This is a genomic window from Kocuria dechangensis (genome assembly GCF_014636775.1).
Taxonomy (GTDB): Bacteria; Actinomycetota; Actinomycetes; order Actinomycetales; family Micrococcaceae; genus Kocuria; species Kocuria dechangensis.
In genome coordinates this window covers 1-44,604 of sequence record NZ_BMEQ01000027.1, presented here as the reverse complement: position 1 = coordinate 44,604, position 44,604 = coordinate 1, and the positions used below count along the sequence as shown (strand labels likewise).

Sequence of the window (44,604 nt, the reverse complement as noted above, 5' to 3'; positions counted from 1 at the left end):
CCTCCCTGTCCATCCGGGGCGAGGCGGCGGAGCAGGCCTGGCGCATCATCGACCAGATCCGCGCCGCCTGGCAGACAGGAAAGGTGCCCCTGGAGGAATACCCGGCAGGGTCCACCGGCCCCGAGCACTGGGCCTCCACCGACTGAGCTCCCGACCGACCACCGCTTCGTGCAGAAGACAGCGGGTTCCGGACAGAAGCATCCGAGCAGGCCCGTCCCGGATGGGCCAGCATCACGGTCGGCTAACAGAACCGCCTTCGGGCACCTGATAAGGATCTGGGGGGTGCGGCGGCGCCTAGCATGACGGCAACGAATCCCTGAGCCGCTCCAGCGCCGGTGCAGCCGGCGGGAACGACACGATCGCTTGAGGAGGTCGCCGTGGCGATCTACGAGTACACCGCCGAGGAACGCCGGCCTGCGGCTGCGCCCCGGGTGGTGCCCCGGTCCAAGGGGCGGATCGTCGTCGACTGGCTGACCACCACGGACCACAAGACGATCGGGTACATGTACCTGATCTCCTCCTTCGTCTTCTTCCTGATGGCGGGGGTGATGGCGCTGCTGATCCGTGCGGAGCTCTTCGCCCCGGGGATGCAGATCCTGGAGACCAAGGAGCAGTACAACCAGCTGTTCACAATGCACGGGACGATGATGCTGCTGATGTTCGGCACCCCGCTGTTCGTCGGCTTCGCCAACGTGATTGTGCCGCTGCAGATCGGCGCCCCGGACGTGGCGTTCCCGCGGCTGAACGCCCTGGCGTTCTGGTTCTTCCTCTTCGGGTCGCTGGTGGCGATAGCCGGGTTCATCACCCCGCAGGGCGCGGCGTCCTTCGGCTGGTTCGCCTACACCCCGCTGTCCAACGCTTCGTTCTCACCCGGTGTGGGCGGTGACCTGTGGGTGTTCGGGCTGGCCCTGCAGGGCTTCGGCACGATCATGGGCGGGGTCAACTTCATCACCACGATCATCTGCATGCGCGCCCCGGGCATGACGGTGTGGCGGATGGGCCTGTTCACCTGGACCACGCTGATCACCTCGCTGCTGATCGTGATGGTCTTCCCGCCGCTGGCGGCCGCGCTCTTCGCCCTGGGCATGGACCGGACCCTGGGCGGGCACATCTTCGACCCCGCCAACGGCGGGGCGATCCTGTGGCAGCACCTGTTCTGGTTCTTCGGCCACCCCGAGGTGTACGTGCTCGCGCTGCCGTTCTTCGGCATCGTCTCGGAGATCATCCCGGTCTTCTCGCGGAAACCGATCTTCGGCTACAAGGGTCTCGTGTTCGCGACCATCGCCATCGCGGCGCTGTCGGTGACCGTGTGGGCCCACCACATGTACGTCACCGGGGCGGTGATGCTGAGCTTCTTCGCGTTCATGACGATGATGATCGCGGTGCCCACCGGTGTGAAGTTCTTCAACTGGATCGGCACCATGTGGCAGGGCTCGATCACCTTCGAGACGCCGATGCTGTGGGTGCTGGGCTTCATGTTCACGTTCCTGTTCGGCGGTCTGACCGGGGTGATCCTGGCGACCCCGCCGCTGGACTTCCACGTCTCGGACACCTACTTCGTGGTCGCCCACTTCCACTACGTGGTGTTCGGCACCGTGGTGTTCTCCATGTTCGCCGGGTTCTACTTCTGGTGGCCGAAGTTCACCGGCAAGATGCTCAACGAGCGGATCGGCAAGATCCACTTCTGGTTGCTGTTCCTGGGCTTCCACATGACCTTCCTCATCCAGCACTGGCTGGGCGTGGACGGCATGCCGCGCCGCTACGCGGACTACATGCCCGAGGACGGGTTCACCTGGATGAACCAGGTCTCCACCGTCGGCTCCATGCTGCTGGGGGTGTCCATGATCCCGTGGTTCTGGAACGTCTACACCACGCACAAGAACGCCAAGAAGGTGGAGGTCGACGACCCCTGGGGCTTCGGCGGTTCCCTGGAGTGGGCCACGTCCTGCCCGCCCCCGCGGCACAACTTCACCTCCCTGCCGCGGATCCGGTCCGAGCGCCCGGCGCTGGACCTCCACCACCCGGAGCTGGCCGCGGAGTCCCCGCAGCAGTCCCCGGTCGACGACGCCGCCATCGCCACCCGGGGCAGGTAACCCCCAGTTCCTGCGCCCGCGCCGGCCCGCGGGGCGGTGGTCCTACTGCTCTGCCGGGTGGGCCGGTTCCTCCCCGGGGCCGGCCTCGACGTGCTCGGGTCCGGCAGCCACGTCCTTGACCGCGTGTCCGCCGAACTGGTTGCGCATCGCGGCGATCATCTTCATCGCCGGGGCCTCGTCCTGGCGGGAGGCGAAACGGGCGAAGAGGGCGCTGGCGATGGCCGGCACCGGGACCGCCAGGTCGAGGGCGGACTCGACGGTCCACCGGCCCTCCCCGGAGTCCTCGGCGTAGCCGGCGAGGCGGTCGAGGTGCTCGTCCTCGTTCAGCGCGTTCACCGCCAGGTCCAGCAGCCAGGACTTGATCACCGAGCCCTCGCGCCAGGAGTTGAAGGTCTCGCGCACCGAGGTGACGTGGCCGGCGGCCTCCGGCACCACCGGCACCGCAGCGGCGAGAATCACGGTGGGGTTGCGGTCGCGTTGCTGGCCGATCACGATCGGCGTTTGCGCTGCGCAACGCGTTGCCACCCGGGGCGGGAGGCGATCACTGTGGTGAAGCAGAGGCCGTCCGGTGAGGAGTTCTCCGGGTCGGCCCCGGGGGGAAAGCACCACCGCGGCTGCGGGCGGCCACTTCTTCGGTGTCCGGTCGTTCTGGGAGCCCCGTCGAAGGAGGAGCGATGTCCGGCATCACCTGGCGTCTGCGGGTCGCGGCGATCGCCATCGGGGCCATGGCGGTGACCGGCGCGGTACCACCGGTTGCTGCAGCCGTGCAGGCCGTGCAGCCGGTGGCCCCGGCTCCCACCGACCGCCTGCCGGATCTGGGCATGGCCCCGCTGACCCACTTCTCCCTGGACACCACCTCGGTCCCGGGCAGGCGGCTGCTGCGCTTCGAGACGGTCATCGTCAATGTCGGGGCCGGGCCCTTCCAGCTGCAAGGCCGGCGTCCCAATCCCGGCACCGCGACGATGACCGTCGCCCAGCGCATCTACAACTCCGCCGGCGGGCACCGTGATGTGCCCACCCGGGCGTCGATGTACTTCGCCGGGGACGGCCACGCCCACTGGCACGTACGCGACCTGGAGTCCTACACCATCACGGGTGCCCGGGGCGGGAAGGTCCTCCAGACCGGGGCGAAGCACGGCTTCTGCTTCTACGACTTCCGCGGCCACCAGCTGTCCCTGAAAGGCGCTCCAGCCACAGCCCGGTACACCCACTGCGGGAAATCCACGGACCTGACGGTCACGATGGGCCTGTCCGTGGGCTGGGCGGACGTCTACCACGCCACGCTCCCGGACCAGTACCTCGACGTGACCGGGCTGAAACCGGGGAAGTACCGGCTGAACGCCACCGCCGACGCCGAGAACTGGTTCGCCGAGACCAACGAGAAGAACAACTCCACCTGGACGGAGCTGCGCCTCACCGGCACCTCGGTGAAGGTCCTGTCCCAAGGACCGGCTCTCTAGGTGAGCCGGCCGCCGCTGAACTGGGCAGCTCCGTGAGCTTCAACCAGGTCCTGCGCACCGTCGGCAGCTTCTTCGGCACCGCGGTCTGGGGGGGGCGGTACTCGCAGCGCACACCACACCGTCCCTCCACCCCAGCGGGGCCGGGATCAGCACCACCTTCGCCATCGGGGCCCTGGTGTGCGCGGCGGTGTCCGCAGCCCTGCTGATCCACACCCTGCTCACCCGCACCCGCCGGGTCATCGACGAACGGTCTGAGGCTCTGGTCGGCTGAGCGCCGCTGGTGACCCGCATCGTGATGAGCGCTCAGACCGCCCGTCCCCACCGAGCAGGACGTTGCCACGGGCACGGAAAAGGGGGACAGGCCTCACCACCAGGCACATCGCGGCGAGCCCTCATGCCCTGGGCCTGGAACGAGCATCGCGTCGACCGGAAGACGGTGCCGGGGGTTTTACCGGTTTTTCGGCCTCGTCAGCGGTTCTGCGGTTATGCGAGCCGACGGGACGGAATTCCTTCCCGGCACGGGCATGGCCTGAGGGTGTTCGGGCAGTGCGGCGGGCCGGATGATCTCTACTGGGCCGGTGCGGCCTGAGGCGGTGTCGTGGTCCAGGGCCCAGCGCAACAGATCGATCCCCGAGGCTTCCAGGTGGTCCGCGCAGGTGAGGTCCACGGTGAGGGTCGCCTGCGGGATCAGCGCCCGGGCCCAGGTGACGAGCGGGGGGAGCACGTGCTGGTTCGCCTCGGTCAGGCACCCGGTGATCACCAGGCGCAGATAGGCCCCGTGGAGATCGATCTGGAGGAGCACAGAAATCTTGTGGTCCATGGCAACACCCTTCGTCGCGTGCGATCCGTGGGCGTCCGGCTCACCCGCTGTCCACGGTAGGCGCCCCCCGGCGGTAGGCAGAAGAGCCCGTGGCCTGGCAAGACACCGCAAGTTTGTGACTGGCCGGTACGGTCAGGACAGCCCCAGGCGTCCGCCCCACGGTGTCCCGTCACGGAACACTGTCACCGATCAACACGGCCCCGCAGATGCCGGGTTCTCAGTAGGCTCGGGCGCATGATCATGGCCTCCGGTGTCCCCGTGTTGGCGGAAGGGCACTGGGTGGGGATCCCGATCGCTGTGGCCGGGGCCGTGATGCTGTCACTGGGCACGTGGTTCCAGTCCCGCGGTGTGGTGGCTGCCGTGGCCGGCTCAGGTTCCCTGAACGGGCAGCACCTAGGCGTGTTGATTCGACGGCCGGTGTGGGCAGCCGGCACCGCAATGCTGGGGGTGGCGATTATGTTGCAGCTGGCCGCTTTGCGGTTCTCCCCGTTGATGGTCGTCCAGCCTATCGGGGCGGTGGCTCTGGTAGTCACCGAGGTGATCCACCTGGCCGTCTCTGGGCGCCGGCCCGGTGCCCGAAGGGTGGTGGCGGTGGTGCTGTGCGTTGGCGGGATCGCGGCCTTTGTGGTGATCGCAGCCCTATGGGTGGTCGATGTGCCCATCACCGACGAGTATCTGCGCACCGTCCTGCTACTGCTGGCTCTGGTGCTGGTGGCCGTGGCTGCCGCCTTCCGCTGGGCCCGCCAGCACCTGAACGCGATCGCATACACCGTCGGAGCTGGGGTACTCTACGGGTTCGTGGCGACCTTAGCCAAGACCGTTTTGGGGAGGGTCGTCCAAGGCCAGTTCGGGTGGCTGTCCCTCACGGCCTTGGCGGGGTTGCTGCTGGCCACCGCGGTGGGCGCATGGCTGGTCCAGCACGCCCACACCGCCGGGCGCCCCGAGCTGGTCGTGGCCGGGCTGACCGTAGTGGATCCTCTGATCGCGGTGACCCTGGCGATCACCGTGCTCGGGGAAGCCGCCACCGCACCACCGGCGGCCTTCATGGGTTTCCTCCTTACCGGGGCCCTGGCCGTCACGGGAGTCATGGCGCTCACCACCGCCGGAACGGCGTCTCCCACCCCAGAACAGGGACCCCTCAGCGGGCCGTTGCCTCCAGGACGATGACAGCGGCACGACCGTCGGTGAAGAAGGCCTCTCCGGAGGCGTTGTGACCCAGCTGGGAATCGGCCATCGGGATCATCTGCGGGTCCTCGGGGCTTAGCTTGTTGTTTAACCCGCGGTAGCTCTGGAGGGCGTGTCAGTGTCGCGGCAGTAGACAGCGGAACGGCCTTGAGGCGATCATCAGCGTTGTCGAGACGCAGGTAATCAACCCCAAGGCCGCGAGGCGAGTATGTCCCAGGACGCGGGCACTGTCGAGCCCTTCAATAGGTCTTTGAGCGTGTTGTCGAGCTTTCGCCGCGGCTTCTACGACTGCCTGAACGCACGGGCGGATGCGCTGTTCGAGCTCACCGACGCCCTCGGATGCGCCGGTGCACCGGTGACAGATCTGGCCCGGCTCTCCCTGGAGATCGAGCACCACCGCGGTCACGGGGCTCTCTACGACGGGCTCAACTGCGGGGCGGTCGACACCGGCCGGCTGCGCTCACTGGTTTGTGCCGGACCGTTGCCGAAGGTGCTGGGCCCGGACGGGCGGGAGCGGATCGTGCTGGCCGTGGACGTCTCGAACTGGTTGCGACCTGATGCGGCCACCAGCCCGGAGCGGTCGTTCTGCCACACCTACGCCCGCGGCCGCGGGCAGGCGCAGATGATCCCGGGCTGGCCGTACTCCTTCGTTGCCGCCCTGGAGAGCGGGGCATCGTCGTGGACAGCGCTGCTGGATGTCGAGCGGATCGGCCCGGGCGATGATGCCACCGCGATCACCGCGGCCCAGCTGCGGGCGGTGATCGATGGCCTCACCCGGGCCGGACACCACCGGGCCGGTGACCCCGAGGCGCTGATCGTCCTCGACGCCGGCTAGTGAGGTGGTCCGTCTGGGGTGGCTCTTGCAGGACCTGCCGGTCACGGTGATCGGCAGGGTCCGATCGGACCGAGTGTTCTACGCCCCGGCCGGTGCACGACAAGGCCCGACGAAGGGGCGAGGGCCCCGGCACGGGGCGAGACTGGTGCTGGCCGAGCCGGCCACGCACCCGGTTCCGGCGGCGGCCACCGACAACGGCACCGCCCGGTACGGGCATGCCCGAGCCATCGCGTTCGAGCGGATGCACCCCAAGCTCGAGTCCCGGGGCGGATGGGCCGATCACGCAGGGGCCCTGCCGATCATCGAGGGCACCGTCGTGGGTCTGCATGTGGAGCATCTGCCGGGGAACCGCGACCCGAGGCCGGTGTGGCTGTGGGTGTCGAAGCCCGTCCCGGGCAACGGGGCGGAAGTCGATCACTGGTGGTCGATGTTTCTCCGGCGCTTCGACCTGGAGCACACCTTCGAAGTTCCTGAAGCAGGCGCTGGGCTGGACCAGGGCCCGGCTGCGTGGCCCGGCAGCGGCCGACCGGTGGACCTGGCTGGTCATCGCCGCCCACACCCAGCTGCGCCTGGCCAGGCCACTGGCCGCTGACCACCGCCTGCCCTGGCAAAGACCGCTTTCCCCGGCCACGCTGACCCCATCGCGGGTTCGGGCGGGCTACCGCCGGATCTGCGCCACAGCAGCCCGCCCCGCCAGAGAGCCGAAACACGCTCGTCCCGGACCAGGACGCCCGAAGGGACGCCGCAACCGCATCAAAGCGACCGTGCAACCCGTCGGAATGACCCCCACAGGTTAAGTAACAAGCTAAGCCCACCATGGGGTGGGACGAGGCTGGTTAGCGGCTGACGAGCCTCAGGAGTCGACGCCGCAGCAGGACGTAGACCACTGGGCCGGTCGGCGCAGAACCTTCTGGCCTCCGCCGAGCAGATCCGTGGCAGGGGTGCCGCGTTGCGGGTGCTGAACCTCAGGGGGGAGACGTGGACATCCATACCCTGATGGGGTCGAGGGTCTTCACCGTGATGGCTGCCCTGGCCCAGATGGAGCTGGAGATCAAGCGGGAACGCATTACTGACTCGGTGGCCAAACGCCGAGCGGCCGGCAAGGACCTCGGTGGGCGGCGTCCGACCTTCACCGACTTCCAGATCCGCAACGCGCTGCGGCTCATCAAGGCGGAGGAGCCGGCCACCCAGGTGGCCCGTGACCTGGGCATGTCGAGAGCCATCTTCTACCGCCGCATCCGCGACCTGTCCGTGCCGAGTCTCTGAGTCGTCGGCCGGTCTGCGTCGTGCCTGACCGGTGCGATCAGGAGAGCACGAGCACTGTGTAGATTCCCAACGTCCCCAGGACCACTGTGGCCAAGGACAGTCCGAGCACTCCGAGGACGTCGGCGGCGATCCGTTCGGTGGCGATCCCGGAGGAGCTGCGGGCGTAGCGGGCGCGCTGGGTCAGGTAGATCGCCGTGCCGGTGATGACGGCGAGGGCGAAGAGCGCCAGGACGAACACCCCGTGGTGGGAGACCCAGCGCAGGCAGATGGCGGCGGCGGTGATGAAGGCGAGGATCGTGCGGCCCCAGGCCAGGGTGGTGCGTTCGGGCTGCAGGCCGGGGTCATTGTGCGGCGGAGGGGGCGGCAACGTCGTACGGAGGTCTTGGGAGGAGCCGCTCATGGACCAATCCCTCTCAGTTCTGCAGGACGAACACGGTCAGGGCCCCGGAGGCGACGGCCCCGCCGATGCCCAGCAGAGGGGTGATCAGCGGCAGCGGCAGCGGTGCCTTGCGCCGCAGGGCACGTTCCACGCCCACCCAGCGCCAGGCGGCGCCGGCGCTGATGAGCACCCCCAGCAGGAGCAGGACCACGGCCAGGACGGTGCGCACGGGTGCGGGGAAGAGGTCCTCGGTGAAGGCCTCCACCGCGATGCCGCCGGCCAAGAACGCCAGGGAGGTGCGGATCCACGCCAGGAACGTGCGCTCGTTGGCCAGGGTGAAGCGGGGATCGGGTTCGGTGCCCCCGCCCAGCACCCGGGTGGAGAACCGGCTGCGCTCCTGTGCGGACATGGACTCTTCCATGGGATACCTCTGTAGCTGCTCATGGGGCGCTTCGATGCACGCGACGTCCGCCGCCGGGGGGCGGGGAAACGCTCCGGGACATCAGGTCGTTCGGGCCAGTGGAGTCAGGCGCAGGGGCATGCGGGCGAAGCCGCGCAGCACGTTGTGGATCCACGGAGAGGGCTCACCGGTGAGTTGGATCCGGTCCACGCGCTTGGCCAGGGCCTGCAGGACGAGTTCGATCTCGATCCGGGCGATGGGCTGACCCACGCACTGGTGCAGGCCCATGCCGAAGGCCACGTGGCCGGAGGCGCTGCGGTCGAGGTCGAAGACGTCGGCCTTCTCGCCCCATTTGCGGGGGTCGCGGTTGGCTGCGCCCATGAAGAGCAAGATCTTCGAGTCCGCGGGGATCCGGACACCGCCGATCTCGGTGTCGATCGTGGAGGTGCGGTGGAACATCTGGAACGGGGACTCGACGCGCAATGCTTCGTCGACGGCGAACTTGGCCAGCTTCGGGTTGGCCTTGAGCTTCTCCCACTGCTCGGGGTGCCGAGCAAGGCTGTAGAGCGTGTTCCCGATGCCGAAGATCGTTGTGTCCACCCCCGCGGAGAGCAGGGCACGCACCAGCAGGGTGGCCTGCTCCGGGGCGATGCGGCCTTCCTCGGCGACTTTCCAGATGTCGGCGCCCAGACCGGTGATCGACAGATTCTCCCGGGCGCAGCTGTCCATGATCCAGGCGGCGACCTTCTCGCCCTCGGTGAAGGCCTCGGCCCGGATCTCGTTGTCCGCGCCGAAGGCGTTGAAGGCCATCGCACCGTAGGGCAGCAGGTTCTCCCGGCCTCCCGGGCGCAGACCCACCGCGTCGGGGAACACCTTCAGGGGGTAGGGCTCGGCGATGTCCTTGATCCCGTCGACGTCACCCTGGGCCACCACCCGCTCGGCCAGCTCTTCGGCGAAGGGGGTGAACTGTTCCCGCAGCCGGCGCATGGTGGACGGGGAGATGACCCCGGCCAGGCCCCGGCGCATCACGGTGTGTGTGGGCGGGTCGGACTCCAGGATCGAGGGCGGGCGCCACTCGGGTTCCTTGCGGATGTCCTTGGGCCCCAGGCCCCCGCTGGAGCAGTAGGACTCGAAGTCGGTGAGGATCTCATAGACCCACTCGTAGCGGGTCACGGCGTAGCAGCCGTACTTCTCCAGCCACACCACCGGCCCGGCCTCCCGCAGCTTCTCGTGCAACGGGTAGGGGTTGGAGATGTTCTCGACGGAGAAAGGGTCATCGGGCAGGGACAGGGCTTCGTGCCTGGTGGCGGTGACAGTCATGGTGGCTCCTGTGGTGGGTCGGTGGGTCAGAGGTCCAGGGTGAGCTTGCGGCATCCGGCCGCGGCGCGGGAGACGCAGATCATCATGGAGTCCCCCAGATGCTTCTCCTCCTCGTTGAGGATGGCGTCCCTGTGCTCGATCTCCCCTTCCACCACACGGGTCTCGCAGGTGCCGCACACCCCGGCGCGGCAGGAGGAGAGCACACGCACCCCGTGTTCCTCCACCACCTCCAGGATGGTGCGGTCGGGGGGCACAGTGACGGTTGTGCCCGTGTCGGTCAGTTCCACCTCGAAGGGCTCGGTGCTGGCCCCGGCGTCGAGGTTGGCCGCGACGAAGCGCTCCAGGTGCAGGGCCCCGGGGGGCCAGCCCATGCAGTAGTCCTCGATCACGCGCAGCAACGGCTCGGGCCCGCACGCGTAGACCAGCATCTTCGCCCGGGGCAGGGCCAGCAACCCCTCCAGGTCGATCCGCCCGACCTCGTCCTCCGGGTAGAGCAGCACGCGGTCCCCGTAGGCGGCCACGAGCTCGTCGGCGAAGGCCATCGACGCGCGGCTTCGCCCGCCGTAGGCCAGCCGCCACTCCCGGCCGGCGGCTTCGGCGGCCTCGATCATGGGCAGGATCGGGGTGATGCCGATGCCGCCGGCCACGAACAGGTACTTCCGGGAATCGACGAAGGGGAAGTTGTTGCGGGGGCCGTTGATGTGGACGGTGTCGCCCTCGGCCAGGCTCTCGTGCACGTAGGCGGATCCGCCGCGGGAGTCCCGGGTGCGCAGCACCGACACTTGGAGCCGGCTGCGGTCGGCCAGCGGCGAGCACAGGGAGTACTGGCGCATGTGGTGGGGCAGGATCAGATCGATGTGCGAGCCCGGCTCCCACTGCGGGAACTCGGAACCGTCGGGCAGGCGCAGCGTCACCCGGCGGACGCCCTCGGCCACGGTCTCGAGCTTCTCGACGAGGACTTCTTCGACCTCGTGCCGGTAGCGGTCCGGGGACTGCCCTCCGATGACGGGGGCGGCATCGGTGTTCACGGTGGTCATGGTCCCTCCACTCAGGCGGTCACGGACAGGGCGGCGGACACCGCACGGTGGGCGCTCAGGCCGCCGTCGACGCAGACGTCGGTGCCGTTGATCCAGGCGGCCTCCGGGCTGACCAGGAAGCCGATGGTGCGCGCGATGTCGCCCGGCTGCCCGGCACGGCCCAGCAGGGCCACAGCACCCTCGACCTTGTCGCGGCCGTGGTCCTTCTTGAAGTCCTCCAGGATCGGCGTCTGGACCGGGCCGGGACTGACCGAGACCACGCGCACCTTCCCGAGGGAGGAGGCGGCGGCCTCCAGGCTCAGCCAGCGGACGCACTCCTTGGAGAACCGGTATGAGCTGCCGGTGACCTCCGGATCCGCCCCGGCCGCCTCGAGGGCCGCCTCCCGGTCCGCGGCGGTGGTGAATGCAATAATCTGCTCGCGGCGCTCGGCCCAGCCGTTGGCCACGTTTGAGGCCAGGTTGACGACCACGCCGCCCTGGACGAGCTTGGGCAGCAGGGCCCGGGTCAGATCACGGACCCCGAAGACGTTGACGGACAGCACCAGGCGCCACGGGGCGGTGCCGGGAACACCGGCGATGTTGAGCAACCCGGTGATGCCCTCCGGGATCTGCCCGGCGGCCGCGGCCACCCCCTCGGCCGTGGAAAGGTCCGCCTGGACGAAGGCCCCGGGGAAGTCCGCGGCCGTGTTGCGGTCCACACCGATCACCTCCGCACCGGCATCGCGCAGAAGAGCTGCGGTGGCGGCACCGATACCGGAAGCGGCGCCGGTGACGACGAAAGTCTGCCCGTGGAGGGTCATGGACGTGGTCCTTCCAGAAGAGTTGCCCCCGCACGCTCGAGGGATCCGTCGCGTGCGGTTCGGCTGGTTCCACCCCACTATGTGCTCTGGCGCACTCCCGGTTCATCTCTTCTTTTCACTGGGTGGAAGATGGCGTGTGTCCGGTCACAGGGGAGCTCGAAGCTAGAAACAGGGGAAGTCCGTCCACCGACCGGTGGGCACTTCCAGAACATGAGTGAGAAGGAGATCCGGTGCCTGCCACCTACGAAGTCATCGACCCGGCCACGCTGGACCCTCTCGGCGAGGTGCCGCTGCACCAGCCCGAGGACGTCGAGGCGGCGATCACCGCCGCCGCTACGGTCGCCCGCACCTGGGCCGCAGACCGTGAAGCCCGCCGGACGGCGCTGCGCCAGGCCTCCGAGGCGGTGCTGGCCGAGGCCGAGGACCTCGGCCGGATCCTGTCGCTGGAGCAGGGCAAGGTCTGGGCCGAGGCCACCCAGGAGTTCACGGTCGCGGCCGGGTTGCTGCGTCACTACGCCGACCTCGAGTGGGATCTGGTCGAGACGTTGCCCTCCCGCGGCGACCGCTCCGTCCAGGTCCAGTACGCCCCGGTCGGGCTGGTGGGTGCGATCACGCCCTGGAACTTCCCGATCTCCCTGCTGGCGGTGAAGCTGGCCCCGGCGCTGGTGGCCGGGTGCACCGTGATCGCCAAGCCCTCCCCCTCCACCCCGATGTCCACCCGGGCCCTGGCCGAGGTGCTCAACCGGTTCCTGCCCGAGCACGTGCTGCAGGTCGTCACCGGCCGCGGTGTCCTCTCCAAGGCGCTGTCCGAGATGCCGGGGGTGCGAAAGATCTCCTTCACCGGTTCCACCGAGATCGGGGCCGCCATCATGGCCCAGGCCGCACCGACCGTGAAAAAGGTGACCCTGGAGCTGGGCGGCAACGACCCGGCGATCGTGCTGGACGATGCGGACCTCGAGTTCACCGCCGCCCGGATCGCCGGATCGGCCTTCCGCAACGCCGGGCAGGTGTGCATGGCCGTCAAGCGGGTCTACGTCCCGCGCGCCCAGTCAGCCGCACTGACCGAGGCCCTCGTGGAGGCGGTCTCCGCGCTGCGGATCGGCCACGGTGTGGCCGAAGGCACCACCATGGGCCCGATGCACACCAGCGGCCAGCAGCAGCTGGTGAAGGACTACGTGGCCCGCGCCGTGGCCGAGGGCGGGCGCATCGCCCACGGTGGGGAGCACGGGACGGACCTGCCGGGATACTTCCTGGAGCCGACCATCGTCGCCGACGCCCCGCACCACACGGAACTGGTGGCCTGCGAGCAGTTCGGTGCGGCACTGCCGGTTGTGGCCTACGACGACCTGGACGCCACCGTGGCCGAGCTCAACGCCCAGGAGTTCGGTCTGGGCGCCTCGGTGTGGTCCCCGGACCTGGAGCGCGCCCATGAGGTGGCCTCCCAGCTGGAGGTCGGCACGGCGTGGATCAACCAGCACACCGTCGTGGAACTGGACGCCCCGTTCGGCGGGTGGAAGGGCTCCGGACTGGGCCGTGAGCGCGGCCGGTGGGGTTTGGAGGAGTACCTGGAACCGCGCACCGTCAACGCCCGCCCGCACGCCGGCTGACGTCGGCAACACGGACCGCGCAGGGGCCCCGCACCGAATGGTGCGGGGTCCCTTTGTCGGGCGGGACAGGGCCCTTCAGGCCTCGATGCCCAGCCGGAGGCGCTGCTTCCGTGGCCGCACTCAACGCCCAGGAGTTCGGTCTGGACGCCTGGGTGTGGTCCCCGGACCTGGAACGAGCCCACGAGATGGGTCTCCCAGCTGGAGGTCGGGGCGGCGTGGATCAACCAGCACACCGTCGTGGAACTGGACGCCCCGCTCGGCGGGTGGAAAGGCTCCGGACTGGGACGTGAGCGCGGCCGGTGGGGGCTGGAGGAGTACCTGGAGCCCCGCACCATCAACGCCCGCGCGCCGGCTGACGTCGGCGGCACGGACGACGAAGGGGCCCCGCACCATTCGGTGCGGGGCCCCTTCGCGGTCCGTGCCAGGCGCTGTGTCAGGCCTCGATGCCCAGCCGGAGGCGCTGCTTCTGCTGGTTGACGAACGCCAGGGCGAGCACCCCGAAGGTCGCCAGCAGGATGGCGGTGACCTGGAAGGCCAGCCGGTACCCGTCGGCCGGGGTGGCAGCCCCACCGATCAGGAACCCGCCGACGGCCGGGGCGAACACGCCGCCGGTGGTGAGCACGGCGTTGGCTACGTTGAGGTGCCCACCGCGCTGGGAGATCGTGGTCAGCTCGCCCACGATGAGGTAGGTGATGGCGAACATGGCCGGGGCGGTGCCGAACCCGATGCTCATCAGTGCCACCCCGAGGACCGGGGAGGAGACGAACGTGGAGGCCAGCAGGGCGGCGCCGGCCCCGGCCCCGGCCAGGCCCAGGGTCCATCCGCGCGAACGGCGGCTGGGCACCCCGCGCTGGTCCATCCGCTGGATCAGGATGCTCAACCCGATCGTGGCGACGACGCCCCACGCGGCCGGCAGGGCGATGAGGGAGCCGGCCTGCTGCCCGCTGAAGCCCATGACGTTCTGGAAGTAGGCCGGGCCCCAGGACATGGCCAGGGTGAAGGTCCAGTAGGCGAAGAACGATGCCATGACGGCGAAGATCCACGTCGGGTTCAGGATGCTGCGGAAGAAGGGGACCTTCTCCTCGTTGATCCGGGAGGCCCCGGGGGCGGAGACCGCGATCTCGGTGCCCTCGATCTCTCGCTCGGCCGCCAGGGAGGTGTAGGGCCCTTCCTTGCCGAGGATCATCCACGCCGCGCACCACAGCACGCCCACCACGGCCAGAGCGACGAACGCCGTGCGCCACCCGTGCTGAGCGATGACCCAGGCGAGCACCGGAGCGAACGCCACGATGCCCAGCGTCACCCCGGAGGAGGCCACCGCTGCCGGGGTTGCGCCCTTCTTCGAGGGGAACCACTTGTAGACCGCGTGCATGAGCACCGGGGCGAGCGGTCCCTCACCGGCGCCCAGCGCCAGCCGGGACACCCACAGGGCCGGCAGGGTGGCGAAGGCCACGACCGGCATCACCGACAGCGACCAGATCAGGCACAGCACCAGCAGGATGGTCTTCGCCCGGAACTTGTTGGCCAGCGGGGCCGCTACCAGCTGGGCCAGTCCGAAGGTGAGGAACATGGCGCTGGCGACCAGTCCGAACTGCTCGGGGGTGATGTTCAGCTCCTTCATCAGCGGCACCGCGGCCAGACCCAGGACCGCCTTGTCCGCCCAGCTGAGCATCATGAGGAACAGCAGCAGGAACGTCAGCATCCAGGCGTAGCGGGAACGCTTCGTGCTGCTCCAATGGCGCGGGTCCTTGGGGTCGATGCCCGCTCCCGGAGGAGCAGGCTGGGCGGATTGAGGTGCGGCGGTGGTGGTCATGGCGGTGATCTCCCGTCGTGCACCCGCAGAGAGTGCGGGCTGTGGTGAAGTGTTTCAGCGAATCTAGGAGCCTGTGAACTGGAGCACATAGGAGGTTTTCCGGCCAGTGAAAATCACGCGTTCTCCCGACCTGGAGGCTCGGGCACAGTGAAACCACTTCACCTGCCCGTCTGTGCAGGATGGACCCCGATCGGAAGGCCCTCCCATGACTGACCGCGTTGCCCCCGACGCTCCTCTCGACCAGGCCCGCGGGCTGCACGTGGTCACGCTCGGAACCGCCGCCGGCCCCGCGATCCGCTCCGAGTGTCCCGGCATCGCGACCGCCATCGTCGTGGACGGCCGGTTCTACCTCGTGGACTTCGGTCTCGGAGTCACCCGGGCCGCCCACACGGCGGGCCTGCGCGGGGAGAATCTCAAGGCATGCTTCGTGACCCACCTGCACTCGGACCACGTGGCCGAGATCCCCGCCTACCTCCTGTGGAACTGGGGCCGGCCGGTGCAGGGCTTCACCGAACCGGTGCAGATCCTCGGCCCCGGCCCGGCCGACCCCTCCTCCGGGACGGTCGGGACCGCGGGTCTAGTGGAGCACGTGCTGCAGGCCTACTCCTACGACATCGACGTCCGCATGGTCGATGAGGGGCGTCCTTCCCTGTACGAGCTCGTGCAGGTCGAGGAGATCGAGCTGCCGGCCTCGGCGGCGGGGGCCGACGGGGAGCACACCCCGCAGATGGATCCCTTCATGGTCTACCAGGACGAGTTCGTGCGGGTGAGCGCCATTCTGGTGGAGCACCCGCCGATCTTCCCGGCCTTCGCCTTCCGCTTCGACACCGCCTACGGGTCCGTGGTGGTCTCCGGGGACACCACGGAAAGCCTGAATACCTCCACCCTGGCCGAGGGCGCAGACCTGCTGGTGCACGAGGCCGTCAACCTCGACTTCTACCGGGCCCGGGACTTCGCACCGGAGTTCCTCAACCACCAGGAGATCTCACACACCACCCCCGCCGGGGTCGGGCGAGTGGCCACTCGGGCCGGTGCGGCCCGGGTGGTGCTGTCCCACCTGGCCGGTGTCGCCACCGACGCGGAGTGGACCGCCGGTGTTGCCACCGAATACGCCGGGCCCGTGAGCGTGGCACGTCCGGGTGAGGTCTACACCGTTGTGCCCGCCGAAGCCCCCGCCACCAGTCCCGCCTGAGGCGGCGAGCCGGGGATCAGGCGGGGACTCCCAGCGATCGGGTGATCGCCGCGGAGGCCACCTGCAGCGCGGGAACGATGCGCTGCGCGTCCTTGATCTTCGCCAGGGTCACGATGCCCAGAGCGGCGATCACCGTCCCCTCGGCGTCCCGGATCGGCACCGCCAGTCCGTGCGCACCGGGGGAGTGCTCCCCCTCGGTCGTCGCATACCCGCGGCCACGCACCGAGGCCATCTCCTGCTCCAGCCGAGGGATCTCCACGATGCTGCGCGAGGTCTCCCGCACGAGCGACTGGGTGCACGCCTCCCACAGCTCGGCGGGCCCGTAGGCCAACAGCACCTTCCCCCCGGCGCTGGTGTGCAACGGCAGCTTGTCCCCGGGGCGGGCGATCGGGGCACCGACATGAGTGCCGGCGATCCGGTCCAGCAGCAGCGCCTCCGTCCCGTCCAGTACGAAGAGGTTGACGACCTGGCGCGTGGCGAAGAGAACGTCCTGCATATAAGGAGCAGCCACCTGACGAAGACCGCGTTGGATCGGGGCCAGCATCCCCAGCTTGGCCAGGCGCGGACCCACCGTGTACGTGCCGTCCGATTGACGGCTCACCGCCCCCCACCCCGACAGCTCCTTCAGGAGGCGGTGACAGGTGGCCACCGGGATCCCGCTGCGCCGGGAGATCTGGGACAGGGACTGTCTGGTGTGCGTGGGATCGAAGGATCCCAGGACGTCCAGAACGCGAGAGGTGACGGAACGCCCCGGGGTGGTCGCGTTGCCGGCCATGCTTTCCTCTTCCACTGGGTGGAAATCTGAGGTTAGTCTACTGCGGTTCCTGCCCACAATGAGCCGTATGGACCTGCAGACCGTCACCGACGCCGTCGCTGCCGTAGCGGTCCCACTCTTCGCAGTCACCAGCATGATCGCCGTGGGTCTGGGCCACACGGTCAGCCAGTTCCTCGCACCCCTCAAAGATGTGCGTCTTGTGCTGGCAGGACTGGCGGCCAACTTCATCGTCGCCCCGGCCGTGGCCTTTACCGTCATCGCCGTTTTCGGCATCCCGCAGGAGGCCCGCATCGGGCTGATGGTCCTGGCCTGTGCGGCGGGGGCACCGTTCGTGCTCAAACTCTCGAAGCTCGCGCGTACGGACATGGCCGTGTCCTCCTCCCTGCTGGCGGTCATGCTGCTGGCCACCATCGGCTACATGCCTGCCGCGCTGCCGGTGCTGCTCCCCGGTGTCGAGGTCGCCCCCGGAGCCATCGCCTCCGTGCTGCTGCTGACCATGTTCGTGCCCCTGGTCGGAGCGGTGCTGCTGCGCCAATTCACCCCCACGGCGGCAAGCATGGCCCAAAGACCCATCGGGCGGTTGAGCCTCATGGCCATGGTCGTGATGCTGGCCAACCAGTTCCTCGCCGACCACCGCGAGCTGGCCGGGCTGGTCGGCACCGGAACCATCGCTGCGATCCTGACATTCATCGCCTTGACCTTCGGTCTCGGATGGGCCCTGGGCGCCTGGAAAACAGGGGGCGGGGCCGTATTGGGCATCTCGGCGTCCCAGCGGAACATGGGCGCTGCCACCGTGGTAGTGGTCGCCAACTTCGAGGACTCCCTGGCCGTCCCGACAGTGGTACTGGCCGGCTTCCTGGCCCTGATCGTACTCATTCCCGTTGCCCGATGGCTCGGCCGCGGTCATGGCCCGCAGATCGGCAAAGCACTCCCCGCTCATTGAGCGGGCGGTCCGTCCCGTGCACAGGCAGTTTGCACAGGGAATTTTCGGGAGATGGCGCTCCGTAGCTCGGTGATCCCCCACCCCTGGCCTGCCGGCCTGTCTGCTGCGGCTGCAGGGCATCGGGCCATGCATGCGGGGCTGTCGCTCGAGGGGTTCCTCTCCGGCTGTGGATGCGCCGGTGGGAGCGGTCCGAGATCCTGTGTCCTGGCGGCACGCCGAAGAGGGTGGGTCGGTGGGGCAGTGTGCGGCCGGGGCGGTTCAGTGGCGCAGGGTGTGGGAGGGGGGAACGCCGTAGGCGGCCCGGTGGCGGCGGGCGAAGTCCCCGGGGTGGGGAAAGCCCCAGCGGGCGGCGATGGCCCCGACCGTGTCCCCGGCGGTGGGGTCGGCGGCGACCAGGTCCTGGTGGGCGGCGGCCATGCGCACCCCGCGCAGGTAGGCGCCTGGGGTGATGCCGGCGTGGGCGCGGAAGACTCGGACGAGTTCGATGGTGGACACCCCGGCGTGGCGGGCGACGTCCTCGAGGGTGATCGGCAGGGACACCGCGGCGTGGATAAACTCCACCGCCGCCGTGTAGGCGCCCTGCCGGGCCGCGACCGTCTCCCGGCGGGCGGGGGCGTCCCCGGTCAGGGGGAAGGCCTCCAGGGTGGCCACCGCCAGCCGGCGCAGCACATCGGCCCGCAGCAGGGCGATCCCGGCGGTGGCCGGGTCGGTGAGGGTGTCGTGGACGAACCGGTAGGTGGCCTGCCAGTAGTCGGCCATCTGTGCCGAGACCGGGTGGGGTGCACCGAAGCCGAGCGTGAGCCGCTCGTCGCCGTAGACGGTGCGGGCGATCTGTCCCAGGGCGTCGGCGCCGAGGTTGGCCGAGTTCACGCTCAGGCCCTCGGATTCCCCGTAGTAGTGCTGCCCGGGCTGGAGCAGGAACGGGGTCGGGCTCGTGCCGGGGCGGTCGTTGATCTCCCAGCGCAGGGAGCCGGCGGTCGGGGCGATCACGGAGTAGGCCTGCTGTTGGAGCAGGTGCCCGGCGACGGTGCCGTGGAAGTGCATCCGGCCCAGGGACAGGTCCGCATCCCCGTGGACGTCCTGGCGGTAGCGGAAGGCGGCCGGGTCGGCCACTCGGCCCATGCGGGCCCGGGCGTAGACCTGCTGCAGCGCCTCGTTGCCCACCTCCGGGTCGGTGGTGGCAAAGTGCAGCCGGACCGGCGCCGGCCGGTTCACGGCCCGTACCCCGGGGCAGCGGGCAGCCGGTCAGCAGTCGGCGGGCTCTGCCCCCGGCCGGATCGGCTCTTGATGACGGAGGACATGGTCTCCAGGCTAGCCAGCAGCACCGGCCCCGCCCAGACCCTGGCCGCCGGTGACACCGGTGCTCGTGCCCGGGGAGAATCAGCTGCGCAGGGTGGTGGCCGGGGACTGCCCGTAGCGGTCCCGGTAGGCAGCGGCGAAACGGCCCCGGTGGGTGAAACCCCACCGGGCAGCGACGGCTTCCACGCTCACCCCCACCGCGGGTTCACCGGCCAGCAGGTCCCGGTGGGCGCCCTCCAACCGGGCCGCACGCAGGTAGGCGGTGGGGGTGGTGTCCTTCTGGCGGCGGAAGGCCGCCTGCAGACCCCGCGGGCTCATCCTCGCGGCCGCGGCGATCTCGGCCACCCCGATGTCGGCGTCGAGGTGCTCCTCGATGAACGCCACCGCCCGCCGCACACCGCCGGAGCCCGGCAGGGGTTCTCGGTCAGGGGTCTGGAGGCGCTCGAGGAAGGAGTTCGGGAAGGTGTGCAGCAGGGCGGTGACCAGAGCCCGGGTCATCTGCGCCTGCAGCACCGGGCTGCTCATCACCTCATCGCGCGGCAGCAGGTCCCGGCCCACGTGGGCGGTGAGCTCGGCCCAGTAGCGGCCCAGTGCCGGGCTCACCGGGCGGGCCCCGGTGAACTCCAGGCGCAAGGTCTCATAGCCTGCCCGGGCCCGGGCCTGGTCCTGGACCACCGCCGCGTCCAGGGACAGGCTCAGGATGTCGAGGCCCTCCCACCGGCTGGTATAGGGCCTTTGGGGCAACAGGAACGGGCCCCGGCTCCCCAGGGTGTCCCGGGCGCTGGTGACCACCACCGCACCCCCCAGGACCCGTCCGACGCGCAGCACCCCGGGGTGTTCCCCGATCCCGCCCGCCGGGGCGCCCTGCCACCGCACCCGTTCCAGGCTCACCGGTCCCACCCCGGCGGTGGACACCCTCATGGAGAACTTCTCGTGCGGGGCCCGGCGCGCCCCGCGCACGGCGTAGACCTCCTCCAGCACGGCCATGGCCTCGGCTCGGTCGCCGGTGGTGAACACCGACCGCTGCACCTTCTCGCCCATGCCCAGCAACGCTACGCCCCACCCCCACTGCGGGACACCCACCCCTCCGGGGCCCGCCCTCCGAAAGACTCGACCTCCAGGTGTCCGCCCCGGCCGGAAGAGGAACCATCGGGGCCCGGCATCGCGTGCCCCTGGGGTCGGGGTTGGCCTAGCATCGGAGCCAGACCTGTACCGTGACGTCAGGAGGAAGCGATGGCTCTGCCCAGTTTCGAGGAGATGCGACACCGGGCGTTCCGCCTGCTTGACCAAGCCGAGGACGAGCTGCGCTCCGATTGGGCCTCCGGCACCGGGCCCAGCGAGAAACAGGCCAAAGCGGCCAGCCAGGCCCGGGAGCTGATCGCCCAGGCGAAGGCGGCCCTGGACCGGGCTCGGAAGTGACGGAATCCCCGGAACACCGACAGTCCGGGGCTCTCACACGATCTCCACCCCCTGGATGAGAACACCGAAAGCCTCACCGGCGGCCGGCGCCCCATCGGCACGCGGTGTGCCGATGGGTCGGCTGGGGCTCAGCCGCACAGGATCACCGCGACGTCCCAGGGGAGAGGCCGGCGCGGAAGCCCGTGGGAAAGGCCCGGGACATGCGCGCCATCCCCTCTCTCGGCAGAGGCCCTTGGCCTTCGTCATTGCCGCGGGCGGGGCACCTCCAGAGGGTAGGCGGCGTCGCTCAGGCAGGCTGCTCAGCCCCTGACGTTGCCGGTCCAATAGCGGTCCTGGGAGGGGGCAGCGGGCGCAGGGGCCGCGATGCCTTGCCCCGTCGGGGGGTCTTGGTTTCGACTCGGGGCAGGATGGGTCGGTGGACGGTGCACGGCGGTGTGGGAGCTGGGAGGGACGAGTGGGAGAGCAGCGGGACGGTATCACTGGACCTGCACGCGGCGCCTCTGGTGCTGAGGGTTCCAAGGCGGTGTCCTGGTCCTGGGGCGTGGCCGGGCACCGGATCAGCCGGTGGGCATGAGCCGGGGGCGGGCGGTGCCCGCAAGGACGGTGCTGGCGCTGGTGGCGGCGACCCTGTTCTGGGCCGGGAACTATGTCGTGGGCGCCCTCGCGGTGGAGTCGATGAGCCCGGTGGCGGTGACCTACTGGCGGTGGGTGATCGCGGCGGTGCCGTTGCTGGTGATCGCCCAGGTGGTGGAGCGCCCGGACTGGGGTGCGGTGTGGCGGGACTGGCCGGTGCACCTGGGGCTGTCGGTGAGCGGGATGATCGCCTACACGGTGTTCCTCTACGAGGCGCTGCGGCACACCAGCGCCATCGACGCCTCGCTGATCAACGCGGCCACCCCTGCGGTGATCGCCGTGTGCGCCCTGCTGCTGTTCCGGGACCGGATCGGGCCGCGCACGGGCCTGGGCATCGTGGTGGGTCTGTCCGGGGTGGTGACGGTGCTCACCGGAGGCCGGCTCGGCGCGGTGCTGGGGGTGAAGGTCAACCTGGGCAACGCGCTGATGCTGGGGGCGGTGGCGGTCTGGAGCCTCTACACCCTGCTGGGCAGGCGGCTGAGCGGCTCCCCGCCGATCGCCTCCACCGCCGTGCAAGCGGGCTTGGCTGTGGTGCTGCTGACGCCGGTGGCGCTCTGGGCCGGTGTCCGGTGGCCGCAGGGGACGGCGGCCAGCGCGTCGTTGGTGTTCATCGGGCTCTTCCCCTCGGTGGGGTCGTATTTGCTGTGGAACATGGCGGTGCGCAGAGTCCCGGCGGGCCGGGCCGGGGTGTTCCTGAACCTCATCACCGTGTTCGTCGTGGTCTTCAGCCTGGTGCTGGGTGAGTCCCTGTCCTGGGCCCAGGCCGGTGGCGGGGCCCTGGTGTTCAGCGGCATCGCGCTGGTCACCAGCGAACCGGCACGCGCCCGTGCTCGAGAGAAGGTGTCGGACAGCAGAGCCCGCCCGAGCTGCCCTACCGGGTCGTAATGTTCTGAATTCATGTGCATGGGATGCCACGATGAGCGGGCGTCCAGCAGGGGCGCCCCGTCCCAGGATTCTGCTCGGAGGACCCCATGCCGCTCGGCGCCCACCACGATGCCCCCACCCCCTCGCGCTCTCGCTTCCCGGCTCTGCGGTCCCTGCTGCCGACCCGGGCCGTGGCGGCCTCCGCCCTGGTGGCAGGGTTCCTGGTCACCGGCCTGACGGTTCCGGCCGAGTCGGCCACGGTCTACCAGGCGCCGCTGCGCACCGCTGCCCGGGCCCTGCCGGTGGCGGTGGAGAACAACACCGGCTACGACCGCACCCGCTACTTCGGGTCCTGGAACGACGCCAACCGCGACTGCCAGAACACCCGCGCCGAGGTCCTGCAGAGCGAAACGCGGGCCGCGGTGACGTTCACGAGCTCCTCGCGGTGCACCGTGCGCACCGGCACGTGGGTGACCAACTGGGACAACCGCACCCACACCACCGCCTCGGCCGTGGAGATCGACCACACCGTCCCGGTGCACGAGGCCTGGGGCTCCGGGGCCCGGTCCTGGACCCAGGCCAGGCGGGTGGCCTTCTACAACGACCTCGGCGACGGGCGGTCGCTCAACGCCCAGACCGCCGCGCTGAACTCCGCCAAGCAGGCCCGCGGACCCGAGGCGTGGATGCCCCCGGCCAACCGGTGCACCTACATCCAGTGGTGGGTGGCGGTGAAGCACCGGTGGTCGCTGAAGGTCGACAGCACCGAACGTGCCGCACTGATCCGCTACGCCGATGCCTGCCCCAACGTGGCGATCACCGTCACCAAGGCCTGAACCGCGGTTCCCCGTCCCGTGGCGAAGGGGCTCCACCCACCCTGGGGTGGGTGAGATCCCTGAGCGGCGTCCTGCAGGCCAGCCGGTGCAGCGCGGTTACTTCAGGCCCTCGGTGAGGTCCTGGGCGGCGTCTTTGACCTTCTGGCCGGCCTGCTTCAGATGGCCGGCGCTTTCCTGCGCCTGACCTTCGGCCTGCAGATCACGGTTGTTCGTGGCCTCGCCCACCTTCTTCTTGGTGGCCCCGGCGGCGGTGTCCGCGGCGTTGTTGATCTTGTCTGCAAGTCCCACAGGAACTCCTCGCCAGAGGGTGGACAGGTGCACTCAGGGTAGGCCCGGAACCGTGGCGCGGAAACGGTTGGAGGGCGCCTCATCGGCCGGGATGCCTGCAGGCGACCGTGCCTGCCTACCCCTGATGCTCAGTCCGCTGCCTGCAGGCGGCTGAGCCTGCTCACCATGATCTGTAACAAGAGACACACGATGGAGCGTATGTGTGACACATGTTAGTTTCGTGGCACAGGTCACATAGAGCGGCAGGTGGGGGTCTTTGGCCTCGGGGGACGGGCAGGCCCGTCTGCGACAGACGGCGCGCTGCTCCTCATGAAGGGCGGCGAGCTCAGCAGGGGATCCTTCGCCCGGACATCACCGAACACCTGAAAAGCGGTACCTGAGTTCGGCCTGTGCACATCGAAGAGTCCGCGTGAACCGAGAAGGAGTACTCACCCATGGGATACAAGGTTTCTGAGATCGACCCGTCCCGGACCGCGGTGATCGTGGTGGACATGGAGAACGACTTCGTCGCCGAGGGCGCCCCGCTAGAGTCCGTGCAGGCCCGGGACGCTGTTCCGAACATGCAGAGGACGCTGGCCTGCGCACGCGAGACCGGGATGAAGGTCATCTACACGACCCACGCCCACCGTGCGGACGGCTGCGACGCCGGTCGGTTTGCTGATCTCTACCCGCCCATCGCCACCGGCGCGGGCCTGGTCGACGGGACGGAGGGTGTGGAGATCTACCCGGACCTGGCCCCGGCGCCGGGGGAGGTGGTGGTGAAGAAGCACCGGTACAGCGCGTTCTTCGGGACCGATCTGGACATCATCCTGCGCGGCAGCGGAATCGAGACCGTGGTGGTGATCGGCACCACCACCGAGAACTGCTGCCACGCCACCGCCCGGGACGCGATGTTCCGGGACTACTTCGTAGTCTTCCTCTCCGACGCCACCGGCACCTTCGACTACCCCGACGTCGGACACGGGGCGATGTCCGCCGCCGAAGTCCATGCCGCCACGCTGAAGATCCTTGCCTTCTCCACCGCCGACGTCATGACCACCGAGGAGTTCACCACCCTGGCGCGGACGTCCGCATTGGTGGAGGAACCGGCATGAGAGTCAGCCGGACCACGACATGATCGAGCCCCCGAGGCTTCATCGCAGGGTCATTCGGGGATGTGGGCGATGGCGGAGACCTCCACGAGGAACTGGGGCCGGGCCATGGGGGCGACGACCACGGTGGAGGTCGGGGGAACCGGGCCGGTGAAGTAACTGGTGCGCACCTGGCCCACGGCGGCGGCGTGCTCGGGGGCGGCCAGGTAGGTGGTGGTCGACACGACGTCGTCGAGGGTGCCGCCGGCGGCCTCGACGACGGCGGTGAGGTTCTCGAAGACCTGGACGGCCTGGGCGCCGATGTCGCCCACGCCGACGTAGGAGCCGTCGGGGGCGAAGGCGACCATGCCGGAGACGTGCAGGGTCTCCCCGTCGAGCACGCCGTAGGAGTAGGCGTTGGTGTCGGCGACCTCGGCGGGCAGTGCGGCGGGGGTGATCCTGCGTCGACGGTGCGGCATGGGGGTTCTCCTCAGTCTCTGCGGTGGGACAGCACCCGGTGCTGCCAGTTCCCCACCCTGGCACAGTCCCGGTGCCGGGAGCCTCTGTGGAGCGGTCCGACCCTCTGTGGTGCCCTCGGCACCGTGGTGGCCGCCCTCCAGGTAGGCGACACCTTGGTCATTACGCCCCTGGACCGTCCGCAGCGGTCGATGCAGGACATGTCGGCCTTCGCCGGGTGGTTGCAGGACGGGGAAGCAGGGGTGTAGGCGCTGGCACCCGGTGTGGCAGAGGTGGACACACTGGCCCTTTCCTCACCGACCGCACAGGCCCGTGGGGCGCCCTGTGGGCTTACACAGTTTCCGGTGAGCTGTTCCCGTAGCTGTGCGGTCCTGGCCGGTTGCGATGTAGGGGAACGCTCCTGGCCGTACGAGCGATGAGTGGGAGCTGCGCCGAGCTCGTCGATCGGTGCGGAACACGCTGGCCATCGCTGACAAGCTCCAGGGCAGGGGCACCGGATCACAGGTGCTGACCTCCGGCAGGACAGAGGCGGCGGACCACACCCAGACGGTTCGTGAGAACGAATCTCTGGTTACGCCCCTGCCATATCGTTTTCGCGGCAAACGCATGAGTAATCACGCCACCGTCACGGCCTGAGGGTGATGGTGCTCGTGTCCTGTGCCTCGACCAGGAGCCGCTCCACCGGTTCCTTGTGGGGCATGGGCATGCAGGGTTCACAGCTGCGGTGACCTGTTCCACGGCCGCCGGCAGCCGAGGATGACCAATCCGAAGGAACGTGTCATGAAGACGACATGGTTAGCGCGCGTGCACGCAGGCATATCGGTGGTCGCATTGACCATCACCGGAGTGGCGCTGGGGGGCCCCGCCCAGGCCGCTCCGGACCCGGATCCTTCTGTGATCAGCACGGCGGGATCTTCGTTCTTACCGGCCTTCGGCAGGCTGGCCGGCGGGTGGCAGGTGAATCTGCACCCGCGGATGCTCGGGGACCTGAATGGGGACCGTCGCCAGGACATCGTCGGGTTCGCCGATGACGGGGTGTGGGTGGCCTACGGGCGCGCCAATGGCACCGTGTCGGCACCGGAGCGTGAGACCACCGGCTTCGGTCGGCTCTCCAACGGGTGGCAGGTGGACCTGCACCCGCGGATGCTCGGGGATGTGAACGGGGACGGCCGTGATGACGTCGTGGGCTTCGCCGACGACGGGGTGTGGGTCTCCTACGGGCAGCGCAACAACTCGCTCTCGGCCCCGGCGCGCAAGACCACCGGGTTCGGTCGGCTGTCCAATGGGTGGCAGGTGAGTCTGCACCCGCGGATGCTCGCAGATGTGAACGGGGACGGTCGCGATGACGTCGTGGGCTTCGCTGACGACGGGGTGTGGGCGTCCCTGGGCCGGGCCAACAACACCCTGGGAGCCCCGAGCCGGCTGCTCAACGACTTCGGTCGCCTGGCCGGGGGCTGGCAGGTGCAGCATCATCCCCGGTTGCTGGGCGACATCAACGGTGACGGGCGCGATGACGTCGTGGGCTTCGCCGACGACGGAGTGCACATCAACACCTTCTGACCCCCGGGGAGCAATCTCCGTCACCCCCTGGAAATCAGAAAAACCTGTTGAGCCGTGGAAGGACGGCTGCGCACAGAAAAGACAGAGCCCTGGCGGGGGACGGTTGACAGCCGTCCCACCCTAGGGATCTGTCTGTGGGACACCGCGAGGAGCTGACACAGAAGTAGGGACCTGCTGCCAGTGTGGCGGCTGCGCGCGTCGGAAGTCCGCGCCAGTCGGCGGGAACGGAAGTGTCACGGTCGCGCTTTAGGTGACCTGCCGACTGTGGTCGGGTGATCGACGGGGGGCGGCCAGCCAGGTCGCCTGCGGCCTCGGGATGTCCCGGGCCACGTTCTACCGGCACCTTCGGGACCTGTCGCAACTGACCGTCCAAGGCTGCCGTGGCTTGTGCTCTTGGTGGAGTGATCTCCAATCGGCCTTGCCGGCGCACTATGGCAATGCGTTCTTCTTCCCACAACGACAGGTAGTGCCCGGATCGCTCCAGCTTCGGATTTCTGCCCAGGTTCCTCACGCCGTGCTCGGCCGCCGCCCGGGCTGCAGACAGGGGGGTGACCGAGTCCTACTGTGGGTACATGGGCGACGGGGCGCCGCCGGAGCGTAGCGGTAGCAGGAGGGGCGGACCACAGCCACGTCGAAGGTGGCTCACTCGACACGCTGTGGTGTCCGCATTGATCAACGGTGTTGTCTCAGGCTCCATCCTCGCCGTCGTGACCATTGCAGCCCAGTGGTGGATTGACGACCGGCGCGAGGACGAGGCGCATCGACGGGAGAATCTGCGCTATATACGGGAACAGGCCGCCAATGGAACCCTTCAAGCGGCCCCGCTGCGCGGGGTGGATCTCGCGGAACAGAACCTCTCCCAACTGGATCTCAAAGACGTGACGTTGACTGCCGCCAACCTGTCCGGCGCCGACCTGAGTTGGGCCGTACTGTCCCGCGCCGACTTGAGCCGTGCAAACCTCAGTGGGGCGAATCTGGACAATGCCTCCCTCGAATCCGCACACCTGGCGAAGGCGGACTTCAGCGGTGCCACCCTCCGGGGCGCAACCTTGCCCTACGCCAATCTCAGCGATGTCAACTTCACCGAAGCAGACCTGACGGGCGCCTCGCTCGGCACGGCTCAGCTCCGACGCACCGATTTCACCGATGCCAATCTCACCTATACCCACCTGGAGAACACCCGCTTTTACTGGGTGAAGCTCTACGGGGCAGACCTGACCGGTGCCCAGCTCACGATGGGGGCGGATGCTCGAGTCTGCTACGACGAGCACACACGATGGCCCACCGGGATCATCCCCCCACCATCTCAGAGCCCCGACAGCTGCGAACCCTGGTAAAACCATGAACGAGAGCGCTTTGTCCGTGCAGGTCACCCGCAGAGGCCTCACCCGCAGCACTGCCGTGTGGGCCTTTGTGGCCCTGGCCCTGTCGATGGCGGCCTGCGGGGGCTCCCCCGAAAGCACCGTGGCGGAGGACTGCACTCCCGAACACGAGTTCAGCACGGTCACCGAGGGTCACCTGACGGTCTCCACCTACGAGTACCCTCCGCACACCATGCTCACCGGCGATGGCCTCAGCGGCGTGGAGGGCGACCTTCTGACCGAGATCGCCGAGCGTGAGTGCCTAACGCTGACCGTCGACTCCGCCGGCGGTGCCTCTGCGGCCGTTCTGACGGTGCAGTCGGGCAGGTCCGACCTGGCGGCCGCCGACTGGTACCGTACCGAGGCCCGGACGAAAATCGTGACCCTGAGCGACCCGATCTACCTCGACCAGGGCGCTCTCGTCTCCACCGCCGGTTACCAGAGCATCGACGAGTTGGAAGGCAAGAAGACCGGGGCCCCGGCCGGCAGCCTCTGGAACGACGACTTCCGGAAGGTTTTCGGCGACAATTTCTCCATCTATCAGGATCCCGAGGCCGCCTTCCAGGATCTGGCCAGCGGGCGCATCGATGCGGTCATCGACACTGTCGCGGCCGCCACATACCGGTTGGAGTCCGCGCCGGTCGAGGGTGCGCAGATCGTGCCGCTGAAGGCTCATCCCCGGATTCCCGACACCGCCCGCCCAGGGCAGGTGAACTGGCCTACGAACAAGCAGAACCCTGAGCTCAGCGAGGCGTTGAACGATCAGATCGGCAAGCTCCGCGAGGAGGGCTTCATCGCCGAAACGCTCCAGAAGTACGGCATCGACGCGTCGGCTGCCGAGACGGGCGAGCCCTATCTGTTGTAGTGCGTGCGGTAGATGGGCCGCCAGGACAGGTCCTGCCACTTGCGGCGTAGGGCTCTGTCCCGGCGGACACCGCCAGAACACGAGGGGCTGGGTGGGCGCAGCAACTTTACATATGGCCAGTTGCCGGCGGACAACCCACGGGAGTTCTCGCACCCGCTGTACTCGTTCCACGTTGCTTCCTGTGTGTTTGTGCAGGTCGTCGCCGCGCCGGACCGTTTGGGTCGGTCGACGCAGAACATGCTGGCCTTTGCCGAAGGGCTGCGGAGCTGGCGCGCGAATCTGCGGGTGCTGAACCTCGGTGGGGGAGACGCGGACACCCACACCCCGATGGACTCGATGGTCTTCACCGTGATGGCTGCCTTGGCCCAGATGGAGATGGAGATCGCACGGGAGCGAATCACCGGCTCGGTGGCCACACGGAGGGGCGCCGGCAAGGACCTCGGCCGGCGACGCCGGACCTTCACCGGCTCCCCAATCCGCAACGGGCTGCGGCTGATCGTGACGGGGGAGCCGGCCACCCAGGTTGCCTGCGACCTCGAGATGTCCAGGGCTACCCTCTACCGGCGGATCCGGGAGCTTCCCCCGTTTGCTGCTTGAGGGGGTGCTTCGGGGTGGCGTGTTCCCTGCCTCTCCCGGGTGAGGTGTGGGTGGTGTGGCCAGCTCCTGGGCGAAGTGTGAAACCGACCACACCGGTGGGGAAGGCGCCGCCCGGGGGTGATCGCGAGGGACGCGACCGGGCGGTGGGAGGTCGGACCTGCAGGCGATGGGGAGACGATTCCCATTGCCGGCGGCTCTTCCCCGGGGTGCTCCTCCCTTTGCGGTGGCCTGAGGCGGTGGCCGGGGCAGAGCACGTGGAGCGCCCAGCGCCGAGGACTGGGTTTCGGCTCCTGGCACTCGACGGGTCAGCGCGCTGTCGGTTGTCATACCGCCCAGCTACGAGCAGGGGCTGGTGAAAAGGTCGTACTCGCTGGCTGTGATGAGTTTTCGCTCGTGGAGCGCACCGTGGCGAATCCACAGAACACCTTGTGGGGGAACGACGGTCTCGACCTCGCCTTGATAGACCAGCAGGGTGCTTTGTAGGCGGACCTGCACGACGTCTCCTGGGCGCAGGTGCGTGAGGTCATGCACCCTTGTCCACTGCATGACGGTGTTGGGCATGAGGTACCTCCGGAGTGGTGAACTGGACAGGGGTGTCTTGAGGGGCAGGTTTTGCTGGGCGGGTGTCGCGGTGCAAGGGGCTGGTGAGGTCATATCGGTCCGGTGAATCCGGCAGCAGTCCATTGCCGGCCCCCGGGGTGGCATCTGGTGGGGCCGGTGGTGAGGGCCGGGCGCCGGCGCTGGTGGAGCGCGCCGTAGACCCAGATCTTTTCCGGCCCGGCCGTCGTCCAGTGCGTTCTTGGTCCTGTGCCCGTCCACCGGCCAGTCCGGCGCCGGTGGGAACGTCCGTGGGATCACCGGGCCGAGCTGGTCGAGGCACAGGATCGTCACCCCGGCCGGGGCTGGGCCCTGTCGTTGCAGTACTAGCCGATAGGTGCAGGCGGTCGTTGCCCGCCGAGCACGGCGAGCACGTTGTCGGCGGCGAGCATCGCCATCGCGGTGCGCGTCTCCACTGTGGCGGAGCCCAGATGCGGCAGCAGCACCACGTTGTCGAGCTCCAGCAGCTGGGGATGCACCCGGGGCTCGTGCTCATAGACGTCCAGTCCGGCACCGGCGATCCGGCCCTCGCGCAGCGCGCACGCCAGCGCCGCTTCGTCGACGATCGGTCCGCGCGCGGTGTTGACGAGGTACGCCGAGCTCTTCATCGCCGTCAGCTGCTCGGCGCCGATCAGATGATGCGTGGCGGGCCCGTAGGGGCAGTGCAGCGACACGACATCGGAGACGGCCAGCAACTCGTTGAGATCGACGCGCCGGGCGCCCAGCTCGGCGGCGGTCTTGGGGTCGATCCCACTGCGCGACTGGTAGACGATCTCCATGCCGAAGGCCTTGGCCCGGCGCGCGGTCGCCTGGCCGATGCCGCCCATGCCGACGACGCCGAGGGTCTTGCCCTGCAGGCTGGTGCCGAGCAGGAAGAACATGCCCCACTTCCAGGCCTGGCCGGAGCGGATGAGCCGTTCTCCCTCGCCGAGCCGACGGGTCGCCATGAGGATGAGGCTCAGTGCGATGTCGGCTGTGGCGTCCGTGAGCACCCCGGGTGTGTTGGTGGCCACGATGCCCCGTTCGGTGCAGGCGGGCACGTCGATGTTGTCGTAGCCGACGGCGACGTTCGCGACCACCTGGAGCTGCGGGCCGGCGGCGTCGAGCAGCTCGGCGTCGATGCGTTCGGTGAGCAGGCTCACCACGGCATCGGCGCCGGCTACTCGGCGCAGGAGCTCCTCGCGGCCAACCGACTCCGGACCCGGCCAGGCATCGACCTCGTGCTCGGCGCGGAGCTTCTCGATCGCGGCGTCGGGCACACGTCCCGTGACGACGACCCGGCTCATGCCGTCTCGATCCACTCGCGCAGACGGCCCAGGCCCTGGCGGATGTCGGCGACGTCGATGCCCGAGTAGGCGAGCCGGATGTACTGCCGCTGCTCCCCGGGCTGGCGCCGGCCGAAGTGCTCACGCGTGCAGAAGGAGACCCCGGTCTGGTGCAGGGCCGCCGTGGCGAAGTCGCCGACTGCCGTGCAGCCCATGCGCTCCATCGCGTCGGTGACGTCGGGGAACAGGTAGAACGTCGACTGTGGTACGGCCACGTGCATGCCGGGGATGGCGTTCAGCAGCTCACAGGCGGCGTCCCGGCGCTCACGCAGGGTGTCGAGCATCTGTTGCACGGGTTCTTGGGGACCACGCAGTGCTTCGATGCCGGCCCACTGCACGTAGTGCGTGGTGCACGACTCGTCGTTGGTGTTGAGCGTGCTGAGCACCTTGGCGATCTCCAGCGGCGCGACGGCGCAGCCGAGCCGGGAGCCGGTCATGGCGAACTTCTTGCTGAACGTGTAGAGGATGACGGTGCGCTCGGCCATGCCGGGAAGTGAGGCGATCGAGCTGGAGACCCCTTCGTAGCGGGTCTCGAAGTAGGCCTCGTCGGACAGCACCCAGAGATTGTGCTCCTGGGCGAGCTGCGCAACGGCCTCGCGCTCGGCCGCCGTCGACTCGGCCGAGATGGGGTTCTGCAGGTCGTTGTAGATGATGGCGACCGTGTTCGGGGTGATCGAGGCGCGCACCTGGTCGAGGTCGATCGCGAAGCCCTCCTTCGTGGGGAGGTAGCGGTAGGGCACGGCCGTGCCGCCGAGGTACTCGATCTGCGACTCGTAGATCGGGAAGCCGGGGTTCGGGTAGAGCACCTCCTCGCCGGGGTTCATCACCGCCTGCAGGAACTTCGTGATGACGGGCTTGCCGCCCGTCATCACGACGACGTTGTCGGGGGTGAGGCCGATGCCACGACGGGAGCCGATGTCCTCGGCGAGGGCCTCCCGCAGCTGCGGGATGCCGGGACCGGGACAGTAGCCCGTGTAGCCGTCGGCGATGGCCCGGTCCATCGCCTCGACGATGTGGGGGGCCGTGGGGATGTTGATGTCGCCGAGGTGGAAGGGGTACACGCGGTTCCCCTTCGCCTTCCAGGCGGCCGCGGCCTGGGCGACGCTGAAGGCGGTTTCGGTGCCCAGCCGTTCGAGCCGGTGCGCAAGTGGCCGCATGCGGTTCTACTCCTCATCAAGTTCGTGATCGATCCTCCGACGGATTCCGATCCAGTGTAAGGCTTATATATCAGATGTCGACAGAGGGGTCGGCGGATGGGATCTTCACGGAACTGCGATGCGGGATCGCGATCCCCGGCGCTGGACTAGGTGCCGAAACCCAGAGGCGGGCCGAAGGGTTCTGACGCGGCGCGATGCGCACCCGGTGCGGGGGTGCCTGCCCTGTTGCCGGGCCCTGGCGGGCTTGCCCTGGCACAAGCACCTTGACACCTGCCCCAAACCGCAATGCCCACAGGGATCATTCACCACCATGAGCCTCGTCATGGCGACCACGATCGACCAGCCCCGGGCCTCGCTACCCCGCATCCGAACTATTGAAACCACTTCCAAGGAACGATTCTCTGGCGCTACCCGAGTGACTCATTAACTCCAGGATGTTGATGGCTCGATCAACGGACTGGACGCTGCCGGGCGTCACCCCGTCCCTGACTGTCTGATTCTCAGGAACGAAGGGCGGGCGCGACGAGGAATTTTCTCGGGCGATCATGCTGGTCGTCCTGTCGAGGCCGGATGTCGGGTTCCGGGGGAGGTTCCTGCGGACAGGGCGTGACGTGACTCCAGGGGATGTTCTCGGGAATCTCTTGACAGAGGCTTGAGCTCCCGCGGAAACTTTCCCCATGCCGTCGCGTTGCGCATTACGCGTAATGTTGCGTTATGTGCAGATGCCGTGTTCGCGCTCTTGTCCCCCCGGCTGATGTCAGTCCACGTCTGATCGCCGGCCGCTCCTCACCTACCACTCGGCTCTGGGTTTGCCCACCTTCGGCCGTGCAGGGGCGACGTCGGTCCTTGTCCGCACGACCTTAAAGATCACCACGCCAGGAGGTCCACCATGAATTCTGTGCGCCGCCTTCTTATGGGCATTCTCAACGACTGGTCCGTCTCAACGCCTACTTCGGCCGCCTACAGTGCTGTCACCGTCACCTCGCATCCCTACGGAACCTCGGGGCGACTCCACGCCCTCCCCTGGAGGGCCTCCAGCTCGACGTCACCGACTGACAGCGCCGCCACGTCCTCACCACCTCGACCACCCATCGCCTGACCACACCGGGACTCGGCCCCGGGTGGAGACGAAGTCCATCCTGAAAAACAGTCACCGTGTGCACGAGCTCAAAGCCGCCGTGACGGCGAAGAACGCCTCCGCCACCGTCGACACCATCCTGGTACCCAGTCCGGGGCCTGGGGAGGCGCTGGTGGACGTGCTCACCAGCGGGGTGTGCCCCAAGACCCCCAGGCCCCACGACGGACCACGGGGTCCGAGAAGCGGGTCCCTTCACCGGGGCCCTCACGCCCTGCCTGGGCGGACACCGGCCCAGCACACCACTACAACGACGTAGGGAAACGCGATGACCACGCCAACCAGCATTCCCCCCAGCACCACACCGCTTGCACAGCCGGCGTTCCGGGAGATCGAGGGCACCGATCGAGGGGTGCCGGCCCCGCCCCTGGAACAGCCCCGACACAACACCTCACCGGTCGGCAACCTCGGGAGTTCCCTCAGCCGGTGGAGTCCCGTGCGGGAACGCCCCGAAGACGACGAAGCGGTCATCACCGCGGTGCTGGCTACCGTCATCCACCGTTCCGTGCGGGAACGCCCCGAAGACGACGAAGTGATCCCCACCTACACGAGCGAGCCCGCCTGCCGATCCGTGAGGTGAGGCCCCGGGATCGGGCACCGCGCTGGGCGGATCAACACCGGTCGTTGAGCAGGATCGCCTCTAGCAGCTTCCCGCCCTTCGGAGCCGGCCCCGAGCAGGGTGCTGAGTCGCGCCGCGAGGCGGGCGCGCCGGTCGCCGGAGTCCCACAGCTGGTCGGCCTCGGCGGCGGCGTAGCGGGCGTCCTGGTCTGTGCACGGTGGCCGGCGACATCCGCCCGATCGGCTCCCTGTCCCGTGACGGGACGGTCCTATAGGCCGTCAAGGGCTGCGAGGTCGTGGCGAAGATCGTTGAAGACTTCTCGGGCGATGAAGGGTTTGAGGCATCGCAGGACGTCTCTCTTGGACAGGCCCTCGGCCAGTCGACGTGGTGCGTAGTCGCGGGTCCGCTGATCGTGGCGCAACCGGCAGACAGCGATGAGATGCAGAGCTCGGTTGGCCTGACGATCTCCTCCGCGGTGCAGGCGCATCCGTTGCGTCTTCCCCGAGGAAACGGGAATCGGGGCGACCCCGCACAGACGAGCGAAGGCAGCCTCGGAGGTGACCCGGTCAATGTTCTGCCCTGCGGTGACGAGAAGCTGCGAGGCGTGGACGGTGCCGATTCCGACTCTGCTGGTCAGTCGGGGAGCTGCTGCTCGGACCATGGCACTGAGGTGGGCGTCGATGCCGGTGATCTCAGACTGGAGCTCCTCGACCCGCCGCGCCAGGGTGCGCAGTGTCATCTTCGCGGCCTGGGTCGGCTCGGTCAGCCGCGAGACATCGGGGCGGAGCTTGGCACATTGGGTGGCCCTTGCCCGCCCCGAGGTGGCGGTGATCTGCTCGCGCAACGGGGCCGGGGCGGTGACGAGCACGTCCTGGAGCTGCAGCAGTGCCACCGTGCGGGCGTGCCTCTCGGATTCACGGGCGACCCGCAGCAGTCGAACCGACTCGATGACCCCTGTCGTGGTCTTGGGGGTGCCTGAGGCCTCATCGGAGAGCACTTTGCGGGCAGCGGCTTCGGCGTCGATCGCGTCGTCCTTGCCCTTGCGGGCTCGGGTGTGTGGGTGTGGCTGATTTACCTCGATGACCTCTACACCGGATTCCTGCAGGAACCGAGTGAGGCCAGCGGCGTAGGAGCCGGTCGATTCGATCCCGACTCGATGGAGGTCCCCGAGATCTTTCATCCACTCCAGCAGACAGCGGTAGCCGGCTGTAGTGGCGGGAAACGCCTGGTCGCTGAGCCGGACGCCGCGGTCATCGAGGACCACGGCGTGGTGAGTGTCCTTGTGTGCATCGACGCCACCGATGACCGGTTGCCGCGTCGGGAGTTGAGCAGTCATCCTGGAACAGTCTCCTTGAGTTGGATGACCGAACCGGGCCGGGCGGACACAACAGTGATGAGGCACCGTGGTCTCTGAGGCAGGGTCCTATGAAGTCACATCCCCGCCCGGTCCGGCCATGCCCGGCAGAACGAGCGGACCCGGCCAAGCCGACCAGTCCCGTCCAGGACAGCACCCCACAGGGCGCGTCAGTTTAGTAGCAGGTCAGACTGGCCGAGCCGCCCAGGACTATCTTCACTGTCTGGTTGAGGCGTTCATTCCACGGGAGGATGAGAGTCATGTCAGCGCCGGAAAAGTACCCGGGCGAGGTGCGTGAGCGCGCGACCCGCATGTCGGTGGAGGCCCGCCGTGATCCGGCCACCAAGCCCGGGGCACTGGCCCGGGTCGCCCAGCAGCAGGGGTTGAACCCGGAGACGCTGTGGAATTGGGTCGGGCAGGCCGAGAAGGCAAGGTCTTACAGGTATGGCAACCCCGGCACAGTTCTATGACGCCCTCGCCTCCGAGTATCACCTGCTCTTCGGTCACTGGTGGTCAGCGGCTCAGTGGCATGGGCAGGTCATCGCCGGCATCCTCGCGCAGCGCGGGATCACCGAGGGGCGCCTGCTGGACTGCACGTGCGGCATCGGAACCCAGGCCCTGCCGCTGGCGAGGCTGGGATACGGGGTGACAGCCACCGACGTGAGCCAGGCGGCAGTTGACCGGGCCCGGGTGGAGGGGGCCGAGAGAGGGATCGAGGTTGATTTCAGGGTCTGCGACGTCCGCGACCTCCGCGACCACGTTGAAGGGGCCTTCGACGTGGTGATCTCCTGCGACAACGCACTGCCGCACCTGCTCACCGACGAGCACCTGCACCGTGCCCTGCGCAGTGTCCGTGCGTGCCTGCGACCGGGTGGGCTGTTGCTCGTCTCCCTGCGCGACTTTGACGCGTTGAGACGCACTCGACCTGACGGGGTGCCGATCTCGGTCCACGGGGAGGTCGGGTCGCGACACGGGTCGGGTCAGGTATGGCGGTGGTCGGCGGACGCGGAGTACGTGGACATCGAGCTGTTCACCTTCACCGAGGACACGGCGGGATCATGGCGGGCGCGCTCGGGGACGACGCGCTACCGGGCCCTGCCACGGGCGAGGCTCGAGAGTCTGCTGGTGTCGACCGGGTTCACGGCAGTCGAATGGCTGATGCCTGAGGTGAGCGGCTACTACCAGCCGATCGTGCTCGCGCAAGCCTGACGGGCACTGGCGCACGGCCGGTGCACCCGCGCCGATGAGCGGCTCAGGCCCTCGGTCCGCTGGGAGCGGTGATGGGCCTGGAGCGTCAAGCTGAGCGTTCGGCCTCCGCCGCCGGGGGCGTCGGGATCCCCGCATCACCTGGATGACGTCAAGCGGCCGGGGCGCCGGCCGCCGTCATGGCTGTCATCAGGGTGGGCTGATGACCGCGGGAGCTGCCGCAGGGACTGGCAAGTGGACTCATCGGCAAGCTTCCGCGATAGGTGTACGACCACGATTCCTGTCCGCTTCACAAGGGGGTTCTCGTCGTGTGGTCGGTGCGGGGTGGCGGTCATTCCCGGGTCCCGTAGGTCACCAGCACGATCGCCGGAGGGACGGACTGCAGCAGGGCGCCGGCCCACAGACGTCGCTCGGAGACGTAGAGAACGATCCCCAGGATGACATGGGCCGCGCAGCAGAACAGCACCAGGGCCTGGCCGGCCTCGACCCAAACGGTGCGCAGCAGGATGAGACCGGTGATCAGGCCCAGGGCGTAGGTGGGGTTGTAGAAGCCGACGTTGATGGCCGAGGTCCGCACCGCACCCACGTCCTCGGGCTCGATGAGCGTGAACTTATAGAGCTCGCGGGGGTGAAAGAAGAACACGTCCATGACGAAGACCGCGCGGAGGATCAGGATGGAGAGCCCGGCGACGATCTGGCTGAGCAGGTTCGGGGTGATGGCTTCACGGATCCGTACGGCATTCGTCCCGGCGCCTTGGCGACATGCCCTCCGGCCCAGGTAGGGGGGGGGCGAGGTGTCTGGACCTCCAGGGGGAGACGTGGACACCCGCACCCCGATGGGTTCGATGGTCTTCACCGTCATGGCCGTCCTGGCGCAGATGGAGCTGGAGATCAAACGGGAGCGGATCACCGACTCGGTGGCCAAGCAGAGGGCCCCCGGCGAGGACCTCGGCGGGCGGCGACCGACCTTTACCGACTCCCAGATCCGCAACGCCCTCCGCCTCATCGAGGACGGGGAGCCGGCCACCCAGGTTGCCCGCGACCTCGGGATGTCCCGGGCGACCCTGTACCGGCGGATCCGGGAGCTGCCCGTGCCGAGCGTCTGAGCAGGCGATATTCCGGAATCCGGTGGGGCGTATCGCGCCCGCCGGTGTCTGTTGATCGATGCACCCGTCACCAGTAGGGAGTGTGGCAGGCATGGCTTCCGACAAGAACAGCCGTGAGGCGTCCTTGTACGACGGTGCCCCCAGAGCCTCTGCTCAGGGGGCACCGCGTTCTCAACCGGGCCTGCTTCTCAGCGGCCCGGGGAACAGGGCCTACTTGTGCTCACCCTCCTTGGCGAGGACGTAGTCGTAGACGACCTCCTCGCCACGGAGGGCCAGACCAAGTAGCTCGCTTCCTTCCCGAAGCATCATGTGCCTCCCGAGCCTTGGCTCGGGAGGCACATGCATGTCCAGAGCGTTGTCGTTAGTAGCTCAGCGAGGCGTCCGCTGGGGGCTTGAGGGGGGGCGATCGTCTTCACCGTCATGGCCGCCCTGACCCAGCTGCAGCTGGCGACGGAGATCGAGAGCACATCGTTCTGAAAAGACCTGTCAGGCCTGGGTCGGGGTGAGCGGGTGGGCGTTGACGGCCACGGACAGCTCTCCGGGGAGCTCGTCGAGGTACTTGGAGGTGGTGTGCACCGTGGTGTGGCCCAGCAGTTGGGCGACGACTTTCACGTCCCAGCCCTCGGCCAGCATCAGGGTCGCGGCGGTGTGGCGCAGCCCGTGCGGGACCACCGCCCGCGCACGGGCCGGATCGGCCGCCCTGGTGCGCTTCACGGCCCTCTCCAGTAGCCGTTCGATGTCGCGCACCGCCAGCCGCTTACCCGTGGGGGAGAGCAGCAGCGGGGCCGGGGCTCCGGTGCCCAGACGGGTGCGGTAGGCCACGATCAACTCCTCCAGCCAGGATGGGAGGGGTACGGTGCGCCAGGTGCGGCCCTTGCCGTAGATCTGCACCGACCCCGGGTTGTTGGGGGTGGCGCGGGTGAGGTGGTCGGCGTCCAGGGCGACGATCTCCCCGGCCCGCAGGCCGAGGACCCCCAGCAGTCCCAGGGCGATGGCGTCGCGGTCGTGGTGCGGGTTGTTCTGGGCGTTGCCGGGCCCATGGGTGAGCAGGGCCTGGGCCTGCTCGAGGTCCAGGGAGGTGCGCTCCACCCGCAGCTTCCCCTCGTCCTTGGGCTCCATCTCGGAGGTGCGCATCGGGGAGACGGTGGCCCAGGACTGCTCCACGCAGTAGGCAAAGAACCGCGAGAGGGTCCGGCGCATCCGCAGGGTCGAGCCCGGGGCCTTGGCGCCGGCATCGGTGGCGGCCACCCGCTTCCCCGGGTCCTCCACCACCTCGCTAGGGACAACCCTGCGGCGGTGGTCGGCGGTGTTGGCGTAGGTCAGCAGCGCCTCGTCGACGTGGGCGCCGGTGACCGACTCGGTGGTGTGCTCACCGGCCTGAGGGAGGAGTTCGAGGAAGCGGTGCAGGTCCACGGTGTAGTTGGCCACGGTGGCCGCCGACAGCCGGCGGATCGCCGCCCTGCGCCGACAGGACTCCAGGTAGCGGCCCACCGCCTCGTGAAGCGGGATCACGGTTGGTGTCGGCGGCAAGGCCACGTGCAGCACTCCTTCGCGCGGCGGGCGATCACCACGCCTTGGTCAGCTCAAGATCAGGCCGCGGGTGAGCGCCGCGGTTGCCGGGCCGCCCGGACGACCCTGCACACAGCGGAGAGCTCCACCGCGTCCTCGGTCACGATAGGGCTTAAGGCGACCAGGGGAGGGATATCTGCGCGAGCATGGCGTGTCGTTTTATTAGACTACTACGACACGGCTGTGAAGCGTGTCGCCGTGCGGTCTCTCAAACCCGGATGAGGAGTGCTTTGTCGGCTCAGCCGGCTTCATGGGTGGACAGGGTCCACCCGGCAAACTGTGGGTCGTGGGCCCGGGCCGGACACATACCGACAACTGCCGACAACGCGTCACGCTACAACCGTAGTGATCGATCCCGCCCTCGGTGGTTTGATGCTCGAAGTCACGGCGGGGTCAGTGTCCGTGCTGAGGCAGTAGGGACTGCTGCAGCTTCAAGTGACTATAAGGACTGCGGCGTGGCACATGGGGTTCCCCTGCAGGTGCATTGCCGCAGGGCTCGGGGATGGTGTTGCCACGAACGGTGGGCCATGGCGGCCGGTAGCGGTGGTGCCTGTTGGGATGCGGCGTATGCTGAAAGGTCAGGACCAGGGCGAACTGCGGAGACGCGCCACGCTGTGCGGGGCGGTTTCCGAGGCCAGGACGTGAACTCCGGTCGTCGTCACGACGGGTGGAGACCCCATGGACCCTGATCCTTCTGTGTCCGGGTTGAGGGTGGCCTTCGCCCGCATCCAGGGCATGCTCTTGAGCCAGGCGAACGCGACCACGGCGGTGGATCAGCTCGCCCGGGTGGCTCGCGCCGTGATCGGTCCTGCCGTGGGTGCCGGGGCTTCGCTGTTCGATGACACCGGCCGGGCGGGATCGACCGGGGCCACCGACGTCCTCACCGCTGCCGCCGATGCCCTGCAGTACGAGCTCGGAGAGGGCCCGTGTCTCAGCGCCTGGGCCACCGCAGCAGTGGTGCGCATCGACGACACCGCCCCCGAGAGCCGCTGGCCGGACTGGTATGCGGCCGCCCACGCTCAGGACATCCGCTCGGTGCTGAGCACCCCTCTGGTGCTCGGCGGCCGGCGGGTGGGGGCGATGAAGGTCTACGCCGGTGACCCGGGCGCGTTCACCGTGGAGGATGAGGGCACTCTGGGTCTGCTGGCGGCTGCGGTGGCGGTGCTGCTGGGCTGCGCCCAGCCCGCCGATGCCCCGCACCGGCTCAGCGCCTCCTTGCAGGCGGCCTTGGCAGACCGGCAGGAGGTGGGGGTCGCGGTCGGGGTGCTCATGGAGCGTCACGGCACCGACGTTCAGGAGGCCCGGGCAGCACTGTTGGACGAGGCTGTGCTCCAGGAGCGGCCCCTGGCTCAGGTCGTCCGCCAGATCCTGGCCCGCCTGGCGGGCCGGGAAGGCTAAGGGATTCGTCGTGGACGACGCCGAGGTGGGCTCGGAGCAGGCCCGCGGCCTGCGCCTGGCTCTCGCGGTGGGCGGGATCGGGGTCGGGGCGTTGTGGTTGCACTCCTTTCGCCTGGGTGGGGAGGTGGGAGAGGTGGAGGTCGATGCCTATCTCCACCAGGCTCTGGGATTGCCGCGTTTCGAGCGCGACCTGTTGGCTCATGCGGCCAATGAGCTCATCGACCACCGGCCCGGCCGTCACGCCCCCTACTCCTCCGAGGTGGTCGCCGGTGACCGGGGCGACAGCGCCGGTGACCACGGGGGGATGGCCCCGGGCACCGACGGTGACGGCACCGACGGTGCGGCAGGCTCGGGGGGAATGGAACAGCAGTGAAGGGGCTGAGCCGCGCGAGGCCGGGCACCTGAGCGCCGAGAGCATCGGAGTATTCTGGGGTGCGAGGCCAATCATCGACCGGATCACTCCTTGTGCCACCGGGCTGCAGGGAATCGGGAGGACCTCCAGGGCTGCGGGAGGCCACCATGGAAAGCGAGTTCTCGGGCACGGAGCTGACCACGGTCTTCGCCCGCATCCACGGGATGCTGCTCAGCCGGGAGAGCGCGACCTCGGCGGTGGAGCAGCTGGCCGAGGTCGCCCAGGACGTGGTGGACTCCGCGATCGGTGCCGGGGCGTCGCTGATCAACGACCAGGGGTACACGATGTCCACCGGCACCACCGACGCGGTCGCCGAAGCCGGCGACACCTTGCAGTACGAGCTGGGCGAGGGCCCGTGCCTGAGCGCGTGGGCCACCGAGTCCTTGCAGCGGGTGGACGACACCGCCACCGAGACCCGGTGGCCGGCCTGGTGCGCGGGGGTGCTCCCGTTGGGGGTCCGCTCGGCGATGAGCGCGCCGATGCTGTACAAGGGCCACTGCATCGGGGCGCTGAAGGTCTACACCACCACCGCCGACGGGTTCACCGCCGCCGACGAGCGGCGGCTGAGCCTGCTGGCCGCGGCGGCCGCGACCCTGCTCGGTGCCGCGCAGACCTCCGAGGCCCCGCACCAGCTCAGCCAGGCCCTGCGCACCGCGCTGACCGATCGTCAGGCGGTGGATGTGGCCACCGGGATCGTGATGGAACGCCGCGGTCTGGAGCAGCACCACGCCCGGGTGGCGCTGTTGGAGGCCTCCCGGGCCCAGGGCCGTCCCCTGCTGGAGATCGCCCGGTCGGTGCTGGCCGGTTCCCCCGACGCGGAATTCTAGTGTTGGTGGGTGATGACGCCGTGGCCCGAGAACAGGCCCGCCTGCTGCGCCAGGCCATCCACCGTGCCGGGATCGCCCGGGACCAGCTGTGGCTGCACTACTTCAGTCTCGGTGGGGAGGCCGGGGAGATCGAGGTCGACGCCTACCTGCACCAGTCCTTCGCCCTGCCCCCGTTCCAGCGGGACCTGCTGGCCCATGCGGCCAACGAGCTGATCGCCCGGATCCCCCGGCCCCGGGCCCCCTACGTCTCGGACCTCGTCGACGGCGACAACGCCGCCGAGGACTGAGGCACTTCCACCAGGTGCCGCTGCCCTGGTCGTTGTTCTGCCACCGGGGCGCTTGCTCACGGTGGTCGTTCAGGCCGGGGGGTCGGTGTCGTCCAGGAGGTGGTCGGCGGCCTGGGCGAGGGTCTTCCCCTGGGCGCGGGCGGTGTTCAGCAGCCGGGTGCGGGCGGTGGACTCGGCCAGGTGGCCGCGTTCCATCAGCACGCCCACGGCGCGTTCGATCCGGTCCCGGTCCGCCACGGCCTCCTGCAGGGTGTCATCGAGGCGACGGGTCTGGCGCCGGGTGCGGGCAGCACCCAGCAGGGCGGCGGCCGGGCCGGCGAGCAGGCTCAGCAGGTGCTCCTCGTGGCCGGTGAAGGCGTGGGGCTCGGTGGCATAGACCTGCAACGCCCCGATCTCCTGGCCCTGAACGACCAGCGGGACGCTGAGCGCGGAGCGGATCCCGGCTGCCGCCACGGTCTGGGACCAGGTCGGCCATCGCAGGTCGGTGGTGGTGTCGGGGACGTACTGGATGCTCACGGTGTCCCAGGCCCGCAGGCACGGGCCCTCCCCGAGCTCGTACTGCAGCGCGTCGGCCTCGGCCACGACCGGGTCCGTGGCCGCCACGGTGGTGCACACCCCGTCCTCGTCCACCAGGGAGATCCCGGCCCCGGCCGCCAGCGGGATCAGCTGCTGTGCCACCTCCACCAGCTGGCTCACCGCCTCGGCGGCCGTCTGCGCATGCAGCACCACCTCGTGGACACGGGCCACGGCAGCACTGAGCCCGGCCACCGCCGGATCCGGTTCCATGGCTTCTCCTCCGACAAGCCCCTGGAGCGGCCTGCCCTGTGGGCAGGCCTGCCGCCTGCCGATACCACCATTGTTCCCTTCAGCTGCCGGGGCCGATACCGTGGGCGCCCACCAGGGACGAGGCGCCTGCGGGACCCGACGTCATGGCGACAGGGCCTCCACGAACAGGCCGCCGGCCACCGGATCAACCAGCTGCGCGAGATCTACGGTGAGGACCCCCACGATCCACAGGCCCGGTTCAAGTCCGCCCGACAAGCCGGCAGCGATCAGCCGATCACGGTCAGGGCCGAGGGGGCGGACTCGACCCGGATGCGGGTGCGGGCCGGGGCGGAGCGGACCTCCCCGTCGAGCTGGTAGGGGATGGGCTTGAGGGTGGTGAACTCGTAGCGGGCCATACTGGGCTGGTCGCCCAGCCCGGTGGTGGTGGCGCGGGCTGCTTTGAGCAGGACCTTCCACTTGGCGGTGTGGGGGAAGAGGATGACCTCGAACTTCCCGTCGGCCGGGCGGTCCTCGGCCTCGCTCAAGGTGGCGTACTTGGCCATCTGCGGGATGTTGGCGAAGACCAGGCTGTCGATCTTGGCCCGGGTTCCGTCGGTGTGTTCGATGCGGAAGGGGCGGTACTTCGCGAAGGTCCGCACCACCGAGACCATCTCCTTGAGCGCGCCCTTGTTGCCCTTCTCCATGTCGATGGCCACCACCGGGGTCAGCCCGAAGCCGATGTAGGAATGGGCGTAGACGGCCTGCGCCTCAGGGCCGGCCCCGACGGTGAGGTGCAGCAGGTCCATGTCCCGCACCCGCCCGGCGGCGACGGCCTCGGGAAGCGGCGCCCGGGCGGTGGTGCGCTGGTGGTCGTTGGCGTTGCCGGCCGCGGCCACCGCGCACACCGTGTTGGTGTCCCCGGCGGCCATGACGCCGTTGACGACCTCGTGGTAGCCCCCGTCGCCGCTGACCGAGACCACCAGGGTGTTCGGAGTGGCGGCCGCCTCCTTCGCCAGGTCCACCGCGTGCCCGGCGTGGGCGGTGGGCAGCAGGCGGATATCCACGATGTAGGGCAGCTTCTCCACCAGCTGCTCGCGCAACCGGTGAGCCACCTCGGGGGCATCCCCGGTGCTGTTCGGGTTGAAGATCACGCAGATGGAGTCGAACCTACGGGCAGTGGGGTCCGCGGTGTCGGTGGGGTCTGTGGCGTTCATGGTGTGCCTGTCTGTGATGACCCGCAGCGGGTCATGCGGTGTCGCGGGTGTTGAGTTCGTCCTGCAGGTCCTGGCACCGGTCCATGGTGGCCGCATGCGGGCCGGCGGGGTCCGTGAGGTAGTCGTGGTCGAGCTGGCGGGTGATCCGGGAGTGCAGCACCTGCAGCTCCGCCATGCCCAGCCTGGTCAGGTCCTCGGGGAAGTCCTCGCCAGGGCCCAGACGGCTGCCCGGTGTCCGCAGGGGAACGGGGTGCTCATGAGGCGCGGTGTGGTCAAAGGCGGTGGTGGTCATGACAACTCCTGGAGGCAAAGGGTCAGGCATCGTACTGGTTGGAGAGTCCCGGCTGACCCTCGGGTTTGCCGGGGTTGGCGGGGTGCAGCTGGGCGGCGAGTCCGCCCAACAGGATGGTGATGCCCGCCTCGAGCTCGGCGGCGCCGTCGTAGTCGGCCAGCACCGGGGCCATGGCGCGCAGGCGGGGGAAGGAGCGGGCGGGCAGGCGGT

The 44,604-nt window shown here is 69.0% G+C and carries 46 protein-coding genes and 4 pseudogenes; 27 read left to right on the top strand and 23 right to left on the bottom strand.

Annotated elements, in window-relative coordinates; all coding sequences use genetic code 11:
• Positions 1–377: 377 nt before the first annotated feature.
• The gene (gene ctaD, locus IEW07_RS17395) at positions 378–2,093 is read left to right on the top strand and encodes an aa3-type cytochrome oxidase subunit I (RefSeq protein WP_188539547.1); all 1,716 of its coding nucleotides are present in this window, start codon (positions 378–380) and stop codon (positions 2,091–2,093) included.
• Between the two features lie 42 nt (positions 2,094–2,135).
• On the opposite strand, the gene IEW07_RS17390 is transcribed toward ctaD, so the two are convergent.
• Complete coding sequence (locus IEW07_RS17390; protein ID WP_371870243.1) at positions 2,136–2,585, bottom strand: hypothetical protein; 450 nt, start codon at positions 2,583–2,585, stop codon at positions 2,136–2,138.
• Between the two features lie 182 nt (positions 2,586–2,767).
• On the opposite strand from IEW07_RS17390, the gene IEW07_RS17385 reads away from it, so the two are divergent.
• Positions 2,768–3,553, top strand: coding sequence for a lysyl oxidase family protein (locus IEW07_RS17385; RefSeq protein ID WP_188539545.1), 786 nt, complete (start codon positions 2,768–2,770; stop codon positions 3,551–3,553).
• 448 nt (positions 3,554–4,001) lie between these two features.
• Here the strand turns inward: IEW07_RS17385 and IEW07_RS17380 are convergent, their stop codons facing one another.
• Positions 4,002–4,373: a hypothetical protein gene (locus IEW07_RS17380; protein ID WP_188539543.1), complete on the bottom strand. Its 372-nt coding sequence runs from the start codon at positions 4,371–4,373 to the stop codon at positions 4,002–4,004.
• A gap of 234 nt (positions 4,374–4,607) precedes the next feature.
• On the opposite strand from IEW07_RS17380, the gene IEW07_RS17375 reads away from it, so the two are divergent.
• From IEW07_RS17375 to IEW07_RS17365, 4 genes and pseudogenes are all read left to right on the top strand, one after another.
• Entirely contained in the window at positions 4,608–5,540 is a 933-nt protein-coding gene (locus IEW07_RS17375; RefSeq protein ID WP_188539541.1) for a multidrug DMT transporter permease, read from the top strand.
• A 274-nt stretch (positions 5,541–5,814) separates the two neighbouring features.
• Entirely contained in the window at positions 5,815–6,393 is a 579-nt protein-coding gene (locus IEW07_RS21505) for a transposase (RefSeq protein ID WP_268235543.1), read from the top strand.
• 4 nt (positions 6,394–6,397) lie between these two features.
• Positions 6,398–6,985: a transposase gene (locus IEW07_RS21500; protein ID WP_268235542.1), complete on the top strand. Its 588-nt coding sequence runs from the start codon at positions 6,398–6,400 to the stop codon at positions 6,983–6,985.
• Positions 6,986–7,279: 294 nt separating this feature from the next.
• Positions 7,280–7,659: pseudogene (locus IEW07_RS17365) on the top strand (recombinase family protein); the annotation flags it as partial.
• A 37-nt stretch (positions 7,660–7,696) separates the two neighbouring features.
• Here the strand turns inward: IEW07_RS17365 and IEW07_RS17360 are convergent.
• The 5 genes from IEW07_RS17360 to IEW07_RS17340 form a co-directional block, all read right to left on the bottom strand.
• The gene (locus IEW07_RS17360; protein ID WP_188539539.1) at positions 7,697–8,059 is read right to left on the bottom strand and encodes a DUF202 domain-containing protein; all 363 of its coding nucleotides are present in this window, start codon (positions 8,057–8,059) and stop codon (positions 7,697–7,699) included.
• Between the two features lie 13 nt (positions 8,060–8,072).
• A complete protein-coding gene (locus IEW07_RS17355) occupies positions 8,073–8,447 on the bottom strand; it encodes a YidH family protein (protein ID WP_188539537.1) in 375 nt (124 codons plus the stop codon).
• Between the two features lie 93 nt (positions 8,448–8,540).
• The gene (locus IEW07_RS17350) at positions 8,541–9,758 is read right to left on the bottom strand and encodes a cytochrome P450 (protein ID WP_188539535.1); all 1,218 of its coding nucleotides are present in this window, start codon (positions 9,756–9,758) and stop codon (positions 8,541–8,543) included.
• A 26-nt stretch (positions 9,759–9,784) separates the two neighbouring features.
• The gene (locus IEW07_RS17345) at positions 9,785–10,795 is read right to left on the bottom strand and encodes a PDR/VanB family oxidoreductase (protein ID WP_229741941.1); all 1,011 of its coding nucleotides are present in this window, start codon (positions 10,793–10,795) and stop codon (positions 9,785–9,787) included.
• 11 nt (positions 10,796–10,806) lie between these two features.
• A complete protein-coding gene (locus tag IEW07_RS17340) occupies positions 10,807–11,595 on the bottom strand; it encodes a coniferyl-alcohol dehydrogenase (protein WP_188539533.1) in 789 nt (262 codons plus the stop codon).
• A gap of 230 nt (positions 11,596–11,825) precedes the next feature.
• Between IEW07_RS17340 and IEW07_RS17335 the strand changes: the two genes are divergently transcribed.
• Both IEW07_RS17335 and IEW07_RS17330 read left to right on the top strand, forming a co-directional pair.
• Positions 11,826–13,202 carry an aldehyde dehydrogenase family protein gene (locus IEW07_RS17335; RefSeq protein WP_188539531.1) on the top strand — a complete coding sequence of 459 codons (1,377 nt, stop codon included), beginning with the start codon at positions 11,826–11,828 and terminating at the stop codon, positions 13,200–13,202.
• A gap of 102 nt (positions 13,203–13,304) precedes the next feature.
• Positions 13,305–13,679, top strand: a complete 375-nt coding sequence (locus IEW07_RS17330; RefSeq protein WP_308738242.1) for an aldehyde dehydrogenase family protein — start codon at positions 13,305–13,307, stop codon at positions 13,677–13,679.
• Here the strand turns inward: IEW07_RS17330 and IEW07_RS17325 are convergent.
• Positions 13,636–15,015: an MFS transporter gene (locus tag IEW07_RS17325; protein ID WP_229741940.1), complete on the bottom strand. Its 1,380-nt coding sequence runs from the start codon at positions 15,013–15,015 to the stop codon at positions 13,636–13,638. The two genes, IEW07_RS17330 and IEW07_RS17325, sit on opposite strands and share 44 nt — an antisense overlap.
• A 205-nt stretch (positions 15,016–15,220) precedes the next feature.
• Between IEW07_RS17325 and IEW07_RS17320 the strand changes: the two genes are divergently transcribed.
• The gene (locus IEW07_RS17320; RefSeq protein WP_188539529.1) at positions 15,221–16,207 is read left to right on the top strand and encodes an MBL fold metallo-hydrolase; all 987 of its coding nucleotides are present in this window, start codon (positions 15,221–15,223) and stop codon (positions 16,205–16,207) included.
• Positions 16,208–16,223: 16 nt separating this feature from the next.
• Here IEW07_RS17320 and IEW07_RS17315 read toward each other — a convergent pair whose 3' ends face one another.
• A complete protein-coding gene (locus IEW07_RS17315; RefSeq protein ID WP_188539527.1) occupies positions 16,224–16,982 on the bottom strand; it encodes an IclR family transcriptional regulator in 759 nt (252 codons plus the stop codon).
• 67 nt (positions 16,983–17,049) lie between these two features.
• Between IEW07_RS17315 and IEW07_RS17310 the strand changes: the two genes are divergently transcribed.
• The gene (locus tag IEW07_RS17310) at positions 17,050–17,925 is read left to right on the top strand and encodes a bile acid:sodium symporter family protein (protein ID WP_188539525.1); all 876 of its coding nucleotides are present in this window, start codon (positions 17,050–17,052) and stop codon (positions 17,923–17,925) included.
• A 258-nt stretch (positions 17,926–18,183) separates the two neighbouring features.
• Here IEW07_RS17310 and IEW07_RS17305 read toward each other — a convergent pair whose 3' ends face one another.
• Both IEW07_RS17305 and IEW07_RS21495 read right to left on the bottom strand, forming a co-directional pair.
• Entirely contained in the window at positions 18,184–19,140 is a 957-nt protein-coding gene (locus tag IEW07_RS17305) for a helix-turn-helix transcriptional regulator (protein WP_188539523.1), read from the bottom strand.
• 165 nt (positions 19,141–19,305) lie between these two features.
• Positions 19,306–20,265 (bottom strand): helix-turn-helix transcriptional regulator, encoded by a 960-nt coding sequence (locus IEW07_RS21495; RefSeq protein WP_188539521.1) that lies wholly within the window; start codon positions 20,263–20,265, stop codon positions 19,306–19,308.
• A gap of 192 nt (positions 20,266–20,457) precedes the next feature.
• Here IEW07_RS21495 and IEW07_RS17295 point away from each other — a divergent pair, with 192 nt between their 5' ends.
• The 3 genes from IEW07_RS17295 (at position 20,458) to IEW07_RS17285 (ending at position 22,973) form a co-directional block, all read left to right on the top strand.
• Positions 20,458–20,643 carry a hypothetical protein gene (locus IEW07_RS17295; RefSeq protein WP_188539520.1) on the top strand — a complete coding sequence of 62 codons (186 nt, stop codon included), beginning with the start codon at positions 20,458–20,460 and terminating at the stop codon, positions 20,641–20,643.
• Positions 20,644–21,231: 588 nt separating this feature from the next.
• On the top strand, positions 21,232–22,161 hold the full coding sequence (locus IEW07_RS17290; protein WP_229741939.1) for a DMT family transporter: 930 nt from the start codon (positions 21,232–21,234) through the stop codon (positions 22,159–22,161).
• Between the two features lie 86 nt (positions 22,162–22,247).
• On the top strand, positions 22,248–22,973 hold the full coding sequence (locus IEW07_RS17285; RefSeq protein WP_229741938.1) for an HNH endonuclease family protein: 726 nt from the start codon (positions 22,248–22,250) through the stop codon (positions 22,971–22,973).
• 96 nt (positions 22,974–23,069) lie between these two features.
• Here IEW07_RS17285 and IEW07_RS17280 read toward each other — a convergent pair whose 3' ends face one another.
• Entirely contained in the window at positions 23,070–23,261 is a 192-nt protein-coding gene (locus IEW07_RS17280) for a CsbD family protein (protein WP_188539518.1), read from the bottom strand.
• Positions 23,262–23,695: 434 nt separating this feature from the next.
• Here IEW07_RS17280 and IEW07_RS17275 point away from each other — a divergent pair, with 434 nt between their 5' ends.
• Complete coding sequence (locus IEW07_RS17275) at positions 23,696–24,355, top strand: cysteine hydrolase family protein (RefSeq protein WP_188539515.1); 660 nt, start codon at positions 23,696–23,698, stop codon at positions 24,353–24,355.
• A 50-nt stretch (positions 24,356–24,405) separates the two neighbouring features.
• Here IEW07_RS17275 and IEW07_RS17270 read toward each other — a convergent pair whose 3' ends face one another.
• Entirely contained in the window at positions 24,406–24,810 is a 405-nt protein-coding gene (locus tag IEW07_RS17270; RefSeq protein WP_188539513.1) for a RidA family protein, read from the bottom strand.
• Positions 24,811–25,630: 820 nt separating this feature from the next.
• Here IEW07_RS17270 and IEW07_RS17265 point away from each other — a divergent pair.
• The 4 genes from IEW07_RS17265 (at position 25,631) to IEW07_RS17250 (ending at position 29,191) form a co-directional block, all read left to right on the top strand.
• Positions 25,631–26,368: an FG-GAP repeat domain-containing protein gene (locus IEW07_RS17265; RefSeq protein WP_188539512.1), complete on the top strand. Its 738-nt coding sequence runs from the start codon at positions 25,631–25,633 to the stop codon at positions 26,366–26,368.
• A gap of 659 nt (positions 26,369–27,027) precedes the next feature.
• Entirely contained in the window at positions 27,028–27,705 is a 678-nt protein-coding gene (locus IEW07_RS17260; protein ID WP_188539511.1) for a pentapeptide repeat-containing protein, read from the top strand.
• Between the two features lie 4 nt (positions 27,706–27,709).
• Positions 27,710–28,594, top strand: a complete 885-nt coding sequence (locus IEW07_RS17255) for a substrate-binding periplasmic protein (protein WP_188539510.1) — start codon at positions 27,710–27,712, stop codon at positions 28,592–28,594.
• A 156-nt stretch (positions 28,595–28,750) separates the two neighbouring features.
• A complete protein-coding gene (locus IEW07_RS17250) occupies positions 28,751–29,191 on the top strand; it encodes a recombinase family protein (protein ID WP_229741942.1) in 441 nt (146 codons plus the stop codon).
• Between the two features lie 336 nt (positions 29,192–29,527).
• On the opposite strand, the gene IEW07_RS17245 is transcribed toward IEW07_RS17250, so the two are convergent.
• The 3 genes from IEW07_RS17245 to IEW07_RS17235 form a co-directional block, all read right to left on the bottom strand.
• A complete protein-coding gene (locus IEW07_RS17245; RefSeq protein WP_188539509.1) occupies positions 29,528–29,752 on the bottom strand; it encodes a hypothetical protein in 225 nt (74 codons plus the stop codon).
• Between the two features lie 362 nt (positions 29,753–30,114).
• Positions 30,115–31,074, bottom strand: a complete 960-nt coding sequence (locus IEW07_RS17240; RefSeq protein ID WP_188539508.1) for a 2-hydroxyacid dehydrogenase — start codon at positions 31,072–31,074, stop codon at positions 30,115–30,117.
• The gene (locus tag IEW07_RS17235; protein ID WP_188539507.1) at positions 31,071–32,270 is read right to left on the bottom strand and encodes a pyridoxal phosphate-dependent aminotransferase; all 1,200 of its coding nucleotides are present in this window, start codon (positions 32,268–32,270) and stop codon (positions 31,071–31,073) included. Before IEW07_RS17235 ends, IEW07_RS17240 begins: the two co-directional genes overlap by 4 nt.
• Positions 32,271–33,427: 1,157 nt before the next feature.
• Between IEW07_RS17235 and IEW07_RS21165 the strand changes: the two are divergent.
• Together IEW07_RS21165 and IEW07_RS17230 are read left to right on the top strand one after the other, a co-directional pair.
• Positions 33,428–33,547 (top strand): annotated as a pseudogene (locus IEW07_RS21165) (S-(hydroxymethyl)mycothiol dehydrogenase); the annotation flags it as partial.
• A 126-nt stretch (positions 33,548–33,673) separates the two neighbouring features.
• A complete protein-coding gene (locus tag IEW07_RS17230; protein WP_188539505.1) occupies positions 33,674–33,985 on the top strand; it encodes a hypothetical protein in 312 nt (103 codons plus the stop codon).
• Between the two features lie 247 nt (positions 33,986–34,232).
• Here IEW07_RS17230 and IEW07_RS17225 read toward each other — a convergent pair whose 3' ends face one another.
• Positions 34,233–35,300 (bottom strand): IS110 family RNA-guided transposase, encoded by a 1,068-nt coding sequence (locus IEW07_RS17225; RefSeq protein WP_188539504.1) that lies wholly within the window; start codon positions 35,298–35,300, stop codon positions 34,233–34,235.
• 278 nt (positions 35,301–35,578) lie between these two features.
• Between IEW07_RS17225 and IEW07_RS17220 the strand changes: the two genes are divergently transcribed.
• Together IEW07_RS17220 and IEW07_RS17215 are read left to right on the top strand one after the other, a co-directional pair.
• The gene (locus IEW07_RS17220) at positions 35,579–35,788 is read left to right on the top strand and encodes a helix-turn-helix domain-containing protein (protein WP_188539503.1); all 210 of its coding nucleotides are present in this window, start codon (positions 35,579–35,581) and stop codon (positions 35,786–35,788) included.
• Positions 35,763–36,527, top strand: coding sequence for a class I SAM-dependent methyltransferase (locus IEW07_RS17215; RefSeq protein WP_188539502.1), 765 nt, complete (start codon positions 35,763–35,765; stop codon positions 36,525–36,527). The genes IEW07_RS17220 and IEW07_RS17215 overlap by 26 nt, the downstream gene beginning before the upstream one ends.
• Positions 36,528–36,855: 328 nt before the next feature.
• Here IEW07_RS17215 and IEW07_RS21490 read toward each other — a convergent pair whose 3' ends face one another.
• Entirely contained in the window at positions 36,856–37,386 is a 531-nt protein-coding gene (locus IEW07_RS21490) for a DUF1304 family protein (protein ID WP_268235541.1), read from the bottom strand.
• On the opposite strand from IEW07_RS21490, the pseudogene IEW07_RS17205 reads away from it, so the two are divergent.
• A pseudogene (locus IEW07_RS17205) lies at positions 37,334–37,630 on the top strand (helix-turn-helix domain-containing protein); the annotation flags it as partial. The gene IEW07_RS21490 and the pseudogene IEW07_RS17205 sit on opposite strands and share 53 nt — an antisense overlap.
• Before the next feature lie 486 nt (positions 37,631–38,116).
• Here IEW07_RS17205 and IEW07_RS17200 read toward each other — a convergent pair.
• On the bottom strand, positions 38,117–39,142 hold the full coding sequence (locus IEW07_RS17200) for a tyrosine-type recombinase/integrase (protein WP_229741937.1): 1,026 nt from the start codon (positions 39,140–39,142) through the stop codon (positions 38,117–38,119).
• A gap of 735 nt (positions 39,143–39,877) precedes the next feature.
• On the opposite strand from IEW07_RS17200, the gene IEW07_RS17195 reads away from it, so the two are divergent.
• From IEW07_RS17195 to IEW07_RS17180, 4 genes are all read left to right on the top strand, one after another.
• A complete protein-coding gene (locus tag IEW07_RS17195) occupies positions 39,878–40,597 on the top strand; it encodes a GAF and ANTAR domain-containing protein (RefSeq protein WP_188539498.1) in 720 nt (239 codons plus the stop codon).
• Positions 40,598–40,607: 10 nt separating this feature from the next.
• Entirely contained in the window at positions 40,608–40,970 is a 363-nt protein-coding gene (locus tag IEW07_RS17190; RefSeq protein ID WP_188539496.1) for a hypothetical protein, read from the top strand.
• Positions 40,971–41,116: 146 nt separating this feature from the next.
• Positions 41,117–41,836, top strand: a complete 720-nt coding sequence (locus IEW07_RS17185; protein ID WP_188539494.1) for a GAF and ANTAR domain-containing protein — start codon at positions 41,117–41,119, stop codon at positions 41,834–41,836.
• 5 nt (positions 41,837–41,841) lie between these two features.
• A complete protein-coding gene (locus IEW07_RS17180; protein WP_188539492.1) occupies positions 41,842–42,123 on the top strand; it encodes a hypothetical protein in 282 nt (93 codons plus the stop codon).
• A 69-nt stretch (positions 42,124–42,192) separates the two neighbouring features.
• Here the strand turns inward: IEW07_RS17180 and IEW07_RS17175 are convergent, their stop codons facing one another.
• From IEW07_RS17175 to IEW07_RS17160, 4 genes and pseudogenes are all read right to left on the bottom strand, one after another.
• Entirely contained in the window at positions 42,193–42,909 is a 717-nt protein-coding gene (locus tag IEW07_RS17175) for a GAF and ANTAR domain-containing protein (protein ID WP_188539491.1), read from the bottom strand.
• Between the two features lie 266 nt (positions 42,910–43,175).
• Positions 43,176–44,102, bottom strand: a complete 927-nt coding sequence (locus tag IEW07_RS17170) for a diacylglycerol/lipid kinase family protein (RefSeq protein WP_188539489.1) — start codon at positions 44,100–44,102, stop codon at positions 43,176–43,178.
• Positions 44,103–44,133: 31 nt separating this feature from the next.
• A complete protein-coding gene (locus tag IEW07_RS17165) occupies positions 44,134–44,394 on the bottom strand; it encodes a hypothetical protein (RefSeq protein WP_188539487.1) in 261 nt (86 codons plus the stop codon).
• Positions 44,395–44,416: 22 nt separating this feature from the next.
• Positions 44,417–44,604: pseudogene (locus tag IEW07_RS17160) on the bottom strand (hypothetical protein); the annotation flags it as partial.

Excerpts from the sequence above, each read along its gene's own strand:
- IEW07_RS17385 (WP_188539545.1), top strand. The coding sequence starts at position 2,768 with ATGTCCGGCATCACCTGGCGTCTGCGGGTCGCGGCGATCGCCATCGGG.
- IEW07_RS17175 (WP_188539491.1), bottom strand. The coding sequence starts at position 42,909 with ATGGAACCGGATCCGGCGGTGGCCGGGCTCAGTGCTGCCGTGGCCCGT.
- IEW07_RS17185 (WP_188539494.1), top strand. The coding sequence starts at position 41,117 with ATGGAAAGCGAGTTCTCGGGCACGGAGCTGACCACGGTCTTCGCCCGC.
- IEW07_RS17320 (WP_188539529.1), top strand. The coding sequence starts at position 15,221 with ATGACTGACCGCGTTGCCCCCGACGCTCCTCTCGACCAGGCCCGCGGG.
- IEW07_RS17275 (WP_188539515.1), top strand. The coding sequence starts at position 23,696 with ATGGGATACAAGGTTTCTGAGATCGACCCGTCCCGGACCGCGGTGATC.
- IEW07_RS17380 (WP_188539543.1), bottom strand. The coding sequence starts at position 4,373 with ATGGACCACAAGATTTCTGTGCTCCTCCAGATCGATCTCCACGGGGCC.
- IEW07_RS17355 (WP_188539537.1), bottom strand. The coding sequence starts at position 8,447 with ATGTCCGCACAGGAGCGCAGCCGGTTCTCCACCCGGGTGCTGGGCGGG.
- IEW07_RS17350 (WP_188539535.1), bottom strand. The coding sequence starts at position 9,758 with ATGACTGTCACCGCCACCAGGCACGAAGCCCTGTCCCTGCCCGATGAC.
- IEW07_RS17245 (WP_188539509.1), bottom strand. The coding sequence starts at position 29,752 with ATGCCCAACACCGTCATGCAGTGGACAAGGGTGCATGACCTCACGCAC.
- IEW07_RS17375 (WP_188539541.1), top strand. The coding sequence starts at position 4,608 with ATGATCATGGCCTCCGGTGTCCCCGTGTTGGCGGAAGGGCACTGGGTG.
- IEW07_RS17195 (WP_188539498.1), top strand. The coding sequence starts at position 39,878 with ATGGACCCTGATCCTTCTGTGTCCGGGTTGAGGGTGGCCTTCGCCCGC.
- IEW07_RS17220 (WP_188539503.1), top strand. The coding sequence starts at position 35,579 with ATGTCAGCGCCGGAAAAGTACCCGGGCGAGGTGCGTGAGCGCGCGACC.
- IEW07_RS17360 (WP_188539539.1), bottom strand. The coding sequence starts at position 8,059 with ATGAGCGGCTCCTCCCAAGACCTCCGTACGACGTTGCCGCCCCCTCCG.
- IEW07_RS21490 (WP_268235541.1), bottom strand. The coding sequence starts at position 37,386 with ATGACGGTGAAGACCATCGAACCCATCGGGGTGCGGGTGTCCACGTCT.
- IEW07_RS17345 (WP_229741941.1), bottom strand. The coding sequence starts at position 10,795 with ATGACCACCGTGAACACCGATGCCGCCCCCGTCATCGGAGGGCAGTCC.
- IEW07_RS17165 (WP_188539487.1), bottom strand. The coding sequence starts at position 44,394 with ATGACCACCACCGCCTTTGACCACACCGCGCCTCATGAGCACCCCGTT.
- IEW07_RS17215 (WP_188539502.1), top strand. The coding sequence starts at position 35,763 with ATGGCAACCCCGGCACAGTTCTATGACGCCCTCGCCTCCGAGTATCAC.
- IEW07_RS17230 (WP_188539505.1), top strand. The coding sequence starts at position 33,674 with ATGACCACGCCAACCAGCATTCCCCCCAGCACCACACCGCTTGCACAG.
- IEW07_RS17170 (WP_188539489.1), bottom strand. The coding sequence starts at position 44,102 with ATGAACGCCACAGACCCCACCGACACCGCGGACCCCACTGCCCGTAGG.
- IEW07_RS17310 (WP_188539525.1), top strand. The coding sequence starts at position 17,050 with ATGGACCTGCAGACCGTCACCGACGCCGTCGCTGCCGTAGCGGTCCCA.
- IEW07_RS21495 (WP_188539521.1), bottom strand. The coding sequence starts at position 20,265 with ATGGGCGAGAAGGTGCAGCGGTCGGTGTTCACCACCGGCGACCGAGCC.
- IEW07_RS17315 (WP_188539527.1), bottom strand. The coding sequence starts at position 16,982 with ATGGCCGGCAACGCGACCACCCCGGGGCGTTCCGTCACCTCTCGCGTT.
- IEW07_RS17295 (WP_188539520.1), top strand. The coding sequence starts at position 20,458 with ATGGCTCTGCCCAGTTTCGAGGAGATGCGACACCGGGCGTTCCGCCTG.
- IEW07_RS17255 (WP_188539510.1), top strand. The coding sequence starts at position 27,710 with ATGAACGAGAGCGCTTTGTCCGTGCAGGTCACCCGCAGAGGCCTCACC.
- IEW07_RS17235 (WP_188539507.1), bottom strand. The coding sequence starts at position 32,270 with ATGCGGCCACTTGCGCACCGGCTCGAACGGCTGGGCACCGAAACCGCC.
- IEW07_RS17240 (WP_188539508.1), bottom strand. The coding sequence starts at position 31,074 with ATGAGCCGGGTCGTCGTCACGGGACGTGTGCCCGACGCCGCGATCGAG.
- IEW07_RS17270 (WP_188539513.1), bottom strand. The coding sequence starts at position 24,810 with ATGCCGCACCGTCGACGCAGGATCACCCCCGCCGCACTGCCCGCCGAG.
- IEW07_RS17325 (WP_229741940.1), bottom strand. The coding sequence starts at position 15,015 with ATGACCACCACCGCCGCACCTCAATCCGCCCAGCCTGCTCCTCCGGGA.
- IEW07_RS17340 (WP_188539533.1), bottom strand. The coding sequence starts at position 11,595 with ATGACCCTCCACGGGCAGACTTTCGTCGTCACCGGCGCCGCTTCCGGT.
- IEW07_RS17225 (WP_188539504.1), bottom strand. The coding sequence starts at position 35,300 with ATGACTGCTCAACTCCCGACGCGGCAACCGGTCATCGGTGGCGTCGAT.
- IEW07_RS17285 (WP_229741938.1), top strand. The coding sequence starts at position 22,248 with ATGCCGCTCGGCGCCCACCACGATGCCCCCACCCCCTCGCGCTCTCGC.